This window comes from Sulfuricurvum sp., assembly GCF_023229695.1.
Lineage (GTDB): Bacteria > Campylobacterota > Campylobacteria > Campylobacterales > Sulfurimonadaceae > Sulfuricurvum.
The window spans coordinates 39,078-96,748 of sequence record NZ_JALNYS010000004.1; the positions used below are offsets into that span (position 1 = coordinate 39,078).

The following is a 57,671-nucleotide window of genomic DNA, read 5'->3' on the forward strand; positions in this document are numbered from 1 at the left end:
AGATTAGTGTTTAAGCATTGGCATGGTGCGTAAAAGATCGGCCAATATGGCCCCCTCTTCTTCTTCAAATGCCCGGACGATCACCGGATCAAACGCATGCCCGGACATCTTTCGCACTTCGGCAACCGCTTGTTGAAACGTTTTGCCCGGACGATACGAACGCTCGCTGATCAATCCGACAAACTGCTCCGCAAATCCGAGAATCTGCGCCGGAAGCGGAATTTCATTCCCGAATAGCCCCAAAGGATACCCCTGCCCGTCATACCGTTCATGATGGCATTTAATCAGATCCCCGATCGGATAGATCTGATTGAGCGGCTCGACAATAATACTGCCGTATAAGGGGTGATTACGAATCGTATCCATCTCCCCTTCCGAGAGTTTCTCCTGTTTTCCCAGCGAAAAACTGACATCGGCAATCATTCCGATATCATGCAGTTTAGCAGCGATTTCAAGATTTTTGATCGACGAAGCGTCCAATTGCAGACTGTGCGCAAGGCATACCGCAATATTCTCCACCAGATCAGAGTGGTGATTAAAATAAGGAAATTCCAGCTCCATCGCCTCATTCGAATGGATCAGAAACTGCAAAAACTGCTCTGCATGTTTTAAATTATCCTCTTCATGGACAAAAAGGGAGTAGGAGGAGTCGACAAATCCCCCTATCGTATTTAATTGATCCGGCTCCAGCGCTGAAGCGGTTACGATCGTCATCCGGCACCCCGAATGGTGAATGTAAAACTCTTTCGAAACCCCTTGTGAGCTTTTTTTCCCGTAGTGGTACTCTTTTTTATTTTTTTCATCATGAATCAACACCTCGTACGCACGGATCGCTTTCATAATGATGTTGGAGATAAAAAAGAAAAATCGCTCACGGTCATACTGCCAGGACAAAAAGGAGGCCGAGAGCTTCGTGGTTATGTGGGCAATGCGCGACTGGCGCTCCGTGGTCAGCTCGGTTGAGACGAGACTGTAGAGCTTGATCCCGTTTTCACATAGGATTTGCATTTGCCGGTAAAGCTCACTGTTGTGCGCGATCACTTTGTCGCGCGTATAGAGCCGCACCACCGAAAATTTGTTTTGTCCGACAAACGTGGTGATAAAAAAATTGCCCGATTTTCCGTCTTCGCTATGGGCCTCTTTTTCGTTGATCAAAAGGGGCATACTGACCGCATGTTTGTTGCTCCCGCTGAGATTAATCTCAAATACCAATCCGTACATCTCCTGACGGCGGCTGTACATGGCCAGATGTTCACCGTTGGCAGCCTTGCAGATATCCTCGAAAACTTTCTCGATTTCCGTGCCGTTGGAAGAGCGGCTTAACCGTCCGACCACATCCAGAGCCGTTTGAAGATTTTTGCTGTTTTTTTGGTTTTGACGGTACAGCAATCCGATGATACCGACCAAAATCGCGATCACACTTATCCAGAAAAGGATAGTCAGATTCCCGAAGAAAAATCCTGCGTTTTCTGCTACCGCATTGACCTGTTCGGGAATAACATTATTGGCAATATAACGGGTCTCTTCCAAGCTTGCCATCTTCTACCCCTCTTTAATATTTTTGATATTTGGAGTAATCCCCGTCGATACGGCTTTTACTATCCACAAATTTTGAACGCTCATCCGATCCGTAAAATATTTTTCTCACTTTTTCCTGATCTTTCCGGCTTAGCGTTATTTCGATCAGTGTTTTGGTCGAAGGCTGTAAAAAATAATCGGGATTTTTCAGCGGTATTTGAATAATCATCCGTCCGATTTCCGGATCAACAACCGGGACAATACGTTCAACCACTCCGCTTCTTTCCACCGATGGGGTCGTTAAAAAAGAGAGCTTGACTTTTTGACCGACTTTCACAAACTGGTAAAGTCCGGGGGCCAACGCACCGTAAACGACAACATTCTCGATGTTGATAATTTCGCCCAGCTCATCGTTTGTTCCCAGACGCTGCCCCTCTTCGAGATTGAACTTCGTTAAAAATCCATCCCCCATCGCAATGATATTCGTACGGGTCAGCTGATAGCGAAGTTGCGATAGTTCCGCATAATAATCTTGCAAAACCCCTCTATCCTCTTCATATACTTTATTGCGCCCCGCTTCAACCAAACGACGCTCATCCTCATTAACCAAAAGGGTGAGATAGCGATCCTCGGCATTGTCAAATTCGATTTTGCTTGCGGCGCCGGCATAATAGAGCTGTGCGATTTTCTGAAGCTGAAGTTTGGCATTATCCAGTACCGCTTCATGCTCCGCTCCCCCTCCCCCTTTGGTATTGACTCTCATAGAGCGCTGTTTGGAGCGTATCTTCTCCTGAATTTTTTCGATCTCAATCAAGATCGGACGCTTGTCATAGGTGGCAATCGTCTCCCCCTTATGGACATTGTCCCCGTTGCGTTTCAACACATAGAGGATCTCGCCGTCGATGGGGGCCATGATCTTGCTCTCCTCTGCCGGACGGACAAATCCCTCTATCCTTAAAACCGTCTCTTTATTGACATCCGTAACCTGACGCTCTTCCGCCGATTTAACACAGCCGGTCAATAAAATTGACAAAAATATTAAACTCCCATACAAATGTTGATATTTCATCCGCTTTCACCTTCCCTTTTTGTAGTGAGTTTGACCATTCCGGAAACCGAAATATTTTTAGAAAAAAGAATGACTAACGATAATAATATCGGAACCATGTTTAACAACAAATGATACAAGACGGCAATGGCAAACGCACTCTCTTTGGAAATCCCGTACCACCCCGCCGCCATAACGATTCCGGCATGAAACGTCCCCGTTCCGCCCGGCAAAAGCGGTACCGCCATCGCCAGCGAACCGACCAGATAGATGATAAAAAGTGCCTTCCATTCCAGTACAAATCCCCCGATCTGGGTTAAAAAGAAAACCATGGTCAGAAAATAGGTCCCCCGTAAAAAGATCGTGTAGAGCACAACAATCACAATCCGCTCATTCTCTAGCTCTCGTTGAATCACTCGGATGATTTTCAACCCGTATACCCGAATCACCCGCACCGGTATTTTGGAAGCTCCCCATTTAATAAAATGGCCGTTTCCATTTTTCAACAGGTAAATCGCCCCGATCATCACCACAATTACCAGTACCGAAAGATCTTTCATCATTTGAGAGTCGGCAACCAGCCAGGCAGACAACAAGACCATTAATGCAACAACAAAAAGATCAGCGCCCCGCTCCAGCACAATGACTCCGACCCCCCGATTGATCGGGTAGTTGTAAAAATTGCGCAAATAGATAACACGGGAAACCTCTCCCAGCTTGGCAGGGAGGATGACATTGATAAATCCACCGATAATAATCGCTTCGACCGATGCCATCCAGCTGCACTGATACCGTGAGAGATAACTCCACCGCACGGCCTGAACCGCATCGTTCCAGACGATCAACACGGCCCCTGCCGCGATCATCGCCGGGCTGTAGCTTCGCAAACCGGCTTCAAACGCCTTCCAGTCGATTCCCGATACCAGATAACGGACGATCGCAATCGCAATAATAATTTTTATCGCAAGAAAAATCCACTGTTTCACCCGCTTAGAGAAAACATTCAAATTGATTTCCTTACCGTCGACGCTAGGGTCACCGAATCTTTGGAGAGATGCTCTACCGTCTTTAAAATAGACCCGAATCGGGTCAAATAAAAGGCAAGGACGGACAAAGGGATCTCTTTTCGGTAACTGTTAAGGGTCTCTTTGATACTCATCGAATCAAAAGGGTGAAGATAGATAACCTTATGCTCATGCGGATCAATTTTCTTCCCTAAAATGTTAATCCATTTTGTCCCTGCCGGGAACCGTCCGTAAATGGTCGATACCGGAATCTGGGGGAGCAGGCCGTACTCATATTGGCGCTCTTTATACCTCCCGGCTAAAGAGGTGTTAACGGAGCTTGAATCGTACAGAAACCCAAGCTCCGTCAGTACCTCTTCGGTCCATTGATTTTTCCGAAACTGCGGTGTTCGAAATCCGATGATCTCGTTTCCGGTAGCCTCTTCCAAAACCCCTTTGGATCGAACAATCTCATTGAGAAGCTCCTCTTTGGTCAAAAGATCGTATCGCAGATTATGGTTGAACCCGTGAGAGGCGATCTCATGGCCGGCATTTGCGATCATCTTTAAAAACGGTTTGGTTGATTCAACCGTTTCACCAGAGACAAAAAACGTCGCTTTGGCCCCCGCTTTTTCGAAACACTCCAGAAGCGGTATCGTCATTTTCTCAATCGCACGCCACGATTTGATCCGCCCCCCCCAATCAAACTCATAATCCACCGTTAAACTCGTCATTTGCAATCCCTTACCCGCATACGCGGCCGCATATTCCACATCTCTCTGCGGACGGTGCTGATTTGATCCGATAACAGGGCAAAAACAAACAGCATCACCGTAGCGATAAAAAGGGTCAGCGTCGTATCGGTCATATTGAAATCGATTAGATTGGATAAAAATGAGCCCGTCGTCAAAAGTCCGAAGAAAAAGACCATCGGAAGGATCACCCGCATCGGTTTAAATATCATCCCCATTTGCAATACCTTCAATATCGCCCGAAACCCCGCATTCATATTGACCATACTTTTCCCTTCGGTGCGGGCTTGAATATTGATTGGGATGTAGGCAATCGGTTTTTGATCCGAAAGATAGGCCAGTGTCTGCGATGTGGTGAAACTGAAACGGTCCGAACACACATGAAAAAAGCGCATCGTTTCAAAACGGTTAAAGACCCTAAACCCCGAATTAAGATCTTTAATATCGTACTGAAACAAAAATTTTGCCAAAAAATGCAACACAATTTTTCCAAGAACCCGCTTCGCTTTGGTCTGGGTGATTCCACGCGCACCTACCACCATCATCCCCGGTTCAAATGCATCCAGTAAGGCCGGAATATCCTCAGCCAAATGCTGCCCGTCCGAATCCATAATGATCACGGTATCGTGTTGTGCGCCACAAATACCCGTTTTAAGCGCCGCACCGTAACCCCGATTAATTTTGTGTTCAACCAAGGAAATAAAATCGATACTGCGTAAAATTTCACCGCTTTTATCTTTGGAAGCATCATTGACACATACGATTTCATACTTTTCTGCAAATCCATGGCTGTCCAAATCTTGTTTAAGATTTTCCAACACCGACCGGATCATTTTCTCTTCATTGTAAACCGGTATGACAATGGTAAACATCCTATCCGTTTGTTCTTCGCATCCGGCTTCCATTATAATCTCCCGCTGATTTTGGATTTATCCAGTAACCCCTTAATATCGTATATGATCGTATCCTCGGGAGAGGGATACGGCAATGTCAAAAATTGCTTATGCCCCACCGCCAATACAATGGCATCGTACTGGTCCAATTCAGGTTGATCCGACAATAAGCTCAGCCCGTACTCATGGGCCACCTCCTTCGCATCGGCCCACGGATCATAGATATCGATTCGACACCCGTAGTCTTTCAATTCATCAATCACATCGATGACACGAGAATTACGGATATCGGGACAATTCTCTTTAAAGGTCATCCCTAGAATCAAAACAGAGGAGTGTTCGATCCGAATCCCTTTTTTAATCATTAACTTAATAATTTTTTTCCCGACGATCAGCCCCATATTGTCGTTAATCCGTCTTCCGGCCAGGATCACTTCCGGATAATACCCGAGACTTTCGGCTTTATGGGTAAGATAATAGGGATCAACGCCGATACAATGTCCTCCGACCAGACCCGGCTTGAATTTCATAAAATTCCATTTGGTACCGGCCGCTTCAAGGACATCGTGCGTATCAATCCCCATCCGGTCAAAAATCAACGCCAACTCATTGATATAGGCGATATTGATATCGCGTTGGCTGTTTTCGATCACTTTCGCCGCTTCGGCCACTTTAATCGAGCTGGCTTTAAACGTCCCCGCTTCGATGATGCTTCGGTAAAGTTCATCCACTCTATCGGCGATCTCCGGGGTACTCCCCGATGTCACTTTTAAAATCTTCGTCACCGTATGCTCTTTATCTCCGGGATTGATCCGCTCCGGACTGTAGCCGCAGAAAAAATCTTCGTTAAACGTCAATCCGCTCCCCTCTTCCAAAAGCGGGACGCAATCCTCTTCCGTACAGCCCGGGTAAACGGTACTTTCATAAATAACGATATCCCCTTTTCCCAAAACCTTTCCGACCGTTCGACTTGCCGAAAACACCGGCTTAAGATCAGGATTTTTATATTTATCAATCGGTGTCGGTACCGTCACGATATAGATCGTACAGTCGCGAATCTCCTCAAGATCGGTCGTATACGACAAGAATTCCGAAGCTTTAAGTTTCTCACTCTCCACTTCAAGGGTGCGGTCATATCCCGAAACCAACTCTTCAATCCGGTGTTGATTAATATCAAAACCGACTGTCGGATATTTTTTTCCAAATTCAACGGCCAACGGCAATCCAACATACCCAAGTCCGACAATCGCTATTTTTATATTTTCCATATTTACTAATCTCCCTCACGGATAAATTTCATCTCTATTGCGCCCAAGCAACGATTTTCGTTTTATGCTTCCCTATGAATATTTCAAATTGTGGATATACCACGAAATGGACTCTTCCAGCCCTTTTGAAATATCGTGTGTCGGCTCATACCCAATCATATCTCTCATTTTATCGATATTTGCATTGGAATGCCGAATGTCACCTGCTCTGAAATCTCGAAATATCGGCTCTTTTTTCACAAAATTTTCCAGATTTGTCAGGAGCCCTTCGACAATAGCACCATAAAGTTCATTCAAGGTATTTCTCCCCCCTACCGCCGTATTAAAAGCCTCACCAAAAACTTTTTCATTAGTGGTCGTCCCCGCCAAAATGTTTGCCTGCACTACATTTTGTATGTAAGTAAAATCTCTGCTGGTCTCACCGTCGCCGTTGATGTAAACACTCTCCCCCTTCAAAAGGGCACTGACCCATGTCGGTATAACCGCCGCATACGCTCCATGGGGATCTTGCCGTTTTCCAAACACGTTAAAATAGCGAAGTCCGACGGTTTCAATTCCGTAGCATTTGCGAAATACTCCGGCATACAGCTCATTGACGTATTTGGTAACCGCGTAAGGAGAAAGGAGATTTCCCGTTCGCGACTCCACCTTCGGGAGTTCTTCCGAATCGCCGTATACGGAGGAAGAAGAGGCATATACGAACCGTTTAACCCCATTCTCTTTTGCTGCGGTCAGGATATTTAAAAACCCGGTGACATTCGAATCGTTTGAGACAACCGGATTGTCAATCGACCTCGGAACCGACCCCAGTGCGGCTTGATGCAGTACGATATCCACCCCTTGCGTCACGCGCATACACGTTTCAAAATCGCGTATATCCCCTTCCATAAAAGAAAAATTACCCCACGCGTCCGGCGTTACACACGCTTGGATATCATCCAGATTGTGCTGATAACCGGTCGAAAAATTATCCAACCCTACCACTTTTTGATTGTGAGACAATAAGGTTTCCACAAGATTAGACCCTATAAAACCGGCACACCCGCTCACCAGCCATGTTTTTTGCTTCTCGTCCAACTCATTTAAGATTTTGGTATACTGCATCTTCGTATCCTTTATGCGTCCGCTAAATAGCGGCGTAGTTTCGGCCCGACAAAATCGGCCACCGGCTTGGGGAGTCTCTTCCATACCGCCGCCGCCGTGGAATATTTGGAATAGATATCCTCGCTCTGCGGCCGATAATCACACAACCCTACCGGCCTTGCCCCCATCCTTTGCTTAAACAGATAGGTCCCCCCGTGTTTGGTATAGGGGCTTCTTCCGAAGTCAAATATTTTCTGCCCGCGCTCTATGGCGTGATAAATCGCATCCCGATACATCAGCTGATTGGCAAACAGTTTGGAAAATTTGGGGTTGGATCCCCCGTAAGGGTTCCATGTAATCGCGCTGTCATTTGTCATGATCATCCCCGAAGCGGGTTCGTCTGCGACATAGGTAACAATCACCTCCAGCTCAATATATTTTACCAGAGTATCCAGTAAAGCGCGGCTAAAGGGGGGAGTGCCGTGCCGATACATTGTCATGGTATAGAGCTTATAAAAATCGTCCAGCAACTTTTTTTCATTCCCGATTGCCGTCCTCAATCCCGCACGTTCGGCTTGCCGGACCTGATTTCTCGCCGTTGCATTAAAGTTTTTCATGATCGGTTCTTTCTCACCGCTCGATATATCCAGACGCATCGTCACCGGTTCAGACTCGGCAAACTCTTTTTTATCCGGATCAATCGTCCGGATCGTATAGCTCTTCCCCTCCACAAAACTCAAAAGGTCAAAACATGCGTGTGCATTTCGATCGGTATAGGTGAGCCCCGGCACATAACTGTACGTTTTTTTCCCGCTCAACGAAGGGACGATGTAAAATTTTCCCTCTTTTTTGTATCGATAAAACTCAGCAAACGCATCTCCCCACCGTTCTACAAAATTGGCGGTAAATACACTCTCATACATCCTTCACCCCTTTTTTCATCTACTCCCCCTTTCATCCGTAAATATTGCTTCACTTTTCCCTTTCGGACACACTATCCGTCTGCCAGGTAACGTCGAAGTTTCGGCCCTATAAAATCGGCGATCCCTTTCGGAAGCTTTTTCCAGATTGACGATGCCATCGTGTATTTTGAATAGATATCCTCGTCTTTATGCCGATAATTGGTCAAACCGACCGGGTGTCCCCCCATTTTTTCTTTAAACCAGTAGGTACCGTGCCCTCTATGCACGGTATAAGGGCATCTCCCGAAATCAAATACCCTCTTTCCAAGATCCATAGAGCGATAAATCGCATCCAGATACACCAACTCATTGGCATACGAAGTGTTATAGTCACGGTTGTCTCCGCCATACGGACACCATCCTATGGCATCGTCATAGACCATAAGGAGACTCGCGGCCGGTTTCTTCTCGACATACGCGACCACCGCTTCCAACTCGATAAACCTTGCGAGGGTGTCAAGAAAATCGCGGGCAAAAGGGGGACTCCCCAGCCGATGCATCGTTGACGTATAGAGGAGATAAAAATCATCCAACAACACCTTCTCTTTTCCGATACGGGTGACGACCCCGCCGCGTTGCGCCCGTCGGATGAGCTTGCGCGTCGATTCATGAAGATTGTGAAAGATCAGCTCTTTCTCACCGCTCGATATATCCAGACGCATTATGACCGGCTCGTGTTCGCCAAACTCCTCTTTATCCGGATCAATCGTCCGGATCGTATAGCGTTTCCCCTGAGCGTCGTTCAGCAGATCGGAGCAGTTTCCGGCCAATTTGTCCGTATAGGTCAGCCCCGGCAGATAACTGTAGGTATTTGTCCCCTTTAGCGAAGGGACGATTAAAAACTCCCCCTCTTGCGAATAGTGATAAAACTCGGCAAACGCATCTCTCCATCTGCGGATAAAATCGGCAGAAAGTACCGTATGCTTAATGTCGCCGCTCATTGTACTTTTCCCGTTTTATTCTCATCCGCAAAATTATTGGGACGGGTAAAGATCTCTTTGATCGGATGGTGCCCCGTTTTTTTCTGCTCCTCGATAAAAAGGAGATCCATATACTCTTTATTATTAATTTCATACACTATCGCATGCGGCGATTGATAATAGACCTTTATCCGTCCCGGATGGTAAATCGAGTAAACACTGACCCAATCGTTAAATTGTCCCTGTATCTCTCCGCGCCACCGGTAATACCACTCTTCCATCCCCCGGTACGTATGGGGAATCAGCTCTACAAATAAAAAGACTTTGGGGGTCGGAATCTTCAAATACCGCTCTTTCGGATCGTATTCGCGTACAAAATCCTGTGTATTGTAATGGTACCCTTTGGTTAAAATTTCTGCGTATTCGGGGACATACGAGATAATCGTCCAGGTAAAGGGCTGCTCGTCTTTTTTGATCCGATGGGCCAGATAGGAGAAATCGGAATACTCAATCCCGTTCAGCGCGGTCCAGAACTCCTGTTTTTCGATCCATTTGGGGCTCACCCATGCAACACCGGCAGCCGCTACCAAAGAGATCCCCGATACAACAACCCGCCATCGTGTTTTGTCGGTGAGCTTTGAAACCGGCAAAACGATCAAAACGTAAAAAATCACCCCTGAAATCATCGCCCAGGAGAGGAGAAGCGCTTCAGCCGCACGGGAGGGTTCGACAAATTTCGGCAACCCCATAATCGTCGAAAGATTAATAAAAATAACCCCTATCGCGATAAGTGCGATACTGCTCCATTCAAAACGGCGTTTGGTGAACTGCACCGCAATGAGAAGAAAAAAAACAACGGCAATCAACCCTAACAGCGCATACGAGGGGAGAACCAGATAGATCTCTTCAAACGCAAAATCCGATTCATACACCATAACCGTTTTTGCCGATTTCGAAATAACTCCGAGTTTGTTCAGCATAATATCGATAATCGGTGCAGCCGCACCGATTCGGTTCAAACCGCCGTATTTCATAATCGAAAGGAGCCATGCGTTTCCGACGATTGACGCAATTAAAACGGCCAACGCACCGTATTTCAATTTTTCCAGTGTCAGTTTTCGGTTCAGTATAGCCCAAACGGCTATCAGCAGACTGACAACGACCAAATAAATCGCAATCCCTCCGTGAAAGGTAAAAACGAGCAAAAGGGTGACACCGTACCACCAGATATGTTTTTTTTCATCCGATGAAAACGATTTAATAAAAAAATAGAGGTTGGGAAGATAAAAAGCATAGCTCAGTTCATACGGCAAACCGGTCGAAAGACGTGTCGAGGGGATCATTCCGACCCCTTCGGAACTCCCGGTCAACGTCTCCAAAGGCCACGGTAAATAGAAATTCATCCCCAGAAAATGGGTAATGGCAGGATTGGTGGTAACGTAGTTCCCGACCCCGAAAAGGTTAATCAACGGACTGATTAAAATAACTCCGAATACAAATACGGCAAATACCCCGACCGCCGTTGAACCGGTCATTTTTTTGAGGAAATAAAAAAGACCGAACAATAAAAACAGATTGACATAAAACGGATAAATACTAAAAAGAACTTGGAACCCCTGATTACTAATGACGGAAAGAAAAAAGTTAAAAACCGTCGTACCGTAAAAGTCCGCTCCGGCAGTTTTCCCCTCATAAAAAAGCTCTCCCCGGTACAAAAAGGATGCCCATTCGAAGAATTGCGCGGAGTCCGAAGCCCCATACGAAAAGGTTAAAAACCCCCGCAAGCTGAGCAATACTGTGGGGTAAAGAAAGATAAGGGCGATAACACTTCCGACAAAAAAAGCGCTCCAGGAAAAATTTTCCCACTTAGTCTTAACGTATTGCGCAAAGGCTATTTTAAGGGTGTGCAAAAATAGCGGCAAATCATCCAAAGCGTCCAACGTTTGCACCAGTATCTTATTCTGCAACTTGACAAAAAAGAGCCGTAAATGGATTTTGTCATAATATTTCATGACCAGCAATTTCGTCAGGACGATCGTAGAGAGAAAAATAAGGTAACTAAAAATCCCGAGTACGAGCAAAAGGGGGATCATGATCTCGATATACAAAACCATGTAAAGGACATTGAACATCACTTTATCATAGCCGTCTTTAATTCCGATTTGGGGAAATACTTTAGAGGGGAGCCAGTAGAAAAAAAACGCGATTAAGATACCCAGTTTAAAAAACTCCGGAATCAATATCTCAATCACCCACGGAAGGGTAAAATAGTCTATATACGGACCCATTATCTCTCTTTTCCAATCATCGGGTTAGTCAACTTATAACTTCGGTTTCGGGTTTTCCAGAAATTTGGCACGCCCGTCACCCTGACGCTGCAGCACCCACGACAAAAGCTTCCATCGATACAGCTCTCCGTCGTTATCCGCCTGCCAGTAGACCGTTGGCACCGTAGTGACGATCAACCCTTTCCCCAGCGTACCGTAGCCGGCATACAGTGTCCCTGCATTGTCAATCAGCAACGGATTCGTTTGAATAATCGGATAGGTTTCGATAAAACTTCCGGATCGGAAAATGACATTTTTAACCCCCTGCAGCTGCGATGCGGACGAAGCCGCTCGCAGCCCGATCACAGCCGGTTCGTAATTGACCATATCGATCGAGTTGCTTTTCAAAACGCGATGCCGCACGGGCAATCCGAAAATACTCCCCCGATCTTTGGAAAACAGCGCCATCGTTTTGGCATCGTTAATCCCTCCGTAAGGATAAAAGGTTTCAAATCGGCTGGCACGCAGCCCCGCTTCGCTCCATAATATCCCCCCGTTTTCAATCCAGTGTTTTAACATCTCCATCTTGGAAGGGGATATATTATACGCTTTGGCGATGTTGGTCATAAAATCGTCCACCATTGCCCCCCCTTGCGTTATACCGACGCTCTGGATATAAATAATCGTGTAAAGGGCCGGCTCTTTTGAAAGTGACGTCCAGTCCACTTTATCCAGAGAAACACCCTTCCAGGATGGCTGAAGATTGTCATAAAAATCGTCATGAAATTTCCCGTGAAAATCAAAAGGGGAAATGGGGGCGATAAAAGGGAACTCCTTCAACGCTTCCCTCTCCGTCCATTTATCCAGAACATAAATCCCGCTCGTCGGCACATTGTAAACCGCTACCGGTTTATCGCTAAGCAGCTCATTTTTCAAATCGCTGAATGTATCATTTTTGGTTGAGCATCCGCTAAAAACCAGTAATAGGGCAATTGCCCCTATCGCAAATACTTTTTCCATTCCATCCCCTTCTTAATAAGCTGAATAATAATAATAATCGAGATTTTTAAAAAACCGATTTCCAAAATGGATAACAAAACCCCAAAATAGTATTGATCCGGTCAAAAGGCCGAAAACGGCATATTCGTATCCCAACAGTCGGCTTAAAATCAACCCCACAATGATGTTGACCACAACCGCAACCGCAATCCCCTTGACAACCGCTTTATACCGCGAATAAGAGAAAAAAAACAGGATATTGGTCAACGCATTCGATAAAAAGGCATAACTTATCGCCGCAAAAAGATAAATAAACGGGGTCGGTGCCACCATAAATACATCGAGAAAATCCCAATCGGTATATTTGGCCAATAAAAATATGGCGAAATAGACGAATATGATAACGAAAAATGATATAACAAAAAATATAATATTATACTTCAGAAAGAACCGCTGATAAATCTTGTTAAAAATCCGCGTCTCATCGTATCGATGTTTGGTAATATCGACGTTGACCCGGTACATAAACTCGTAAATGATCACCTCACTCATCCCGATCAGCAAAATCAAAACGATAAGGGCCCAGTCTAGTCCGATCTCATCGCGGACATTAAACCAGATAAAGTATGGCTGAAACGGCGTCGCACTCCACGCAAGGATGCGGTCCATAATCAAAAACAGAAAATAGAGGGTCCCGTAGATCATATAGGGATTGAGAGAGTAAAACAGGAGCGAGAGCCTCGGCTCCGCATCCCCCTCTTTCTCACGGCTCTTCTCTTTAAGTTTACGGATCCGCCGAAAAGCATCCACAAAAACAATCACATCGGTTATCAACAACGACAATACCTGAGAAAGGATAATCCCTAAATGAAAAAATAAAATATGGAAAAAATAAACCAGAACCACCCCGACAAGGATATATAAGGCAATCGTTCCGTAGAGTTCCATCATATAAAAAATGGCGAGTGTCGTAAACAAAAAAGCAAGGAGAAAATAATAGACGATCAGGTACAACATCATATCTTTTGGGATAAGATCGAAAACAAAATTCATCAGGTAGATCAAGATACCGACGATAATAATCTGGACAATAAATATTCGAAAAAGCTTCCCGCTAATCTTATGGGCCAGATTGTACTCTTCCATTTTGATGTAAAACAGCCCTTTGCGCCCGATCGCTTGCGCAGGACCGCCGGTCACAACCAATGCCGCAAACGTCCCTACCGCAATCGCCGTTGCCGTCCGCACATCCAAATCAAGACTCGACCATAACCCATACCCGATAACAAGGGTAAAAAAGACCTGAATAAGCATCGGCAGCGCAAACGCCATTCCGGCAAAATAGTTGAGCGTTATCCGTTTGACTTTGGATGGGGGTGCTTCCAGCTCATAGGTTTTAACCTCGTATTTATAATCTTCAATAAATTCGGTGAGCATTTTTGCCAATGCAAAAAGGCTCTCCAGCCCATACTGCTCCCGCGCATCAATATCCCGCAACCCGTATATCTCTAAAAGAGCGGTGATCTCCCAATGATTTAACGGTCTCCCCTTCCCCTGCGTAATGGCTTCATAGAGTGCGCGCCACTCTTTTACCATTTTCAGCGTTTCAGGATTTGGCCCTTCAAACGTATTATTTATAATACTATTACTCATCTTTGACCCTGAAAAATTCGTCCAGCTCTTCTTTAATCTCTTCATCACTTAAATTATCTTCATGTGGATAAAGATAACTATCCGAGATTTTTGTAGTCGGCGGCTGCTGATATAACCCTTCGTACATATTCCGGTAATTAAAAACCATATCTTCGATCCGAAAACCGTTCAGAATATGTTCACGGGCCGCAACTCCCATCTCTTCCGCCATCGTTTTATCGCTTAAAAGCAATAAAACTTTTTGGGCAAATTCTTCGTAATCTTTGGGCTTGACCACATATCCGAACCCCTCCAAAACCTCTTTTGTCCCCCCGACGTCCGAAGAAACCATCACTTTTTCACACGCCATCGCTTCAATCACAACAAAAGGAAATGCTTCGGAAATACTCGTCAGCATCACGACATCCCCCTCATTATAGGCTTCGGCAGGATTTGAAGTCATCCCCGCAAAAATAAAATTTCTTTCAACGCCCAGCGTCGCTACCAGCTTCTCGCACCGTTCGTAATATTCAGGATCAATTTTCGGTCCGTAGAGTTTAAACAGCGCATCCGGTATCGCTTTGGCAACCAAAGCGCACGTATGGATAAATGTCTCAATATCTTTCAGGGGATCGATCCGTGCCACCATCACGACGGTCGGTCGCACTGAGCGGGCAACTTCGAGCCGTTTAAAACGTTCCGTATCGATACCGTTGTAAATCGTATGGATCTGCCCCTCCGCAGCCCCCCAACTCATCTCCCACCGCTTATTATAGTTGCATACCGGAGCAATAATATCGGCATGATAATAATTCAGACGTGCCACCATCGTGATCAGATCCATCAAAAATTCTTTCGTCCGTAGCGGCATTTGCGTTCGTGACGCCTGCAGCATCTGTTCGCGAATATAAATACCGTGTTCCGTCAATAAAAAGCGGCTTCCGTGAATTTTTTTCGCAATCACACACGGTAAACCGCAAAATGCCGCAGCGGACGAGTGATAAATATCGGCATAGGGGACCGGAGGAAGCAGGGTAATAAAAAATCGAAACATGTACCGCAGTGCTTCAACCATATCGTATACCGACGGTACCTCCTCCTCACTTTTTTCATAAATTTGAAAGACTTTTGTTTTAAACGTGTCCCACACCAATTTCGAACGAAACGTTGTGTGATAATCGTACGATTGAAAAAACCAGTAAAAATCAAGAAGCGTCTGTCCAAGCTCTTCCATATCGACCTTGACACTGTAGATATGATCAATCAGATTATCGAAAATGGGGATAAATTTTTCTTTGATAGTCCGTTCACTGGTTCGCAATTTAGAGTACAAAATAGAGGAAAAGGGGATCGAACGTACAAATTCCGTCGGCTCTTCCGTCCCCCACAGAGGGACTTTAATCACATCGACAATATTATCCGGCAGATCGTATTTCAATTTTACGTAAGGGTGCATCATAATCGGCATCAAAACAAAATCGATCTCCGCTAAATTTTGGATCAGCAAATGGGCCCAGACACTCACCCCGCCCACCTCATACGGATACGTCCCCTCCCCGGTCAGAACAATACGTATTTTTCCAACATCTTTATCCATTAATCCAAATCGCCCGTTAACAAATGAAGCTCATACGCATTTCGTTTTTGCCGGATTTTCGTAACCAGAATCTCCTCTTCCACCTCAATCATCTTTTTCATGCTCGCAGCATACGCGACATAAGGGTCAAGCCCCCCCTCGAAACGGTATTTGGAAATTTTTAAATGGCGTTCCATCAACTCTTTTTGTACCGATAAGAGTTTAAGCATCTGTTTTTCCCGCTCACAGTCGGTAAAAAGTTTATTGACTCTTAAAACAACATTGTGTTGGGCTAAACGCAAATTATTTTTTTCCCGCAATGCTTCAACCATCTTTTTTTCGATCCCCAGATCGATGCTGTTATTGTAAAGGGGGTGGGTAGCTTTAAGCGAAACCAGCCAATTCCCCCCCGTTGAATTGGAAGTGGTTACATTGGTGGTCGTTTTCGAATAACCGGCTCCGGCAAATCCGTTCAAATTGACCTGCCAGTCGTCTTTCCCTTTTTCGCTCAGAATATCACCCGTTTTCAGACGAAAAACGGCGTCGGCTATCTCCACCTGACGACTTTTCTCGATCGCTTTTTTCTGAAGATCTTCAGCACTGTAGTCGGGTAACTGAATCTCCGGCCAGACCAGCGTTACCTCTTCTCTCGGAGAAATCTGCCCTGCTTGCTTAAAAGCTACCGTTGCCGAATAAAGGTCGTATTGCAGCCCTAACATGATTTTTTCCAACGCTATTTTGTCTATTTTTGCATTGATTTGATCGTATGGGTTATCATTCACACCGTTTTGGTATTTTTGCATGGTCATTTGATACAGCTTATCGCTGATATCTTGATAGCGTATCATATAATTTTTTCGTCCCTGCAACTCCAGTAATCGCAAATAAAGCTCAATACCATACAGTTTTACCTGCTCTTTTGCCGATAACTTCTTCATCTTTCCAAGACGTTCCAGAAGCGTCGTATTTTCATTTCGGTAATAATTTTGATTTCCGTCATACAATAGCTTATCGGCCTGAATACCCATCCGCCCCTCAAGCGTCGTACCCATCCCCTCTGTGGGTGTCGGAAGCTGACTTCCTCGGACATAGGTCTGAAAAGTGATGTCAAAATCATAACGGCTTTGATCCATCAGATTTTGAAGCTGCTCTATTTTGGCGTCGTATGCACCGTTAGAGATACCGGTATTGTCGTGTACGATTAACTCCAGATAGGTAGGCAAGGTTAGATTCCCCTCTTGCAACTGCACGGCAGGCAGAGCCGTATCTACCGTATTGCGAAACGATCCGGAGGGAAGGGAGGGAGTTTTTTCAGGATTTTCTACCAGTAACGGGGGCAAACTCCCGTTCCCGTAGTCAATCGGGGTTTGTAGATTTGCCGGTTCTCTCGCAATTTTATTTCTTGACTTAAATACACTATTCTGCACACCCAAAAGAGATACAGCCGTTGCAACTAAAATAATCGGTTTAAACGCATGACTGCCCATTTCTCACCCCGCAAAACTTAAATAATTATAAATTTTTTAATTACTAGTATTCTATGATGTTTTTACTTATATCACACCTTACTTTCGGCAATTCTGTTAAAGTAATCGTGGTCACTAGCGGTTTGTACCCATTTTTTAACGCTATACGATAGATCTCCGCCATTTTTTTCGGTTCAGCAGGATCCCAATAATCGACGCTAAAACGCTCTATCTTACGCTTTGGGTAAAAACGAAAATCATACGGAAACAACGAATACATTTCCGTTTTATAGTCATAATGGGAAATCGTTGATTCATACAATAACGCATCAATCGGGACCTGATCGGCAATTTCAAACCCTCGGTTCAACATCAGTTTCAATTTCGGATACCGTTTTTTAATCGCCCACACCAGATTGATAATGGATTCTGCGGACTCGTTACGGGCGATCAACGAATCAACGGTATCCAAAAACAGTCCGTCATACCCTGCCTCGATAATAGGGGGGATCACCTCTTCGAGCAATAAATCTCTCCAACGGCCGTTAGAAATCTTTATATGATGACTCCCCCACTCCGCATTTTTCCCATCAAGGAGCCCCTCCTCTTTAAGCGTCCGATAATACGTACGGCATCGGCTCACCTCACCCAAACTCACGTAGGCAAAGCTTCGACTCGCCAGTTTTTCTACATTTTGATACTGGTCAGGATCCAGAATAACGGTTTCATACCGTTCGAAATGCCCGACATCGTAACTATTTCCGTAATAAATCAGTAAAGGATATTTTGCATAAAGAGAAGTGGCAAAAAGGAGTAAAGCAAGTTTCCCGGTCACAATGGCCTTATTGTAAGACATTGATTACTCCAAAAGACCACCTTCTCATTCCGGAAATGGTTTCACCTAGCGGTTTGACAAGGCGATTGCAAGATTGTACTGAGCACGGCTATGCCCCTGCTCTGCCGCTTTGCGATACCATCGAATCGCTTCATTCTCATTTTTAGCAATCCCGATCCCCTCTGCATACGCCAGTCCCAGATAGAACTGGGCATCCGCATACCCCTGGCGTGCCGCTTGCATGTACCATTGAACCGCTTGTACGTCATTTTTCGCAATGCCGCGCCCGTCTGCATACCGCAACCCAAGATTAAATTGTGCACTCGGATGGCCCTGTTGCGCTGCCTCATTCAAAAGGGCTACCGCTTGCGTATCATTTTTTACAACTCCGCGTCCCGAAAGATAGGCCAACGCCAGATTAAACTGCGCATCCGCATACCCCTGACGTGCCGCTTCCGTGTACCAATGGGCTGCTTCTGCATCATTTTTGGCAACCCCTCTCCCTTCCGCATATAGAAGTCCCAAATTGTATTGTGCACGCGGTTCCCCTTGACGTGCGGCTTTCATCAGCCATATTGCCGCTTCCGAAACATTTTGATTCTCTTTTGCTGTCGATGTTTGTTCTATCGGCGTAAAAGTAGGCTTCGGTACTGCCGGTGCTGTCGGAACCGTTTCCGATTTTATTGCTGCGGGAACAAACTCTTTTTTGGCTACCGTAATCGGCTGCACCGTCTCTGCAATTTCTTTGTTCTCTTCTTTTAATGAACTTTTTTTCTTTTTTGCCGACTTTTTATTTTTCTCTTTTTGCCGTTTGAGGGGAGCTTGAGTCTCTTGGTTTGTCACATCGGCAATGATCTCAGTTTTTTTATCCGTTGAACCGGATACAGCTGCATCCAAATTAGCATAACGGGTCTCTAAAATCTTCTTTGAATCTTTATCCCCCTGCGCGGCTGCTTTCTCAAACCAGCTCACGGCAAGTTTATCGCTTTTCTCTACCCCTACCCCTGCGCCGTACATCACACCCAAATTAAACTGCGAATCAATATGCCCCTGCTCTGCCGCTTTGGAATACCATTTAAACGCTTCCGTATCACTGCGGGTGACTCCGTAGCCGTTTTCATACAAAATTCCTAAATTATATTGAGCGGCCATATTCCCTTTTTCACCCAAAGGTTGCCATATTTTCAAAGCAGTTGTATACTCTTTTTTATCAAAAGCTTTTATCCCGTCTTGAAATGTCGTTGCGAAAAGTACCGTTGATAAAAGTATGGTGACGAAAGAGAGCCGCCAAAAAGGTAAAGCATGTTTCGAAAAATCCATCGAACAAATCCTTGTGTTAGGTAATTAAAAAAGGTGATAGGGCATAATCCCGCGAATCATATCGTAAATTACATAAGACTTTTTATAAAAACTGCATTTTCTGCTCATTTCTATACCATTCATTTCAAAATGTTAACTGACCCTACACACCTTGTCTAAACAAGTGCGAAAAAATTATTAACTAATTGATGTTACGCATTTTCCGGGCAAAGCCCGTAAAATGGCAGGGACTAAAGTCCCTACAACCCCCTAAAGCTACCCGCATCTTTCGGATGTGCGAGATTAACTTCCCTTGACGCACTTGCTAGGGCAAGATGCGTAAGGCCAGTAACTAATATTTGTTCCTACTCTTACTTTTTAATCAAAAGTTTTTCAAACCGTTACCCTGCTCTTCTTAAAAAACGAAGCCATATTGTGCATTCTATTCACTTTAATTTTCTTCCCATTGTCTCCCTTCATTTTGCTATTAAAAACGAAGCCATATTGTGAAGTTTTCTTTTTTTTTTACCTTTACGCCATGAAATTAACTAAACATACTCTTTTTAGTTAATTTATTCCATTTTTTTACCCTATAAAACGAAGCCATATTGTGAAGAAACCGATTTTTTTATCCATTTTGCACTCTTGCGCTGCTAAATGCACAATTTGACTACGTTTTTTATCTTTCAAATCTACGTTCTACCTGTCAAATTGAATCGACTCCCCTTAAAAACGAAGCCATATTGTGAAGGAAGCTCTTTTAAAAAGTATAAAACGAAGCCATATTGTGAAGATTTATCCTATTGAAATACTGCAACGAAGCCATATTGTGAAGGATACGAAGCCATATTGTGAAGAAATACAGTCATATTGTGAAGAAATACAGTCATATTGTGACGATAACGAAGTCATTTGATGACATCCCTATAGGTATTTATAGATATCTATAGAATATATAGATATCTGTAGCAAGCAAGAAGATTGCAAGGGCTCTAGCCCCTTGCCCTCCCCTTGCTCCTAGAGAAGACCGGGGATCTCTTTCGTTTTGTTCGGCGTACTCATAAACGTAATAGCGTTATCAAAAGAGGCTTTCCGATAAATCAATTTTGTTTTAGGCTCATAGGTGATCCCATAATCTTTTAATAATTCGGCACTGTCACGGATTTCTTTGATAGCAGTTTGCTTGGTCCGAAGCGACTCCATCGGAAATCCGATCGTTTGCAACAAGTTTTCAATGCTCATCGTACTCGCTTGAGCATGGGTCCAAAAAAAGCGGATCACCGCTCGGAGCAGAGCACTTTTAACTTTTAAAAGTTTTGGAAGCTCTTTCGTATAATTAACGGTCAGCTGATCTTCAAAATATTTGCGATACTCCGGCGTTATGACAATCCCGAAACTTTTATGTTTTGTACTGTAGGCAAAAGAGCTGATGATATTAAAACTGTAAAAATCTTCTCCGTCCGTCGTCCGAAATTCAATGGCGGTCGTCTGTATCTCGTCTAATTTATCTTTAAGCCATTTTGTATTTCGTGACGTCGTTCCGCTGTAGGACTTTAAAATATCTGAAGTAGAAAAATAGATAGCAATCGCCCCCCCATCCAACTCTTTGATCTCTTTCGCACCGGCAAATAAACAATCGAGTAAATCTCTATGTGTTTGGGTCAGAATATTCCCTTTTATAACCGTTTTGCCCCAACTGGTTTCAATATAGCGTTTTTTTTGATTTTCTATAAATTGCGTATAGGTTTTAGAAGTGGAGCTGATTTTTTCAATAGGGGCGAAAACCCCGGTTCGCAATTCACTGACCGTAGCGTTTGAATTTTCAAACTTTTTAACAATATCAAACTCTTTAAAAATCAATTGCTGCTTTTCCATCTAAAAATCCTTCATGAACGAATGTATCTCTGTTTTAACTTCAGGAAAAATCTGGCGAATAATTTGTTTACCGCCAAGAGCTTTTGAAGCACCGTAGTTATCTTTGGTTAACGTTATTTTACGTAAATGGGGACGCGTTTCGTCCGGGGTTCCGTCTTTATTGGTCACGGGGCTAATTTCATAAACCAAACGTACCGCATCGGTAAAAGCACTTGCTCCCCGTGCTTGAGTCGTATTTTTAGTACTGTGATGGATAAAGACAACCGTTTTATTCTCTTTTGCTGCCCATTCCGTAAACAGCTGCATAAATTTGCGGGCATGGGCATTATTGTTTTCGTCCGCACCAAAAAAAGCGATTAACGGATCCAATATAATTAAATCATAAGGGAACAGAGTCTTTTTAAAATCATAAAAATAGGGATTAACCTCTATTCCTCTCCCCCGCTCTTCCAAAATTTGAATCGTCGGACTGTCGGAGATGACGATACGATTTAAAAACTCTTTTAAATCCCTCCCTAAGATAGCGTGGGCAATTTTTTCGGCGCGAAACGCGCTCAATCCTGTCGGATCTTCTGACAACCATGCAAATGATTTTGATCGCGGGCTTTCAATCGCATGGTGCATCATTAGCTGCATCACAAGCCAACTTTTTCCACTGCCGCCGGGTGCTGAAATGAGCGAGACCGTTTTTTTAGGAAAGGGGAGCCACCCTTTGCAGATAAATTCGGATTCTTCACGCATGACAGCGGTAATATCATGCATTTCGAGCAAATTGACCCGATGGGTTTGCCCAAATTCTTCCAGTCGTGCCAGAGTACGGCTTAAGAGGGTTTCGGCTTCAATCGATTCATTATACAAATCACGATTAAATTCATTAATAATACCGATAAGTGTCCGCTTTTCACTAAAATTTTTAAGTTCTTTGACATAAGCCTGTATTGAAGCTGCAGGATTGGTCATAAGAATTTCTAAAAGTTCGGCTTCGTAATTTTCACCGTTTTTAGTAAGATAACTATTAATTAGCGTTTCTTCAACGGGTATTCCCTCGTTGTAAAGGGCAAGGATAGTTTTAAAAATCGCTTGGTGAGAAGTATGAAAAAAAAGGTCATTTGTTGTAAGCAGATGAAAATGGATCTCAACCAACTGAGGTTCAAATATCAAACTTGATAAAAGTGTCCTCTCAATTTGAATATCGTATAACTGTTGTCCCATCCTCTGCCTTTTCATGTAGGAGTGTTCTTGAAGAACTCTCTTTTAAACGTCCTTTGAACAAAATCCAAAGCACTACGCTGACCGCTATGGCATTAAAGCTTGCCTCTTAGAGGCAGAAAGCTTCTTTCAATGCAAGGTTTTGCAAGAAGCCTAATCTTTCATATTTTAGCACAGATACCTTTATGAGGGGAAAAAGGCTAACAAGACTAACGGATAAAACGTATTTTTGCTATACTAAGACAAATTAATTAAGAAGCGTCTATGATCATCACAATATCGCATCAGAAGGGGGGGGTTGGAAAATCGACCCTTGCCTATAACATCGCTGTAGAACTGAGTAAAAAACACAATGTGGAAGTAATCGATTTAGACGTGCAGCAAACGGTCAGTGCTTACAATCAAATTCGGCAAGAGATGGGTCAAAAACCTCTTCCGGTCCATGTTTTTACAACGCCAGAAGAGTTAGAACACTATTTTGACGCCCTAGCCGAGGATACCATTGTTATTATCGATTCGGGGGGATTTGATTCAAGCTTGAACCGTTTTGCCATTTTGGTGAGCGATTTTCTTATTACCCCGGTCTCCAGTGAATTTACGGAAATTTTGGGATTGCACAAATATGAATCCATTTTAAAAGAGCTCTCCGAACAAACCGGTATGACGATTACGACTAACGTCATATTGAATAAAACCAATCCAAATCAGAAAAAATTTACGGAACTGAGCGATTTCATACAAAGTTCAAAACATTTTAATCTAATGGGTTCCATGCTTCGGCGTCGTGTCGATTTTGCCAACAGTGTGGCGTATGGATTCAGTGTTAGAGAGTTGGATAAAAAATCAGAATCATCAAAAGAGCTGAAAGAGTTTGTTCGAGAAATTAAAGAAAAAGTAGGTTTAGATGCAAAGAAAAAAAATTGATTACTCTTTGGCAAAAAAAATTTCCCAAAGTGCGGCACTGACAGAACAGCTTCATGCGGTAGAAAAAAATCCTGAAGTTGTTATTGAAGCCCCTATTTCAAAATTGCAAACAAATCCGTATCAGCCTCGAATAACGATGGAGCCGGAGCTAATCCGCGAATTGGCGGAATCCATTGAACAGAATGGATTGATTCAACCGATTGTTGTTGCTATGGAGGGGGATGTTCTGACCATTATTGCCGGTCATCGCCGTGTCGAAGCGCATAAATATCTCAAAAAAGAGTTCATTAAAGCGATTGTAATGAACAAAGTTGTGCATGCACAACTCGCCCTTCTTCCGTTGGTTGAAAATCTTCAGCGCAGTGACATGGACCCCATTGAAAATGCGATTGCGTTTAAAAAAATCCTGGACGATGGTGTAGTTCAGAGTCAAAACGAATTGGCTGATAAAATCGGTGTCTCTAAAAGCTGGTTATCCAAAACACTTTCGATTCTAAGGCTACCGGATACCCTTATCCAAAAAATACAAAACGACCATTATACCGATATTACCGTTCTCTCAGCACTTAACAAAATATCAGAAGAGAAATTGACAGATACGTATGAAAAAATCAAAGGATTACAAAGAGAAGAATCGCTAGATTATATAAAAATGGTTCTTACCAAACCGCTTAAAGAAAAAGGGCGTATTCAAATGTCTAAAAAGAAAATAATTTTGAATATAGAAGGGGTATCCGATGATGATCGTACAAGAATCGACAAACTGCTTCAAGAGATTGAGAACATATTGGGGCGATAAATAGGTTGTGCATGCACAACTCACCGAAAATTTAAGAATAAACAGGGCTAAAAGTATGAAAATTTTTGTAACAGGAGGGGCAGGGTATATTGGATCGCACACCTGTGTGGAGCTTTTAAGCCATGGGTATGAAATTGTAGCGTACGATAACCTTTCCAATAGCAGTTGCGAATCGCTAAAAAGGGTTGAAAAAATAACCGGTAAACCTTTAAAGCTGGTCATCGGGGATATACGAGATGAAAAAGCGATGAGAGAAGCGATGAGAGGATGTGAAGCCGTGATTCATTTTGCCGGACTTAAATCATTGGAAGAATCGGTGAGAAAACCGCTTGAATATTATGACAACAATGTTCACGGAACGATAAGCTTACTTCGTGCAATGACAAAAGAGGATATTAAAACGCTTATATTCAGTTCATCCGCAGCGGTATACGGAAAACCGGAACAATTGCCGATTACAGAAAAACATCCGTTGCGGACAACAAATCCATATGGCCAAACAAAGTTGGTGATTGAAGAAATATTACGGGATCTTTACAAATCCGATACGCATTGGAAGATCATGATTCTGCGGTATTTCAATCCGGTAGGGGCCCATGAAAGCGGATTGATCGGTGAAGATCCACAGGGGATACCCAATAACTTAATGCCCTATATAGCGCAAGTAGCAGCAGGGGTCAGGAAAACTCTTAATGTTTGGGGAGATGATTACGATACACCTGATGGAACAGGGGTGAGAGACTATATCCATGTTACCGATTTAGCCGATGGGCATCTAAAGGCACTGCAATATTTGAGTGAGCCTCAATGCACCGCACTCAATCTGGGGACAGGACTAGGGTACAGCGTATTGGAAGTGATAAAAGCGTTTGAAAAAGCAAGCGGCAGAGAGGTTTCATATAGAATTGAAAAAAGAAGGGCAGGGGACATCGCCGCATGCTACGCTGACCCCTCTTTAGCAAAAACATTAATGGGGTGGAAGGCATCACGCGATTTGGAGAGGATGTGCAAAGACGAATGGAATTTTCAATCCAAAAATCCGCAAGGGTACAAAAACACAGTATGCACTATATGATATTTTATAAAACGGGGGTAAGTGATGATCAATAAATGCCTTTTTCCTGCAGCCGGATACGGAACCCGTTTTTTACCGGCCACCAAAGCAATGCCAAAAGAGATGTTGCCGGTCTTAACCAAACCGCTTATTCAATACGGAGTTGAGGAAGCGATGAAAGCGGGGATCACAACAATGGCAATCGTTACCGGGCGCGGCAAAAGGGCCATTGAAGATCATTTTGATGTCAGCTATGAATTGGAACATCAGATTCGCGGAACGGAAAAAGAAAAAATGTTAGCGGATATTCGTGATGTAATCGATGTGTGTACCTTCTCTTATACACGGCAAAGGGAGATGAAGGGGCTTGGCCACGCCATTTTGACGGGTGAAACACTTATCGGAGATGAATCTTTTGCGGTAGTATTGGCGGACGATTTGTGTATTAATAAAGAAAAAGGTGTGCTAAGCCAGATGGTTGAATTGTTTAAAAAATATCGATGCTGCATTGTCGCTATTGAAGAGGTTGACGCTACGGAAACTGAAAAATACGGCATTATTGATGGGGAGGAGATCAAAAAAAATATTTTTCGTGTTTCAAATATGGTTGAAAAACCACTTCCATCAGAAGCAGCAACCAATCTTGCCATTATCGGCCGCTACATTCTTACACCGGATATTTTTGATATATTGCGTGAAACCGAGCCGGGGAAAGGCGGTGAAATTCAAATCACGGATGCTCTTTTGCAGTTGGCAAAAGCGGGAAAAGTGATTGCTTACAAATTTGAGGGGATACGGTACGATTGCGGAAGTATTGACGGATATGTACGTGCAACGGTTGAACTTTATAATTTAGAGCAAGAGAAAAAGGGTTCGTCATGTGCATAACATCAGAAAATACGTATAAAAGTGTAGATAAAGTGTAAAAATGTTATATTTCTACAGCAAGTAACCATGGTGATGTTTTATTTTAAGTTAATCAAGAGAGGAAGTTTTATGTGTGAATGTTTAGTTATGAAAAGGGAGAAGAAATGTTAGACAAACAGCTGACACATCTTAAGCGGCTGGAAGCCGAATCAATACATATTTTGCGAGAAGTAGCTGCTGAATTCAGCAATCCGGTGATGATGTATTCGGTAGGGAAAGATTCGTCCGTAATGCTCCATTTGGCTATGAAAGCATTTGCACCAAGTAAACTCCCTTTCCCTTTATTGCATGTTGATACCCTTTGGAAATTTAAAGAGATGATTGAGTTTCGCGATCAGCGGGCAAAAGATCTTGGATTTGATCTGGTCGTCCATTCTAATCCGGAAGGGGTCGAGATGAATATTTCTCCGTTTGAACACGGGAGCAAAGTTCATACCGATATCATGAAAACAGAAGGGTTAAAACAAGCACTCAATCAAGGGGGATACGACGCAATCATCGGAGGTGCCCGCCGGGATGAAGAGAAAAGCCGTGCAAAGGAGCGTATTTTCTCTTTTCGTGATAAACATCACCGCTGGGATCCAAAAAATCAGCGCCCCGAACTCTGGAATATCTATAACACCGCAATCCAAAAAGGTGAAAGCGTACGTGTTTTCCCTATTTCCAACTGGACGGAACTTGATATTTGGCAATATATATATTTGGAGGGGATTCCGATCCCCTCCCTATATTTTGCAAAAGAGCAGCCGGTAGTGGAGATGGATGGGGTAAAAATCATGGTTGATGATGATCGAATGCCGGAAGAACTTCGTAAAACGGCTAAAAACGAGATGGTTCGCTTCAGAACACTCGGATGCTATCCGCTGACGGGGGCGATTAATTCGAGTGCGACTACGTTGCCGGAGATCATTAAAGAGATGCTCCTTTCAACCAGCAGTGAACGCGAAGGGCGCCTGATTGACAAAGATCAAGAGGGTGCGATGGAGCTGAAAAAAATTGAGGGATATTTTTAATGGATATTATTAACTATTTAAAAGAGCATGAAAATAAAGACATGCTCCGCTTTTTAACGTGCGGAAGTGTTGATGACGGAAAAAGCACACTGATCGGACGGATGTTGTATGACTCGAAAATGATTTTTGACGATCAGCTTGCAGCAGCAGAGAGTGAAAGTAAAAAATACGGTACAACGGGTGAAAAAATCGATATGGCCTTATTGGTAGACGGTTTGCAAAGCGAACGTGAACAAGGGATTACCATTGATGTAGCCTACCGATTTTTTGCTACGGAGAACCGAAAGTTCATTATTGCCGATACGCCGGGGCACGAACAATATACCCGGAATATGGTTACGGGAGCATCTACGGCGGATGTTGCCATCATTCTTATTGACGCCCGTAAAAGTATTTTAACGCAAACACGCCGGCATAGTTTTATTGTCAATTTGTTGGGTATTGAACACGTGATTGTTGCCATCAATAAAATGGATTTGGTCGACTACAGTGAGAGCAGATATGATGAAATATCCAAAGCCTATGGCGAATTGGCCGCTGAATTAGGGATAAAAAATACCTATTACATTCCGGTAAGCGCTTTGGATGGGGACAATGTCGTTGATAAAAGTACAAATATGCCATGGTATCAGGGTAAAACACTGTTAAATCTGTTAGATACAATGAATATCGCAAAAGAAGAGAGAGCTGAAAACTTTAGATTTCCGGTTCAGTACGTTAACCGCCCGAATCTTGATTTTAGAGGGTTCTGCGGAACGATTGCGGCCGGAAGCGTGCGTGTCGGTGATGAGATCACGGTGTTGCCTTCGGGAAAAACGACGCGAGTAAAAAGTATTATCAACGCTTCGGATATCACGGAAACGGACCGACAAACAACCTCTTTAGAGGCGTGTGCACCGATGGCCATAACCATAACAACCGAAGATGAAGTAGATATTTCACGGGGCGACATGATCGTTCATACGGAAAATTTACCGGTTATCTCAAATGTTTTGGATGTCATGCTGGTATGGATGGACGAAAAAGTGATGGAGCATGGACGCAGCTATAATATTAAACGTGCCACATCCGTTATTTCCGGTAGTTTTGAAACCATAGAGTACAAAATAGATGTCAACAGTTACGAAAAATTACAGGTAAATGAACTGGGGCTAAATGACATTGCTTTGTGCAAAATGGTATTGACACGCCCGATAGCATCCGATAATTATCAAACAAACCGGTTGACGGGAAGTTTTATCGTTGTTGATCGTATCAGCAACAATACGGTGGGAGCAGGGATGATCGTTTCTGCCGCGCAGGATGGGATGAGCAAAAAGAAAAAAATGTACAATGAAGCGGAAATCGCTTTAAACGCGTATATACGAGAATATTTCCCCGAATGGGAATGTAAAGGGATTTAATGTATCGAGAAACCAATACTCGTTCTCTTGCAAAAGGGTTTAGCTGGCGTTTTTTTGCAACTTCCGTAACGGTAGTTATTGTCTATATTTTTTTCGGACGGCTCGATTTGGCTATAGCTGCCGGGATTGTAGAGACGATATCAAAAGTCGCTTTGTATTATGTCCATGAAAAAATATGGCAGCGCGTGCGATGGGGAAAAAAGAAGTTAGAACCGTTTAATCTCTGGTTTACGGGATTGCCGATGTCCGGCAAAAGTACGATAGCCGATTTGGTGTATGAAAAACTAAAAACGTATCAGATTCCGATTGAGCGTCTGGACAGTAAAGATATCCGGGATTTAATCCCCGGTATCGGGTACAGCAGAGAAGAACGCAATCGTCATATGCACCGGGTCGGTCATCTGATCAAGACATTGCAGAACAACTCGATATCCACGGTAGCCTCTTTTGTATCGCCGTATCGTGAATCGCGCAAGGCAATTCGCGAGATGGTAAAAAACAATGTTGTCGTCTACATTAAAGCAGATATCGAAACCTGTAAAGCGCGAGACTATAAAGGGGTTTATGCTAAAGCGATGAGTGGAGAGTTGCAAAATTTCTCAGGGATAAATGATGTCTATGAAGAGCCGACTCATGCGGAAATTATTATTGAGAGTGATAAAATGAGCGCAGATGAAGCGGCGGAACTTATTGTCCGGTATCTTAAAAAACATTATATAAAGATTTAATATGAATGACTCCAATATTGTCTGGCACAAACATGATATTACGAAAGAAAAACGCGCAGCACTGAAATCTCAAAAACCGTGTGTTTTATGGTTTACAGGCCTTAGCGGATCCGGTAAATCGACCATTGCCAATGCACTGGAAGAGAAGCTTTTTGAGATGGGCAAACATACCTATCTTCTAGACGGTGACAATGTTCGTCATGGCTTGAACAAAACGCTCGGATTCAGTGAAGAAGACCGGATTGAAAACATTCGCCGGATCGGCGAAGTGAGTAAACTTTTCGTTGATGCGGGGTTAATGGTCATCAGCGCCTTTATTTCACCGTTTCGAGCGGATAGAGATACGGTACGCTCACTCGTAGAACCGGAAGAATTTATCGAGGTCTTTATCGATACTCCGCTGGAAATATGCGAATCACGTGATCCGAAAGGGTTGTATCAAAAAGCACGCAGAGGAGAAATAGCCGATTTTACGGGTATAAGTTCACCTTATGAAGCTCCAAAATTGCCGGAAATACATCTGATGAGCGGAATGAAAAGCGTAGAAGAATCAGTAGATACCATTATAAAGTTCTTAACTCAAAAAGGATACTTGAATGCTTGAACAAATTCAGACAAACGATATTATTGCAATCGCCCGCAAAGCGGGGGAAGCGATAATGGAGATTTACGCCAAAGATTTTACTGTCGATTACAAAGAGGACAGCAGCCCTTTGACGGAAGCGGATCAAAGAGCAAATGAAATTATTGTCGAAGGGCTTAACGGGCTAAGTGTTCAATTACCTATCCTCTCGGAAGAGGGGAAAATGATCGACTATGACGATCGAAAAGAGTGGGGCTATTTTTGGATGGTTGATCCGTTAGACGGAACGAAAGAATTTATTAAAAAAAATGACGAGTTTACGGTCAACATCGCTCTGATTTATAAAAATGTTCCGATACTCGGTGTGGTATACGCCCCTGCATTAAATGAGATGTATTGGGCAAAAAAAGGGGAGGGGGCATTTAAAAACGGTATCTCTCTTCCGCTTCAAACCAATCAAAATCCGGAAAAACTCCTTCGCATCGTTGCCAGCAAATCCCATTTGAGTCCGGAGACGCAAGAGTACATTGATACCCTTTCGGAAACGACGGAACGTATTGAGTGCGTCTCCAAGGGGAGTTCGCTGAAGCTTTGTATGGTGGCAGAGGGGAGTGCGGATATTTATCCCCGTCTGGCACCGACAATGGAGTGGGATACGGCTGCTGCCGATGCGATTGTACGCGAAAGCGGTAAAATGACGTTTGGTTATCCGGATGAAACCGCAGTTGTGTATAATAAAGAAAATTTATTGAATCCATGGTTCGTTGTGAAGGGGTCAAAATGAAGGGAATTATCTTAGCCGGGGGTAGCGGTACACGGCTTTATCCGATTACCAAAGGGGTGAGTAAACAACTCGTGCCGATCTATGACAAACCGATGATCTATTATCCTCTCTCGGTATTGATGCTGGCCGGGATTACGGAGGTGCTTATCATATCGACGCCGACCGATCTTCCCCGCTTTGAAGAACTTTTAGGGGATGGGCATAATATTGGAATGCGATTTGAATATTGCGTTCAGCCATCACCGGATGGATTGGCGCAAGCGTTTATTCTTGGGGCTGATTTTATCGGAAGTGACGATGTCTGTCTTGTATTGGGCGACAACATTTTCTACGGTCACGGATTGACAAAGATGTTGGCTCAGTCGGTCAGGAACGTCACCGAAGAGAATAAAGCGACGGTATTCGGATACTGGGTTAAAGATCCGGAACGCTACGGGGTGGCGGAATTTGATAAGGATGGAAATGTACTCTCGATTGAAGAGAAGCCGACCGATCCAAAAAGTTCGTATGCCGTAGTCGGCCTCTATTTTTATCCAAACAGCGTCGTTGAGATTGCTAAAAATGTTCAGCCGAGTGATCGCGGCGAACTTGAAATCACTACGGTTAATCAAGCATATTTGGCGCAAAATGCCCTTAAAGTAGAGTTGATGGGGCGCGGATACGCTTGGCTTGATACCGGCACCCACGAGAGTCTCCTCGAAGCGAGTCTGTTTATTCAAACGATAGAAAATCGCCAAGGGCTCAAAGTGGCGTGTCTCGAAGAGATCGCCTATGAGATGGGGTACATTACCAAAGAGAAACTTTTGGAACTGGCCAAACCGCTTTCCAAAAATCAATACGGCCAGTATCTGATTCGCCGTGCGAGTGAAGGGAAAATAGGATAATGACGTTTACCCGTACACCCATTCATGATGTTGTAGTGATCGATCCCGTTGTGCACGGGGATGATCGCGGCTATTTCGTCGAAACGTTTCGCGCGGACAAACTGGAGGCTTTTTTAGGCTTTAAAGTTGCATTTTGTCAGGATAATGAGTCCAAAAGCTCGTACGGTGTTTTGCGGGGTTTGCATTATCAGCTTCCACCGTTTGCTCAGACGAAACTGGTTCGTGTTATCGAGGGGGAAGTTCTGGATGTCGCCGTCGATATACGTCAAGGATCACCGACGTTCGGTCACCATGTTGCCGTTCGCCTGAGCGGCGAAAACAAGCGGCAGCTTTTTATTCCGCGCGGATTTGCGCACGGTTTTGTCGTCCTCTCCGAGAGCTGCACCTTTGCGTATAAAGTAGATAATTACTACAGCATCGAATGTGACAGGGGGATAGCATTCAACGACCCTGCTATCGGGATCGATTGGATAGCATTGTACGCAGAGTTACAGTTATCGGCAAAAGACACAAAGCAGCCTCTTTTGAGCGGAGCTGATCTCTTTGACTACAGTGAAAGCTATTATGACTAAGCTTCTGGTTACCGGAGCCAATGGACAAGTCGGCAGCGAAATCAGAGAAATCAGCGGGATCTATCCGGAGTATGAGATTACCTATATGGACCGCAGTATTGTCGATATGGCCGATACAAAAGCGATAGAGCGCTATTTTGAGGATAAAACCTTTGATGCACTCATCAATTGTGCCGCCTATACCGCTGTCGATAAGGCCGAATCGCAACCCGATCTGGCCGATGCGATCAATAGCCGAGCGGTAGAGACACTTGCTAAGATCGCAAAAGCAAAAAAAATGTCATTGATCCATATTTCGACCGATTATGTATTTAACGGCCAAAACTATCGCCCTTACATGGAAAGTGATTCAACCGATCCGCAGGGAGTTTACGGAAGAAGCAAGCGTGATGGGGAGGAAGCGATTGTGTCGGTTGCACCGGCAAACACGATTATTATCCGGACATCGTGGGTTTACTCCTCATTCGGAAACAATTTTCTCAAGACAATGCTGCGATTGGGAAATGAGAAAGAAAGGATAGGGGTGATCTTTGATCAGGTGGGGACACCGACCTATGCACGAGATTTGGCAAAAATGATTTTGGATATTCTCCCGAATATCCAAAACGGACACCCTGAGATTTATCACTATTCCAATGAAGGGGTAGCCAGTTGGTACGATTTTGCTCAGGCAATTTTTGAGCTCTCCGGCATTCAATGCCAAGTCAATCCCATCACCACCGATCAATACCCAACACCAGCAACAAGACCCTATTACAGTCTATTAAACAAAAATAAAATAAAACAAAAGTATAATATTGATATTCCTTACTGGAAAGATAGTCTTGAAAAATGTATTGCGTTATTAGGAGAAAAAGAATGAAAACCATTTTAGTCACCGGATGTGCCGGATTTATCGGAAGCAATTTCGTCCCCTATTTCTTAGAGAAATATAGCGATGTCCGTTTAATTAACTTAGATCTCCTCACCTATGCCGGAGATATGGCCAATCTCTCCGATGCACCTCAGAGTGATCGCCATATCTTCGTCCAAGGGGATATTTGTGACCGTCCGCTGGTTGAATCACTTTTTAGCCAATACGATATTCGCGGTGTGATCCACTTCGCCGCAGAGAGTCATGTCGATAACTCGATCAAGAATCCGGGGGTCTTTGTCCAGACCAATGTCAACGGCAGTTTCACCCTCATCGATGTCGCGTATAAATCGTGGATGGAGAAACCGTTTGTCTACAAAGCCGGATATGAGGGATGCCGATTTCACCACATCAGCACCGACGAAGTGTATGGAACGCTCGGAGAGACAGGATTGTTTACCGAAGAGACCTCCTACGCCCCGAATTCTCCGTACAGTGCTTCAAAAGCCGGGAGTGACATGATCGTCCGCAGCTATCATCACACCTACGGAATGAACACCGTTATCACGAATTGCTCCAACAATTACGGCCCCAAACAGCATAACGAAAAACTGATTCCGACCGTTATACGAAAAGCACTTGCCGGTGAAAATATCCCGGTCTACGGCGACGGTAAAAACATCCGTGACTGGCTCTATGTACTCGACCATTGCAAGGGGATCGATTTGGTCTATCATGCCGGACGTAGCGGTGAAGTTTACAACATCGGCGGACGAAACGAACGTAACAACAACCAAATAGTTGAACGTATTTGTACTCTTCTCGATGAATTAAAACCTCGTCATCCCGTACTTGATACGGGATCCATCCCCTCGTATAAAGAGCTTATTACCTACGTTGAGGACCGAGCAGGTCACGATCGCCGTTATGCTATCGATGCAACAAAACTTGAAACAGAGCTGGGATGGAAAGCTGATGAGAATTTCGACAGCGGTATTGTCAAAACAATCGAATGGTATTTGGAAAAATATAATCACTAAAATCTCACAGAAGATTAGTATGATCGATATTAAAAAGAATAGTTGATCAGACTTAAATCGTTTGTCTTGTGATTGAGTAGAAACCCAGAATCAATCACCTTGTTTATGCTTGTACCAATAGGTGAAAGTAGCTTTTTAAGTGCCTAATACCGGACGTTTTTAGAGTTTTTAGGGTGACAAATACAATTGGTGTCTTTTATATGATTAGGAAGAAAAAATGAGACTTGCCCCAATGGAGATTGAAGTGCTCAAAAATACCTTAAAAACTATATCTTCAAATGCAAAAATATATTTATTCGGAAGTCGTGTAGATGATACGGCGAAAGGTGGAGATATTGATTTGCTCATTATATCAGATGACGTTACGAAAAAAGATTTACGATACCTGCGAATCGATTTTTTTAAACATTTCGGAGAACAAAAACTTGATATTGTGTTAGACAATGGAGATTTAAAAAATCCATTTACGAAACATATTTTTCAAAAGGCGATTTTATTATGATGCTTGAAAAGCTTTTACAAGATAAAGTTTTACTTCAAAAGCAACTTTTTTGGATAAAAATCTCTTTTGATGAATGTTTACTAATAGGTATAAAAGCAGAATACAGTGTTGAAGAATTTGGTAAATTTGAAACACTGTGCAGCAGATACAGCAGAGGGATTGATTTTTTAATCCGAAAAATCTTTCGAACACTTGATGAATATGAATTTGAAAATCAAGGAACTCTCGTAGACGTGGTAAACAATGCCCATAAAAGAGGATTGTTCAACGATATTGAAATGCTTAGAATTATGAAAGATGTTAGAAACACTGTGGTGCATGAATATATCGAAGATGATTTGGTTGATGTATTTGATGAAGTTTTACAGTATTCTTCAAAACTGATAGATATTATAAACAATACATTACTGTACATTGACGCAAAGTGTTTAAATAATGAAAACCACTAAATCAAAAAGTGTCTATTCCCGGCAGCAGGATACGGGAGGCAATTTCTTCCTGCGGCCAAAGCGATTCCAAAAGAGTATACCAATATGAGGGTTGATATAATCAATCTATCCCTAAATAGGAGTTTGAAATGCATACGATAACATTAAAAGTGCAAAATACTATGTATGATCATATTATGTATTTATTAAAAAATCTCGATAAAAAAGAGGTCGAGGTAATTCAGGACTATCAAGTCCCAGACCAAGTAAATATCAAGCAACAGTTAAAAGCGTTGCTCGAAAATAAAGATATTGAAATATTTCAATCAATTGACAACCCAATGCTATGGCAGCAAGCTCAAAGAGATGAGTGGTTGTGAAATGACTTTACTAGATTCAAATACATTAATATACTTGTCCAAAGGTTTATTGGATATTGACAGCTTGAATGATGATGAGCATTATGGTGTATCCGTCATCACTTATATGGAAGTGCTTGGCTACACGTTCACTTCCAAAGAGGAAGAAGAGATAATAACTAAACTTTTTTTACTTTTTGAAATTATTTATATCGATGAAGAGATAGTCAAAAAAGTCATTGATATTCGTAAGCAATACCCAATTAAACTTCCAGATGCCATTATATGCGCTACAGCAATACAGCAAAATGCTGTTTTATACACTAATGATATTAGACTAAAATCTATTAATGGTTTAAATTTACAACTTTTGCCAGCTTTAAATACTTCCATGTAACTTTTATTTCTCTGAGAAACAGGGCAAGGTTTTGGCATATAATACCAAACTTCATTAACTAAGTATACTCTCGTCATTCCGTGCTACGACACGGAATCTAATGCAAGAGATGGATCCCGTATCAAGTACGGGATGACAAAATGCGTATATACAGTTAAAGATAGACGGTATAAGGTAGGTATTTATAAAATATGATGTAATAAAAGATGAATTAAAAGTGATTTTGGCGGCATTGCGCTGTTAGTGAGTTGATCTTGGTTTAAAATTTTTGAATGATTAACATGAAGTTTGATAAAATTAGAAAATTCTGTTTAGAGTATAAAATGTATACGATAACATTAAAAGTGAAAAACACTATGTATGATAATATTGTGTATACATTGAAAAATCTCGATGATTGTTAGGAGAAAATAATAATGAAACAATCCATTTTTAATCAGATTAAAGAAACAAAACAAACTTTGAACGAACAATACGGTATTACAAAAATAGCAGTATTTGGAAGCTATGCCCGAGATGAAGAAAACGAAAATAGTGATATAGATATTGTTATTTTAGAAATGAAAAGAAAAAATGGTTTTTTGATAGCCAAAGCAAAACTTTTTTTATCTGAAACATTAAACAAAGAGGTAGATATCGGTCTTTTAGATTCTATTCGACCATTTATAAGAAAACGAATCGAAAAAGATTTAATATATGTCTAAGAGAATTTGAGATAGTAGGAGAAGCTACAAACAGACTAATTGAACAAGAGGCTAGAAAATGGGCAATCAGACTATAATCTACAGAGAGAAATTTTTAAAAGTATTCACAAGCATAAAGATGAATTAAAAGTGATTTTGACAGCATTGCGCTGCTAGATAAAAAATAACAGTATTAACCAAATATGAAGAATAAAAAAGATATAATCCCCATAATTAAATATGAAAATGAAAGAAATAGAATTTGAAAAATAACAAAATTCTAGTACAACACACAGAGATATATATCCGTCAGCATGAAAAAGCTGATTATATATCACTAACTGATATTGCACGATACAAAGATGCAGCTAGAAGCGAGTATATCCTTCAAAATTGGATGCGAAATCGTGAAACGATAGAATTTTTAGGATTATGCGAAAAAACAAATAATGAAAGTTTTCTCTATGCAAACGAAGTGGATGTGCTGAATGTTGCCCTTTTTGGATTAACCGCTAAAGAGTGGCGAGAATCTAACAGTGATAAAGAAGTTAAAATGATAAAGTCTACAGCCGTGATTTGTTTGGGAATGAATAATAGGAAACATCGATGAGTATTATCAAATTTGATGATTTACAAAACAAGCTGATTAGATACAAAGATGAATATGTTCTAGTCGATAGCGATGTCGCACAATTATATGGAGTAGAAACTAGAGAGATAAATCAAGCAGTATCAAACAATCTTGACAAGTTTCCTGATGGGTATATTGTAGAACTGATCAAAGAAGAAAAAAATGAACTGATCAAAAATTTTGATCGGTTCAATCGACTCAAGCATTCAACCGTAAGTCCAAAGGTTTTTACCGAAAAAGCTCTTTATATGCTCGCCACTATTATCAAAAGTAACACAGCGACTCAAACTACATTGAACATCATTGAAACCTTTGCAAAAGTAAAAGAGCTATCTCGAAATATAAATGGCATAATCAAGTCAGACAATGAAGAGATCCAAAAAGAGTTGGCTCAAAAATCAAACCAAATCCTTGAAGAGATTATCGAAATAGAAACAGATGGTTTAGCTGATGATGAGGATGGTGAGATAGTCGAAACGACAACCAAGTTTGAGTTTAATCTTGGATTCGCTAAAGTTAGTAGAAGTATAAAAAAGATTAAGAAGTGAAAATGAAAACAACTTTTTCCGCCAATACAATTATTGTCAACCGTTATGCGGACGTACACGATACTGTAGCAGAGAATGGCTATAGTCGTGATTTTCTCGGGATTGATTCAGTACAAAGGGAATTAAAATGATTAATGTGACCAAAACCTATCTTCCAGATATTGAAAAATACAAGAAGTATGTTGATGAAATTTATAAAAATAGTTGGGTTACAAATAACGGTCCTTTGGTGCAAAAGCTAGAGAAAAGATTGGCAGAATATCTAGGAGTTAAAAATATTGTTTTAGTATCCAACGGTACGGTTGCTTTGGAAATCGCCTATCGTACACTTGGGTTGAAAGGTTTTGTAGTGACAACACCATTTAGTTTTGTGGCTACAACGAGTTCTCTGGTTACAAACGGTCTACTCCCGATATTTACCGATATTGATCCGGGCAGCTTTAACATCGACCCTGAAAAAATAGAATCGGTGATCACTCCGAATACTTCGGCCATTTTAGGTGTTCATGTTTTCGGAAATGCATGTGAAGTCGAAAAAATCGAGCAAATCGCCAATAAGCATGATCTTAAAGTTATCTATGATGCTGCACATGCTTTTGATGTGAAGTACAAAGAAAAAAGCGTTCTTAATTACGGTGATATCTCTACACTGAGCTTTCATGCAACGAAACTTTTTCATACTATAGAGGGGGGAGCACTTATTATCAATGATGACGCTCTCGTGCAAAAAGCCCGTTATCTGATAAACTTTGGTATCCAAAATGCTGAATCGATCCCCGAACTTGGTACAAATGCAAAGATGAATGAGTTTGAAGCGGCGATGGGGCTTTGTGTTTTGGACGATATCGAACAAATCAAACAGAGTAGAAGTGTTATTTTTAAAACCTATCAGACACAATTAGAGGGATTAATTCAATTTCAAGAACAAAATCAAAATGCTACTCAAAATTATAGTTATTTTCCTATAGTATTAAAGAATGAAGACCAATTACTAAAAGTTCAAAAAGCACTCAATGAACAGCAAATATTTCCGAGACGTTATTTTTACCCTTCACTGGATACATTAAGTTACATTGAGCCGAAGCAATATTGTTCTAATTCAAGAGATATTGCAAGTAGAATTTTGTGTTTGCCAATATATGTTGATTTAGACGAAAATGATTTGAACTTTATTATAAAAATTGTGAAAGAAAATATCTAAATGGACAAGTATAATATTCCTGATGTTAAGACTTTTGAATACACAAAAATTATTGGTCTTGAAAATATTGATTTTGGAAAATATATTATTATTGATGATTTTACCCTCATCTATGCAAAAGAAAAAATAACAATTGGAAATTATGTCCATATTGCTAATTTTTCATCCATAACTGGAGGAAATAAGCTTACCATAGGTAATTATGCTGCTATTTCCCAAGGGTGTAGAATTTTAACAGCTACGGACGATTTTAAAGAGTGGGGATTTGGTAATTCTACTATTGCAAACAATTATCGCAATATTAAAAGTATTCCTATTAGTATTGGTGATTTTTGTATCATAGGTGCAAATAGTGTTGTTTTACCGGGTGTGACTATTGGTGAGGGTGCCACAGTCGGCGCGAATTCTGTGGTTACTAAATCTTTGGAACCATGGGGAATATATATAGGTAATAAAAAAGTTGGAGAACGTAATAAAGAAGAAGTTTTGAAAAATTATGAGACTTTTACAACAGATTTGGAAAGTGATAAAATTGGAAGTTTATTTAAATAATGGTAAAACAAATAAGTTTAAAAAAAAATATTATTACTTCTTATTTTAGTCAAGGGTATGTTGTATTATTAGGTATTATTGTATTACCTTTTTATATAAGCGAGATGGGCGCTGAAGCGTATGGCTTAGTTGGATTTTTTGCTATGTTACAATCATGGTTCAACTTATTGGACCTTGGATTAACACCTACTATTGGACGCGAAACAGCAAGAATGAGAGCAGGTAAATACGATAACATAACATATAGACGTTTATTTCGTTCACTGAATATTATATTTGTATGTGTAGCTGTTATAGGTGGAGTTAGCTTGTTAATTCTTTCTGGTCTTATCGCTGAAAAGTGGCTTCATGTTGAAAGGTTATCAATTAGTGAAGTAAGTTTTGCATTGAAAATAATGATTATAAGTATTGCTTTACGATGGATGACTGGGCTTTATCGAGGTGTAGTATCTGGTTCAGAACAATTTGTGTGGCTAAGCGGATTTAATGTTATTATTGCAACTTTGCGTTTCTTGATTGTTTTTCCAGTTATGTGGTTATTCGGAGCTACTCCAACAGTATTTTTTAGCTACCAATTTATTGTTGCTATTATTGAGTTTAGTGGGTTACTGATAAAAGCAAAAAATTTGTTACCTAAACTAACTTCATTGCAGGCAGGCAAAATTGGGTGGTCTATTAAGCCAATTAAATCGATTATAGGTTTTTCAATTAGTATTGCACTTACTTCTGGGATATGGGTTCTAGTTACTCAGACTGATAAATTGATTATGTCAAATTTATTGACTCTTGAAAATTATGGTTATTTCACATTAGCTGTACTCGTAGCAAGCGGTATTATGATGATAACAGCTCCTATAAGTAGTGCAATTATGCCACGTATGGTAAAACTTGAAGCAGATGGAAAATACGAGGAGTTGATTCGCATCTATCGCCATTTGACTCAGATTGTTACGGTTATAGCGGGATCAGTCGCAATTATATTATCATCTTTTACAGTACAGATTTTGTATGTATGGACTGGAGATAGGCATATAGCAGAAGTGGCTGCACCAATTATGCAATTGTATGCTATAGGATACGGTATATTAGCTGTTGCAGCATTCCCATATTATTTGCAATATGCGAAAGGCAGTTTAAAACTTCATATATATGGAAGCGTTCTTTTTGTTATAATTTTGCTTCCTGTATTATTTTGGGCGACACATCAATACGGTATGATAGGCGCAGGATATGCATGGCTTTTTGTAAATTTTCTATATTTTATGATTTGGACATTGATTGTACACAATACATTTGCTAAAGGTATTCATTCGCAATGGTTATTCCATGATATTTTCGTGCCCATAGCTTTGCCAATTGTTGTTGGAATTCTACTTCATGACTTTGTTCAGGACGGTACACGAATAATTTTATTGCTTAAAATATTTGGTGCCAGTCTAATCATTATAACATCTGCGATTTTATCAAGTAGAATTGCAAAAGACCATCTTCTAAAAATAATTTTAAGAAAATATTTGTAATTTAGGTGTGAAATAGTTATATTCATTGTAATATCTACGTAAGAACTAAGTTTTATTAAAAAAAGAGGGGTAATTGTATGGAAAATTTGGCACCAGTTGCAGTATGTACATATAGTCGTATTAACCATTTAAAGCAGACAATTGAGGCTTTACAAAAAAATACTTTAGCAAAGCAAACTGAGCTTTATATATTTTCAGATGCTCCAAGAATAGGAGATGAAGAGATTGTTAGGAAAGTTAGAGAATATATACGTACTGTTGATGGTTTTAAGAAAGTACACATAGTAGAAAGACAAACAAACGGAATAATCGAAAATCTTTATGGTGCAATTGAGCAGCTTCTAAACATTCATGGTAAAATTATTTTTTTAGAAGATGATAATGTTACTTCGAATTATTTTTTAAAATTCATGAATGAATCACTTAATCATTATCAAGATGATAAGCGAATATTGACTATTTCTGGTTATATGTTAGATGTAAAAGAGATACATGAAGGAAAAGATGATGTGTTTTTGCAAAGAATTTTTAGTGCATGGGGTTTTGCTACTTGGAAAGATAGAAAAATAATCGAAATTGGTAATAAGACTGATTTTATATGCTTACTAAAGGGTAAATATAAGATTGCTAATAAAATTTTTAAATATAATCCTCCAATGTTTAAAGCACTTTCAAATATTAAAAGAATGCCAAATAAAGTTAACCCCTTAGATTATAAAATATCTGCATATCAATTTCTATTTGATAAATATACTCTGTATCCTAAGCAATCGTTTGTCAAGAATATAGGTGCTGACGGTAGTGGTGTACATGCAAAAGTTACTAATATTTGGGATGTAGAATTAAATGAAAGTAATTTAAGTGATATAAAACTTGCGGAGAATGTGGAATATAATGAGAGATATGAAAAACTAATCAGCGAACGAGCAATGAGCTTTCGTAAAAGTTTAAATTATACAATGCGTAAAATTTTTAATTACGTATGGGTATTTTTTCATATTATCTTTTGTAAAAAGGATAAATAATTTATGCGCGATTTTAATTATCCTTTTCGAAATTTAAATCGTTTAAAAAACTCCGTATTACTTTTTTTTACGATAATTTTCACGTATAAATTTTTTCAGTCAACACCATTCCACGAACTTTTTTTTCAAATGCAAGCCGGTTTTTTGGGGCTAGTTTTGCTATTTTTGCTTACCTATATCGTTACAGTAATACTAAATGGGAAACTGGTTAACAGGGTAGTGGCTTATTACCTTGTTCTAATTATGATTATTCCACTTTATGGAGCCATTAATGCTTTGATTTCATTTGGACAGCCATTTATTTTTGGAATTCTTTCTGGAAGAGGATGGCTATTACTTGGTGTTGGTATTTGGTTCTATTATATTTTAGTTACTGGTAAAATGAATTTTACAACTATTGAAGCAACTTTTATCTTTATGGCATGGTCTTCTCTGATTTTCTTTTCATTTATACTTTTAACTGTTGATGCGAGTCAATTTATTGATCCAGAAAGTTCTTCAAAGTTTGTGTTAATATCTGATACTCGTGGGTTACGGTTTAATTTTCAAACATATTTCATATCTTTTGGTACAATTTACTATTTTGTTAAATATATCATTACAAAAAATCATGCTAATTTATTATATTTTCTTGTTTTTATTGGATATATCTTATTTGTTGTTCAAGGTCGGACATACATAATAACACTAGCATCAACATTTTTACTATATTTCTTATTTAATTATTCTTTTAATAAAGTTGTATTGTTGATTTTAAAGCTTGTATTATTTTTATCTATGATGTTGCTACTTATTCAAGTTGCAATTCCAGATTATTTAGAGCGAATGAGTGATCTATTTATTCAAATGTTTACAGTTTTTACAGGTAAAGAATCTGAGGATTCTTCTGCTAATGCAAGGATTTTTGAAACATTGATTGTTTGGAATTATTTTACAGAACATCCATTTAGCATTCTATTTGGTACAGGTAGTATTAGTCACCAATGGAATGATGGATATGAATCAATTTTTGGTTATTTTTATCCTTGGGATATTGGTATATTAGGTGGGTTGTTTATGTATGGTATTGTTGGATTTTTCTTTTTATTTTTGATACCTATAGCTATTTCAGTTAAAACAATTAAAAAAGTAGTTGATAAAAAAAATATTTTTATAATTACAATGAAATATTTATTACTACTTGCAATCATTTCAGCTGTACATGATAGTTTTTATTTTGAGCCTATAAAATATGTTATACCACTTTTTATATTACTCGCCTATCTGAAAGTTGAAGAGAAAAATAAAGCTGGCTGAAAGTATCATGTAGGGATTCATTGGTATTAATTACTGGAAAAATTTATATAAGCAATATTACATTAAAAGGAAATGACAAATGTTACCAAATTTTATTATAGTCGGTGCACCAAAAGCAGGCACTACATCATTGTATTATTATTTGTCTGAACACCCGCAGGTTTTTATGAGTGATCCGAAAGAGGTGAATTTTTTCTCTCGGGAAGAAATTGAAAGACAAGGATTGTATTATGATAGCTTTAGGGTAAAAAGTATAGAAGAATATGAAAAGCTATTTGAGACGGTGAGTACTGAGAAAGCTATAGGTGAGGGAAGTGTATCCTATCTTTTTTATCCTGAAACGGCAGAAAAAATTAAAGAGATGCTGCCTGATGTAAAAATTATTATTTTACTCAGAGACCCTATTGAAAGAGGATTTTCTCATTATTTAATGGACTATAGATTGGGATTGGTATCTCTTCCATTCGAGGCGATAGTGAATAAATCTGAGAATCATAAAAATATGGATCTCTATTACCAACAATACATTGAGCTTGGGTTGTATTATGAACAAGTTAAGCGGTATTTGGATTTGTTTGGAGAAGGGCAGGTAAAGATTTATTTACAAGAAGAGCTGCGAAAAAACAGTGATGCTGTAATTAAAGATTTGTATGATTTTTTAGAAATCGATCCATTGTCTTTTCCCGATACTGAACGTGAGCATAATGTATTTTCTATGCCTAGAAATAAGTTTATACATGCTTTATATGCTTCTTATCCTATTCGTACATTAATGTCAGTTCTAATTCCAAATTCTCTAAAGGACAGATTGATCAACTTGTTTTTTGATAGAAAAAACAAACCTAAACTCGATCAAAGAATAAAGGAAGATTTACTCAAACTATTTACACCTGATATAAAAAATCTAGAGCAATTAATTGGGCGTGATCTATCACATTGGTATAAAGGCTAAACAGATGAATAGTAAACAAGATTTTCTCCAAGAGGCTAAAAGCGTAAAAATTGCAATAATTGATCATGTAGGCAATAAAGCAGGAATGGATTATTATGACTGTTCATTGGCAAAAGGTTTGGAAAAGAATGAGTGTGAAACCTTTTTATTTAGTAATTTTCTTGGCAGAGATACCGATAAAATTAAATACCATTCTGTTTTTGAAGGTCATACAAAGAGTAATCCATTAAAAAAACTATTCTACCTTTTAAGAGGAGTATTACAAGCATCGTATCGGGCGAAAAAATACGAAGTTGATCTTGTTATTTTACATCTATTTTATGCTAATGCGATAACCTTGATTTTAATTGCGGTACCTCGTTTATTTGGATTAAAAACTTTAGTAGTATCTCATGATGTGACTAGTTTTGTTGAGAATGACAACAAAGCTATTCAACAACTAATTTACAATCAGTTTTCGACTTATGTTGTTGTGCATAATCATTTTTCATATAACACTTTAATTAAAAATATTAATATTAATAATATTGAAAAGGTCAAAATAATTAAACAAGGCGGATATATTGATTTAGTAAATACAAACATTTCTAAAGCTGATGCACGCAGAAAGATGGGTTTAGAAGAAGATCAAAAATATATACTATTCTTCGGGCAAATTAAAAAGGTTAAAGGTCTAGACATACTATTGGAAGCTATGTCTAATGTAAGTAATGATATAAAATTAATAATTGCCGGTAAACCCTTGCAAGATGATATGAACTTTTATAATGAAATCATCAAAAAACATCACTTAGAAGATCGTGTTATTCAAATGATACGATTTATAGAAGATGAAGAGAGAGAAAATCTTTTTTTATCAGCAGATGTAAATGTACTTCCCTATCGTATCATCTATCAAAGTGCAGTCTTGTTAATGGCAATGAGTCATGGGGTTGCTGTGATAGCATCTGATTTACCTGCCAATAAAGAGGTTATTACAGATCAGGAAAATGGGTTATTATTTGTAAATGAAAATCCAAAGGATTTGGCAGATAAGATCAATCTATTTTTCAATACTCCAAATTTGAAAGATACTTTATCATTTAATGCAAAAAAGACAATAGAGCAATCTTACAGTTGGGACGAAATCGCTAAATCCTATATTGAAATCGTTCATAATGGTGTTTAAATTATAAAGGGTATTTTATAATCGTAGCTTGGTGTGATTTGTATTGAATAAGTTTCCAGTTTACGTTAAAATATGGTTAGTATTATCAAATAATTTCGGTTTAATTATATGGTATTTAAGATATTGATTAAGAGTGGGGTAATTAATGAAAAAAGCGATTGTAACGGGTGTGACAGGTCAAGACGGCGCGTATTTGGTAGAGCTTTTATTACAAAAAGGTTACGAGGTATACGGTACGTATCGGCGTACCGCTTCGGTGAATTTTTGGAGATTAGAGGAGCTGGGGGTTGATAAACATCCTAATTTGCATCTGGTCGAATATGATTTAACGGATCAGTCAAACAGTATCCGAATGGTTATGGAGATTCAGCCGGATGAAATTTATAATCTTGCGGCACAAAGTTTTGTCGGAGTCTCTTTTGAACAACCGCTAGCGACAGCGCATATTACCGGATTGGGATGTGTCCATTTACTTGAAGCGATTCGTATCGTCAATCCAAAAATTAAATTTTATCAAGCGTCCACTTCTGAAATGTTTGGAGAAGTTCAAGCTATTCCACAGATAGAATCCACCCCATTTTATCCAAGAAGCCCCTATGGGGTTGCCAAGCTTTACGCGCACTGGATGGTGATTAATTATCGTGAATCGTATAATATTTTTGGATGTAGCGGGATTTTATTTAATCATGAATCGCCATTACGCGGGAAAGAGTTTGTAACGAGAAAAATCACCGACAGTGTTGCGAAAATCAAACTGGGTAAGCAGGAGTTTCTAGAGCTTGGCAATATGGATGCCAAGCGAGACTGGGGTTTTGCAAAAGAGTATGTTGAGGGGATGTATCTTATGTTACAGGCGGATAAGCCTGATACCTATGTATTGGCTACCAACAGAACTGAAACGGTTCGTGATTTTGTAACGATGGCTTTTAAAGCAGCGGATATTGATCTTGAATGGAGCGGTAGCGGGGTAGATGAGATTGGAAAAGACAAATCGACGGATAAAATCCTCGTTAAAGTGAATTCCAAGTTTTATCGTCCGGCTGAAGTGGATTTACTCATAGGCAATCCTGAAAAAGCCAAAAGTGTCTTGGGCTGGGAACCCAAGACATCATTGGAAGAGTTGTGCGCGATGATGGTCAAAGAAGATCTTCGACGAAATGAATCAGGCGCCACTTTTTAATGACTGTTTTTATCACGGGGATTGACGGGTTTACCGGTAAACACCTCGAAATTTTTTTGAGAAATCTTGGGTATGCCGTTTACGGCAGTGTCCAAGATAAATCGAAAAATCCGAATCACCTCCAATGTGACATTCGTAACCGAGATGACGTTAAGAGGGTTATAACCAAGGTTAAACCGGATTATCTTTTTCATTTAGCCGCTATTTCGTTTGTCGGTGAATCCGACAAATCGATGATGTACAGCGTCAATGTTTTAGGGACCCAAAATATTCTCGAAGGATGTTTGGAAGTATCGACACTCAAAAAAATAGTGATTGCCAGCAGCGCAACGGTATATGGAAATCAAGGTAGCAGCGTACTGGACGAATCCATGTGCCCTAAGCCGGTCGAGCATTACGGCATCAGTAAGTTGGCCATGGAGTGCATGGCTAGGACTTATTTTGATCGATTAAATATATTGATTGTCAGACCCTTTAACTATACGGGAGTAGGGCATAGTAATAATTTTGTAATACCAAAAATCGTCACCCATTTCCGTGAGAAAAAAGAGGGTATCGAACTCGGCAATCTGGATGTATCGAGAGAGTTTAATGATGTTAGAGTGGTCGTAGAATGGTATGAGAAACTTATGCGCTGCAGTGCAAAATCGGATGTTGTTAATGTGTGTACGGGCAGTGGGGTGAAATTATTAACGGTCATAGAATTATTGGAAGAATTATCAGAATATTCAATTGACATTCAGGTGAATCCAATGTTTATGCGTAAAAATGAAATACCGGTATTAACCGGTTCAGCAATGAAGCTAGGAAGTTTTATTGAACTTGATAATAAATATACCATTCGCGATACGTTACAATGGATGTATAGCAGTGCAGCGAAAGAGTGACGCTTTATCGTCATTATGAATAAAGGGCAAGAATGAAGTTGAGAATTATAGCAATGGAGATCATATCTAAGATTATTCGATCAATCCGTATGAAATCGCACCAATTGCAAGGGTATGCCAATATAGACAAAAGTGTTATTCTGGAGAGCCGTTTGGTTCTGGATAAAGTCTATCCGCAAGGGATACATATCGGCGAAAATTCATTAATCGCCAGTGGGACAACGATATTGTGCCATGAACACGTTAAACGTGACCCCATTGATCCACGAAATCCATGGGTGACCGATACGTATATCGGCAAAAATTGTTTTATCGGGGTCGGCTCTATGATATTACCGGGTGTCCGTATCGGAGATGAAGTGATCGTAGGTGCTGCAACGGTAGTAACGAAAGACGTGCCGTCCAATTCAATTGTTGTAGGCAACCCGGGAAGAATTTTGGATAGAAAAATATCAATGAATTCGCATGCAGTTTTATCAGAGTTTGACCAAAACTGATTGAAATAGAGTAAGTTAATATTGAAGGAGAAAATCATATGAAGAAACTAGGTGTAATCGGTGTAGGTAAAATGGGTCTTTCCCATTTGGCCATTGCCAATCAAACGGTAGGAATTGAAGTTGCCGCCATATGCGATACGTCGAAGCCATTGCTCCGATTTTTAGAAAAAAATACAAAGTTTCGTGCCTTCAGTGATTATAAAAAAATGATTGATGATGTCCAATTGGACGGGATAATGGTCAATGTTCCCAATACATTTCATTTTGAGATTGCCAAGTACTGTTTGGAAAAAGGGATTAGTGTATTTGTCGAGAAACCTTTTACCCTCACGTATAAAGAGAGCCAGGAGCTGGTTGAACTGGCTAAAGCAAAAAATTTAAAAGGGCAGGTTGGTTATGTAAACCGATTTAACCCGATTTTTCAAAGAGTTAAAAAACTTTTGGATGAGAAAGTATTGGGTGAAATCGCAAGCTACAGCAACCGGATGGTAGGTGGTGTCGTTATCGCTGAAAGCAGTAAAGGGTGGAGGAATGATTACTCAAAAGGGGGGGGATGTTTGTTCGATTACGGTCCTCACTGTTTTGATTTGTCCACCTATTTTTTCGGTACCGATGTACGAATCGTCTCTTCCGTACTCAAAAAGGTTTTTTCGACCATGGTAGATGACATAGTATCGGCTACATTGCTGCATGATGATAAAATCGTGGGATACAATTATATCAACTGGTCGGATAATTCGGTTCGAAAAGCGAGCAATACGATCGAAATTTTCGGATCCAAAGGGAAAATCATCGCCAATAAACAAGAACTTTCCATTTACATGAATGAGGCAGATGAGGGCAATAACCTTCAAAAAGGGTGGAATCAGCTCTATATTACCGATGAAAATACGGATGTCAATTATTACCTTCGAGGGGAAGATTTTTCGCGTCAATTGGAAGAGTTTTCTCAGCTACTTAACGGAACGATCAGTGAGTCGCGCTCATCCCTTTACAGTGCGAGCATAACGGATAAAATGCTCGAAGAGACATTTAATCTTTCAGGAGGAGTCCGATAATGGATAAAATAATTTTTGGGGACAATCAATTTTTCGGTGTTAATCACATGTCAGAACAAACATCGATTAAACAGAGTCAGAAATTCAAGTCTGCCGACGATATTTTTAAAACATTGGAATACGTCAATGATATCGGAATCAAAAGTTTCATGTTTACGACACACGATCAGTTGGAGCCGGTACTGGAGCGTATAAAAAATGATAGCCGATTTAATGATTTTAAACTGATTCCCTGTATGCCGTATGCCCACAAGTACGGTAACGCCATGGTTGAACTGGGAATATTTGAAGCCATTAATAAATTCACCCCCGGCAATAAACTTATGGCCGGGTTAAAAGGGGTGGGGTCACTTATTACATCGGATCCGGTTCCGATCATGGAACTGCTGGTTGACTCTGAAATGAAACTCCTTAAAGGGATGAATGTCGAAGCAATTTTCCTCCAAAATATTGTAACCGATTTATTGATCGGGCTTGGTCTGACCAATGTACTGTATGAATTTTCCCGCTATACGGAGAAAAAATACGGGGTTAAAGCCGGATTTTTTACGATGAATCATGTAAAACTTCACAACATCCTTGTCAATGATCTGGGTATGGTCAATCCGATGATTTGTAGTGATATCAATAAAATCGGGTTTCGGATGAATCCAACGCAAAAAGATGTTGAAGCTGTTCTAGACAAACATGACAGTTACAATATTGCGATGTCGATTTTAGCCTCCGGTGCAATCAATCCTGCAGAAGCCGTCAAGTATGTCGGATCGTTAAAAGGTGTGGACTCGGTATTATTCGGCGCTTCGTCACCCGCGCATATTCTACAAACAAAAGAGCTGTTAGAAGATGCCATGTCACGACAGAATAGCTAACAGTGATTTCTGCAAGGGAAAATATGGACACTAAACGAATAGCTGTGATCGGTATTGTCGGCTTGCCGGCAAAATATGGCGGGTTTGAGACTTTTGCCGATTATTTAAGCCGTTATATTCATGATAAATTTGATTTAACGGTCTATTGCAGCGCTAAGAGCTATCCGGAGAAGATAGAAAACTATAATAATGCAAAAATTGAATACATTCCTTTAAAAGCCACCGGTATTCAAAGTATCCCCTACGATATTTTATCCATTGTCCATGCCGTTAGACATAATGACATATTGTTGGTGTTGGGATCATCGGGCGCGATCGTGTTACCGATAATTTCTGCTTTGTTTAATAAGCGAATCGTTTTTAACATGGCAGGGCTTGAGTGGAAACGTTCAAAATGGAATTGGCTTGCACGATGGTTTTTAAAGTTTTCAGAAAAAATTGCGGTTAAATATTCCGATGTTATCGTAGTAGACAACAAAGGGCTTCAAGATTATATTTTTGAAACGTATAATGTAGAGAGTCATGTGATTGCGTATGGTGGAGATCAGGTAACAAGGATGGAGATATCTAAAGAACTGAAAGAGCGTTTTGGTTTTTTACACAATCCGTATTCTATTGCCGTTGCGCGTATACAGCCGGATAATAATATTGACATGATTTTAGAGGCATTTGTAAAACTGCCGAAGAATCCTTTGGTTTTTGTCGGCAATTGGGATTTCAGCGAATACGGCAAGGATCTCAAAAAAAAGTATGCGCAATACAATCATATCCATTTGTTGGATCCGATTTACGATTTGAGTATACTCGATCAGCTCCGGTCTAATTGCTCGTATTATATCCATGGACACAGTTCGGGCGGAACCAATCCATCCCTGGTTGAAGCAATGCATCTTGAGTTACCGATATTTTGTTTCGACGTGAATTTCAACCGCTACACAACCGAAAATGAAGCTGCCTATTTTAATTCTTCTGATGAGTTGGCAGAAAAAATTGCTTTAATGGAAAGCAATAGTGAGGAAAAACAGCGTATCGGTTTACGAATGAAGGAAATTGCTGAAAGATTATATACTTGGAAGTATATTGTTGAAGAATATGAAAGATTTTTCTAAATCTCGATAATTAATTTTGCAAGAAAGAGGATTCTTTATGACAAATATCATTTTATGCGGGGGCAGTGGAACCCGTCTATGGCCGATAAGCCGTACGCTTCTGCCAAAACAGTTTGTTAAGCTATTTGATGGGAAGTCATTATTTCAACTGACCGTAGCGAGAAATATGGGCGTATGCGACAAACAGTTGGTCGTGTCCAATTCTGAACAGTATTTTTTAGCTCTGGATCAGCTTGAAGAGAATTCAACAACAGCCGTTTCTCATTCGAGTTTTTTACTTGAACCGGTCGGACGCAATACGGCACCGGCTATCGCTTTAGCCTGTATGGCATTGGATCCCGATGAGATCGTTCTTGTTTCACCGAGTGACCATTTGATCCGAAACGGTGCCAACTATGAGAAGGTTGTACTCAGAGCTAAAGTATTGGCGGAAGAGGGATATTTGGTTACCTTTGGGATAACACCGACGTTTGCAGAAACAGGATTTGGATATATTGAAGCGCAAGAGGGTGAAAATGTCAAAGCATTTCATGAAAAACCTGATTTAAATACGGCAGAAAGCTATGTCAATGCCGGTAATTATTATTGGAACAGCGGAATGTTTTGTTTTCGTGCAGGTACGTTTCTAGATGAACTGCAAAAATATACACCGGAGATTTATGACGCATGTCGTATAGCATGGACAAACAAATCAAGTTCACATCCTTCTCAATACAGAATACGCACAGACGAGATGCAAGCCATTCCTGATGAGAGCATTGATTATGCCGTAATGGAAAAAAGTGACAGGGTCAAGGTTGTTCCAAGTGATATCGGCTGGAGTGATGTAGGAAGCTTTGACGCTTTGTATCATGAAATGTCCCATGATGAGAATGGAAATACAACGGCAGAGAATCATATTTCGATCGGGTCTAAAAATAATCTGGTGATTTCTGACAAACTTGTTGCGACGATCGACATCGATAATTTGATGATTATCGATACGGGCGATGCATTGCTGATATCTAAAAAAGGGAGCAGCCAAAAAGTCAAAGAGGTTGTCGCGCAGCTTAAAAAGAGAGATACTCAGCTGCATAATATCCATTTGACGGCACATCGTCCATGGGGGACCTATACCGTACTGGAAGATACCCCGGGGTATAAAATTAAACGAATTGTGGTGAATCCCGGAAAACGGTTGAGTCTTCAAAAACATTTTCACCGCAATGAACATTGGATTGTTGTAAGCGGTACGGCAACGGTAACTGTGGGTGAAGAAATCAAATATATTCGCCCAAATGAGTCAACTTATATTAAGATGGGAGAGATTCATCGTTTGTCAAATGAAGGGAAGATACCGGTTATCCTCATCGAAGCGCAAGTGGGTGAATATACCGGTGAAGATGATATCATACGAATCAGCGATGATTTTAAAAGGAATTGAAATGTCAAAAAATATTTTTCGTGAGTACGATATAAGAGGCATTTTTGAAGAAGAGCTCAATGCGTCCAATGTAAAAAAAATAGGATATTTTTTTGGTCTAGAAGTTTTAAAAAGAGAGAGAGATGCACGTTATATCTCCCTTGGTTATGATGCGAGAACCCATTCTCCTGTACTTCAGGAGTGGTTGGCCTCGGGTCTAAATAAAGCGGGGCTAAAGGTTCTAGACATGGGTCTTGTTGCTACGCCGGTTAACTATTTTTCAAACTACATTGACAATGATGGCAAACCGGTATCCGCTTCTATTATGATTACGGGTTCCCATAATCCGCCGGAGTACAACGGATTTAAAATCACTTTAAACAAAGGACCGTTTTTCGGTGACGATATTTACGCTCTGGGAGATAAAGTACTCGGCAGTGATCTAGAGATTGAAGATAACACTGAAACGATAAAAATCGATACGAGAGAGAAATATATAGAGTACATGATAAACGAATTTTCCCATTTAGATCTAAGCGGGAAACAATTTGTTTTTGATTGCGGCAATGGTGCAGCGGGTACCGTATTGCGAGAAATACTGGATGGATTGAAAATCAATCACCATATTATGTACGAAGAGCCGGATGGAACCTTCCCGAACCATCATCCGGACCCAAGTGAAGTGGAAACACTGGAAGATATAAAAAAAGAGCTCTCCTCAAAACTTTACACACTGGGTTTTGCTTATGACGGAGACGCTGATCGTATTGCCGTTCTTTCTGAAAAGTATAATTTCAAAGGGGACGTATTAGCCCTTTTCTTTTCACGATTTATCGATAATCCTACCGTAATAGGGGAGGTAAAATGTTCTCAAATGATGTATGACATGATAAATACCTACGGAACGGCAATTATGTACAAAACGGGTCATTCTAATCTAAAAGTGAAAATAAAAGAGACCAATGCTTCGTTTGCGGCGGAAGTAAGCGGTCATATATTTTTCAATGACCGCTATTTCGGATACGATGATGCCATTTATTCGACATTAAGAGCACTTGAACTTGTCCATAACGGATTTGATTACGATGCTGAATATGAAAAACTACCGAAACTTTATTCGACGAATGAAATCAATATCAATACAACGGAAGAGAGAAAATTCATTATTATAGATGAACTGAAACAAAAGCTTCAGAACCCGCCAAAAGAGTTTCCCATGATAAAAGATATCATTACGGTAGATGGGGTGAGAGTAGTATTTGAAAATGGTTGGGGTTTAATCAGAGCAAGCAATACAACACCCAAACTCGTTACACGATTTGAGGCGGTGGACGAAGAGACAGCCCTTATGTATCAGGCTAAATTATTAAGTTTAATCTAAAAAACAAGAGACTCTTCCGTTAGTTTATCAAAAAGAGAGATTAAAAAAATCTTTCTTTATCTCTCGCTCAACGAGATACGAGGTATCAAAAAATAAAAAATAAAATTTTATTGTTGCTATAATACTTGTATCTTTATTATCAAGAAAGGATTCTTTATGTACGCAGTAGAGTTTCATGCAGCAATCGAAAATGGAGTTGTTCATATTCCTAAAGAGTATCAAAATTTGTATAATATAAAAGATGCACAGGTGTTTATTATTCCAATAAATAAACAAAGAGAAGAAAAGTTATTTAATCCAAAAGATTTTTTTAATGTTGCACACACAAGCAAGGGTGAGATTGATCAATATTTACAATCTAATCAAAATGAATGGGATGTCTGATTTGATGAAAAATAGATTTTTATTGGATACTAATATTGTAATTTATTATTTTAATGGCATTATAGATGATGTTGATATATTTACTATTTTAAAAGAGAGTTTCAATATATCCATCATAACAAAAATTGAATTTTTAAGCTGGAAAAAACTCTTAGATGATAAGCGATTACAAGAAAAAGCAGTTGATTTTATTTCACACGCTACTGTTTATAATTTAGATGAAATGGTGGCAAGCAAAACTATCGAGAATAGACAAAAGTATAATATTAAAACCCCTGATGCTATCATTGGAGCTACTGCTATGGTCAATGGATTTGAGATCGTCACGAATAATGTAGATGACTTTAAAAATCTTGATTTAAAAATTACAACTTTAAAATTAAAATCGAATGCCTAGGCAACCAAGAGTAGAACTATCATGTTGTCTATCGTGGATTGATGGTGGAGTTGGAGCATACGCCATTAAATTTAAATCTGTTTGGTTATGCGCTTCGGGCAATATTTATGGTTGTATCTGTTGGCGTTGCGTACAATTATAACGAGTTATATAGATTAAAGAATTCAATTGAGGAGTTGTAAAATGGAAACGATAGGACTTTTGTCTTTGGCAGTGCGGTTTGTTGTTGCTTGGATATATGGCACAAAAAAACATTGGAAAATTGCTGATATTTTCTGAAAATATAAATAGAAAATCTATTCCTCCTTTCTTTTGTATAAGAGACGAAACCAAAACATTTCATTGACTATATTGCTATTTATATGTATAATTTGTAATATTTTAAGGAGTTTATATGCAAGCAATAAAAGCAACATTTACTTTGCCGGATTATCTTTTAATGGAGCTTTCGGAGTTTGCGCAAGAGCTGGGAGAAAAGAAAAGCCATATGGTGGCGGAAGCGTTGAGTCAGTATTTTGATGCTCTCGATCTTAAACTTGCGCTCAAACGTTCCAAAGAAGTTCATGAGGGAAAAATTCAAACGATTAGTTTTGATGCGATAAAAGAAGAGCTTGGTCTTTAATGTCCCAGTACCGTTTGGAATTTCATCCCGCTGCAAAAAAAGAGTTGGATAGATTAGATCATCAAGTAAAAGTTTTTATTGTCGAAGCACTCAGTTTATTTATCGAAGAGTACGATACCCATTATGAAATTCAGCTGATGAAGCAATCAAAGATAAAAAAACTTCAAGGTGAATGGGATGGTTTTTATCGGTTGCGTTTTAGAGATTATCGTGTGATTTATGAAAAAATTAATGATCAGCTGGTGATCCATATTATCAGAGTTGCACATCGAAAAGAAGTTTATTGAAGTAGAAAAACACAACGTAAGCACTCACCTACCCACAAAAAAAGTTGATTTTATACCCTCTATCATTAACTGTACATACGCATTTTGTCATCCCGTACTTGATACGGGATCCATTTCTTGCATTGGATTTTGTGTCGTAGCACAAAATGACGAGAGTGTCCCTAGTTCATAAAGTTTGGTATAATAACTCCCCTCACCCTAATTATCCTTTTGCGTTCAAATTGTTTTTAATTTTAAGTGATTGTTTGCGTTTTATTTTTCGATAGTAGGAAAATTTATTCTGTCTGGTCAACATTCCGGTCAGAAAAACATAAAAAATTGCGGTATTTAAAACAAACAGCAAAAGGATAAATCGTTGTTTCGGATAGTCGGTAAAATCAAATCCCATTAAAGAAAAAAGAAGTTGCATCATAATAATAACACCGACACTCTTTTTAACATGGCCGTCAAAGAATTTGAGCAAAATGTGGTGAATATGGGTTTTATCGGGTGAAAAGATCGATTTTTTGTTTCTTTTACGACGAATCATGACAATGATTGTATCCATAATCGGAATGGCCGCGATAAAGAGGATGGTTGAGGGTTGTATGTAGGAGAGTGATTTGATCGCCAAAACGGCAATGACAAATCCGAGTGTCAATGATCCGCTATCCCCCATAAAGATTTTAGCAGGATTCCAGTTAAACCATAAAAAAGCGCACAAAGCGGCAATAAAAGAGAGAGAAAGAGAGAGGATAAACGGGTCTTCATAATGGTATCCGATAAGTGCCAGCGTTCCTAAAATAATGATACTGATAGAGGCCGCAAGGCCATCCAAACCATCGGAAAGATTAAGGGCATTGGTAAATCCGGTAACGGCGAAGATGGTAAAAGGGAGGGCAAACCAACCCAGCGGTATCTCATATCCAAACAGATGCCCAAGAGAACGGATAACGATATCGTCAGAATAGATAAGCAGTGTTGCCAGAATAATGACGATAAATTTTGTTTTTGGTTTGGTATCCCTATGATCATCCAGAATGCCGACGATAAAAACTAAAAAAATGGCGATAAAAGTAGCTAAGTGGGTATAGACAAGAGTGTTGAGCAAAAGTAAATCAGAGACAATAACGCCAAAAACAATGCCGATTCCCGCGCCGCGCGGAGTAATCTTTTGGTGCACGCTTCGGTGATTCGGTATGTCAACCAGGCCTAATTTTGGGGCAAAATGTATTAATAATTTGATAAATATAAATGACGATGCAAAAGCTATTGCCAATTTGATAACTAATTCGTAGGGCACGTATAACCTCAATTTTAAGTAGTTTTATGATAGATAACAATAATTTTAGTTATTAATCATAACCGATATTATACGGATTTGGTGTTAAACGGAGCTAAGTTCCGGTGGTTTATATATCGTCTTTTTATGGTATACTGTTAAAATTAAAAGCACATATAAGCTTGATTTAGGAGTTTTAGATTGATGTTGAAAAAATTTCTATTGCTAGCAATAGTAGTATTATTAACGGGGTGTGCGACAAAGCAAGATTATACTTTGTTTCAAACTAAACCGATTGAGGATTCAAAACAAGAGGGTGACAGTTATTTTTTCAAAAAAAATGATACTAAAAATGATCGTAACGATACGGCACCTCAAAAGATGATCAGCGAGTATAAAATTGCACCGCGCGACAAACTCTCAATTGTGGTTTTTAACCACCCTGAATTGAGTACACGCAGTCCAAATATTATCCCTACCGGTGAAAAAGGGATTACTGTTTCTAGCGATGGAACGGTTATGCTTGCTTTGATTGGCCGTATTGCGTTAGCCGGACTTACTAAAGAAGAAGCGGGAGATCTTGTAACAAAGAGATACAATCTATACATCAAGGATCCCTATGTCAATCTTGAAATACTCAATCAAAGGGTATATGTTGTCGGAGAGGTTAATCGTCCGGGTGTCGTACCGCTCATCAATGAATCCATGACGGTGATTGAGGCGATTGCGCAAGCCGGCGACTTTAATGTCTACAGTCAACGTAATTCGGTTAAAATCATGAGAGGCAATTTAAGCAATCCGACGATTTCGACCATTGATATGACAAAACTCGCTTCCCTAGAGGCAAGCAATTATATGCTTTACCCCGGGGATACGGTGTATGTACAGCCAAACAGTATGCGGGC

The 57,671-nt window shown here is 40.3% G+C and carries 59 protein-coding genes (1 of these 59 only partly in view); 40 read left to right on the forward strand and 19 right to left on the reverse strand.

Annotated elements, in window-relative coordinates; translation table 11 throughout:
• Positions 1-3: 3 nt before the first annotated feature.
• The 18 genes from M0P91_RS03515 to M0P91_RS03600 all read right to left on the reverse strand — a co-directional run bounded on the left by M0P91_RS03515 (position 4) and on the right by M0P91_RS03600 (position 22,609).
• Positions 4-1,539 (reverse strand): HD domain-containing phosphohydrolase, encoded by a 1,536-nt coding sequence (locus tag M0P91_RS03515; protein ID WP_295064595.1) that lies wholly within the window; start codon positions 1,537-1,539, stop codon positions 4-6.
• A 13-nt stretch (positions 1,540-1,552) separates the two neighbouring features.
• Entirely contained in the window at positions 1,553-2,587 is a 1,035-nt protein-coding gene (locus tag M0P91_RS03520; RefSeq protein ID WP_295064597.1) for an efflux RND transporter periplasmic adaptor subunit, read from the reverse strand.
• Positions 2,584-3,573 (reverse strand): lysylphosphatidylglycerol synthase transmembrane domain-containing protein, encoded by a 990-nt coding sequence (locus M0P91_RS03525; RefSeq protein WP_295064599.1) that lies wholly within the window; start codon positions 3,571-3,573, stop codon positions 2,584-2,586. Before M0P91_RS03525 ends, M0P91_RS03520 begins: the two co-directional genes overlap by 4 nt.
• The gene (locus tag M0P91_RS03530) at positions 3,570-4,304 is read right to left on the reverse strand and encodes a polysaccharide deacetylase family protein (protein ID WP_295064601.1); all 735 of its coding nucleotides are present in this window, start codon (positions 4,302-4,304) and stop codon (positions 3,570-3,572) included. The genes M0P91_RS03525 and M0P91_RS03530 overlap by 4 nt, the downstream gene beginning before the upstream one ends.
• Positions 4,301-5,227 (reverse strand): glycosyltransferase family 2 protein, encoded by a 927-nt coding sequence (locus M0P91_RS03535; protein WP_295064603.1) that lies wholly within the window; start codon positions 5,225-5,227, stop codon positions 4,301-4,303. The genes M0P91_RS03530 and M0P91_RS03535 overlap by 4 nt, the downstream gene beginning before the upstream one ends.
• Positions 5,227-6,474, reverse strand: a complete 1,248-nt coding sequence (gene tviB, locus M0P91_RS03540; RefSeq protein WP_295064936.1) for a Vi polysaccharide biosynthesis UDP-N-acetylglucosamine C-6 dehydrogenase TviB — start codon at positions 6,472-6,474, stop codon at positions 5,227-5,229. Before tviB ends, M0P91_RS03535 begins: the two co-directional genes overlap by 1 nt.
• An 81-nt stretch (positions 6,475-6,555) precedes the next feature.
• Positions 6,556-7,587 (reverse strand): SDR family oxidoreductase, encoded by a 1,032-nt coding sequence (locus tag M0P91_RS03545; RefSeq protein WP_295064605.1) that lies wholly within the window; start codon positions 7,585-7,587, stop codon positions 6,556-6,558.
• An 11-nt stretch (positions 7,588-7,598) separates the two neighbouring features.
• Positions 7,599-8,489, reverse strand: coding sequence for a GNAT family N-acetyltransferase (locus M0P91_RS03550; RefSeq protein ID WP_295064607.1), 891 nt, complete (start codon positions 8,487-8,489; stop codon positions 7,599-7,601).
• 71 nt (positions 8,490-8,560) lie between these two features.
• A complete protein-coding gene (locus M0P91_RS03555) occupies positions 8,561-9,469 on the reverse strand; it encodes a GNAT family N-acetyltransferase (protein WP_295064609.1) in 909 nt (302 codons plus the stop codon).
• Positions 9,466-11,736 (reverse strand): hypothetical protein, encoded by a 2,271-nt coding sequence (locus M0P91_RS03560; protein ID WP_295064611.1) that lies wholly within the window; start codon positions 11,734-11,736, stop codon positions 9,466-9,468. Before M0P91_RS03560 ends, M0P91_RS03555 begins: the two co-directional genes overlap by 4 nt.
• A gap of 33 nt (positions 11,737-11,769) precedes the next feature.
• A complete protein-coding gene (locus M0P91_RS03565; protein WP_295064613.1) occupies positions 11,770-12,735 on the reverse strand; it encodes a hypothetical protein in 966 nt (321 codons plus the stop codon).
• 12 nt (positions 12,736-12,747) lie between these two features.
• The gene (locus M0P91_RS03570) at positions 12,748-14,367 is read right to left on the reverse strand and encodes a hypothetical protein (RefSeq protein WP_295064615.1); all 1,620 of its coding nucleotides are present in this window, start codon (positions 14,365-14,367) and stop codon (positions 12,748-12,750) included.
• Positions 14,360-15,943, reverse strand: a complete 1,584-nt coding sequence (gene pelF, locus M0P91_RS03575) for a GT4 family glycosyltransferase PelF (RefSeq protein WP_295064617.1) — start codon at positions 15,941-15,943, stop codon at positions 14,360-14,362. Before pelF ends, M0P91_RS03570 begins: the two co-directional genes overlap by 8 nt.
• Complete coding sequence (locus M0P91_RS03580; RefSeq protein ID WP_295064620.1) at positions 15,943-17,409, reverse strand: TolC family protein; 1,467 nt, start codon at positions 17,407-17,409, stop codon at positions 15,943-15,945. The genes pelF and M0P91_RS03580 overlap by 1 nt, the downstream gene beginning before the upstream one ends.
• A gap of 43 nt (positions 17,410-17,452) precedes the next feature.
• Complete coding sequence (locus M0P91_RS03585) at positions 17,453-18,244, reverse strand: endo alpha-1,4 polygalactosaminidase (RefSeq protein ID WP_295064622.1); 792 nt, start codon at positions 18,242-18,244, stop codon at positions 17,453-17,455.
• 45 nt (positions 18,245-18,289) lie between these two features.
• Positions 18,290-19,543: a tetratricopeptide repeat protein gene (locus M0P91_RS03590; RefSeq protein ID WP_295064624.1), complete on the reverse strand. Its 1,254-nt coding sequence runs from the start codon at positions 19,541-19,543 to the stop codon at positions 18,290-18,292.
• Between the two features lie 996 nt (positions 19,544-20,539).
• On the reverse strand, positions 20,540-21,397 hold the full coding sequence (locus M0P91_RS03595) for a RepB family plasmid replication initiator protein (RefSeq protein ID WP_295064626.1): 858 nt from the start codon (positions 21,395-21,397) through the stop codon (positions 20,540-20,542).
• On the reverse strand, positions 21,398-22,609 hold the full coding sequence (locus M0P91_RS03600) for an AAA family ATPase (RefSeq protein WP_295064627.1): 1,212 nt from the start codon (positions 22,607-22,609) through the stop codon (positions 21,398-21,400). It abuts the gene before it with no gap.
• A 261-nt stretch (positions 22,610-22,870) separates the two neighbouring features.
• Here M0P91_RS03600 and M0P91_RS03605 point away from each other — a divergent pair, with 261 nt between their 5' ends.
• The 39 genes from M0P91_RS03605 to M0P91_RS03795 all read left to right on the forward strand — a co-directional run bounded on the left by M0P91_RS03605 (position 22,871) and on the right by M0P91_RS03795 (position 55,505).
• A complete protein-coding gene (locus M0P91_RS03605) occupies positions 22,871-23,530 on the forward strand; it encodes a ParA family protein (protein ID WP_295064629.1) in 660 nt (219 codons plus the stop codon).
• Entirely contained in the window at positions 23,511-24,329 is an 819-nt protein-coding gene (locus M0P91_RS03610; protein WP_295064633.1) for a ParB/RepB/Spo0J family partition protein, read from the forward strand. The genes M0P91_RS03605 and M0P91_RS03610 overlap by 20 nt, the downstream gene beginning before the upstream one ends.
• A gap of 55 nt (positions 24,330-24,384) precedes the next feature.
• The gene (galE, locus tag M0P91_RS03615) at positions 24,385-25,404 is read left to right on the forward strand and encodes a UDP-glucose 4-epimerase GalE (protein ID WP_295064636.1); all 1,020 of its coding nucleotides are present in this window, start codon (positions 24,385-24,387) and stop codon (positions 25,402-25,404) included.
• A 24-nt stretch (positions 25,405-25,428) separates the two neighbouring features.
• Positions 25,429-26,271 carry a UTP--glucose-1-phosphate uridylyltransferase GalU gene (gene galU / locus M0P91_RS03620; RefSeq protein WP_295064639.1) on the forward strand — a complete coding sequence of 281 codons (843 nt, stop codon included), beginning with the start codon at positions 25,429-25,431 and terminating at the stop codon, positions 26,269-26,271.
• Positions 26,272-26,414: 143 nt separating this feature from the next.
• A complete protein-coding gene (gene cysD / locus M0P91_RS03625; RefSeq protein ID WP_295064642.1) occupies positions 26,415-27,323 on the forward strand; it encodes a sulfate adenylyltransferase subunit CysD in 909 nt (302 codons plus the stop codon).
• Entirely contained in the window at positions 27,323-28,726 is a 1,404-nt protein-coding gene (gene cysN / locus M0P91_RS03630) for a sulfate adenylyltransferase subunit CysN (protein ID WP_295064645.1), read from the forward strand. The genes cysD and cysN overlap by 1 nt, the downstream gene beginning before the upstream one ends.
• Positions 28,726-29,454: an adenylyl-sulfate kinase gene (gene cysC / locus M0P91_RS03635; protein ID WP_295064648.1), complete on the forward strand. Its 729-nt coding sequence runs from the start codon at positions 28,726-28,728 to the stop codon at positions 29,452-29,454. The genes cysN and cysC (M0P91_RS03635) overlap by 1 nt, the downstream gene beginning before the upstream one ends.
• A 1-nt stretch (position 29,455) precedes the next feature.
• Positions 29,456-30,058, forward strand: coding sequence for an adenylyl-sulfate kinase (cysC, locus tag M0P91_RS03640; protein WP_295064651.1), 603 nt, complete (start codon positions 29,456-29,458; stop codon positions 30,056-30,058).
• Positions 30,051-30,821 carry a 3'(2'),5'-bisphosphate nucleotidase CysQ gene (gene cysQ / locus M0P91_RS03645; protein ID WP_295064653.1) on the forward strand — a complete coding sequence of 257 codons (771 nt, stop codon included), beginning with the start codon at positions 30,051-30,053 and terminating at the stop codon, positions 30,819-30,821. The genes cysC (M0P91_RS03640) and cysQ overlap by 8 nt, the downstream gene beginning before the upstream one ends.
• The gene (gene rfbA, locus M0P91_RS03650) at positions 30,818-31,705 is read left to right on the forward strand and encodes a glucose-1-phosphate thymidylyltransferase RfbA (protein ID WP_295064656.1); all 888 of its coding nucleotides are present in this window, start codon (positions 30,818-30,820) and stop codon (positions 31,703-31,705) included. Before cysQ ends, rfbA begins: the two co-directional genes overlap by 4 nt.
• Positions 31,705-32,277, forward strand: a complete 573-nt coding sequence (gene rfbC / locus M0P91_RS03655) for a dTDP-4-dehydrorhamnose 3,5-epimerase (RefSeq protein ID WP_295064659.1) — start codon at positions 31,705-31,707, stop codon at positions 32,275-32,277. The genes rfbA and rfbC overlap by 1 nt, the downstream gene beginning before the upstream one ends.
• Positions 32,270-33,139, forward strand: a complete 870-nt coding sequence (gene rfbD / locus M0P91_RS03660; protein ID WP_295064662.1) for a dTDP-4-dehydrorhamnose reductase — start codon at positions 32,270-32,272, stop codon at positions 33,137-33,139. Before rfbC ends, rfbD begins: the two co-directional genes overlap by 8 nt.
• Positions 33,136-34,170 (forward strand): dTDP-glucose 4,6-dehydratase, encoded by a 1,035-nt coding sequence (gene rfbB / locus M0P91_RS03665; protein ID WP_295064665.1) that lies wholly within the window; start codon positions 33,136-33,138, stop codon positions 34,168-34,170. Before rfbD ends, rfbB begins: the two co-directional genes overlap by 4 nt.
• A 217-nt stretch (positions 34,171-34,387) precedes the next feature.
• Complete coding sequence (locus M0P91_RS03670; RefSeq protein WP_295064668.1) at positions 34,388-34,672, forward strand: nucleotidyltransferase domain-containing protein; 285 nt, start codon at positions 34,388-34,390, stop codon at positions 34,670-34,672.
• Positions 34,669-35,121: a hypothetical protein gene (locus tag M0P91_RS03675; protein WP_295064670.1), complete on the forward strand. Its 453-nt coding sequence runs from the start codon at positions 34,669-34,671 to the stop codon at positions 35,119-35,121. The genes M0P91_RS03670 and M0P91_RS03675 overlap by 4 nt, the downstream gene beginning before the upstream one ends.
• A gap of 128 nt (positions 35,122-35,249) precedes the next feature.
• Positions 35,250-35,480, forward strand: coding sequence for a hypothetical protein (locus tag M0P91_RS03680; protein WP_295064673.1), 231 nt, complete (start codon positions 35,250-35,252; stop codon positions 35,478-35,480).
• Positions 35,467-35,856: a type II toxin-antitoxin system VapC family toxin gene (locus M0P91_RS03685; RefSeq protein WP_295064676.1), complete on the forward strand. Its 390-nt coding sequence runs from the start codon at positions 35,467-35,469 to the stop codon at positions 35,854-35,856. Before M0P91_RS03680 ends, M0P91_RS03685 begins: the two co-directional genes overlap by 14 nt.
• Positions 35,857-36,272: 416 nt before the next feature.
• The gene (locus tag M0P91_RS03690) at positions 36,273-36,560 is read left to right on the forward strand and encodes a nucleotidyltransferase domain-containing protein (RefSeq protein WP_295064679.1); all 288 of its coding nucleotides are present in this window, start codon (positions 36,273-36,275) and stop codon (positions 36,558-36,560) included.
• Between the two features lie 241 nt (positions 36,561-36,801).
• Positions 36,802-37,149 (forward strand): KilA-N domain-containing protein, encoded by a 348-nt coding sequence (locus M0P91_RS03695; RefSeq protein WP_295064682.1) that lies wholly within the window; start codon positions 36,802-36,804, stop codon positions 37,147-37,149.
• Complete coding sequence (locus M0P91_RS03700; protein ID WP_295064685.1) at positions 37,146-37,718, forward strand: ORF6N domain-containing protein; 573 nt, start codon at positions 37,146-37,148, stop codon at positions 37,716-37,718. The genes M0P91_RS03695 and M0P91_RS03700 overlap by 4 nt, the downstream gene beginning before the upstream one ends.
• A gap of 127 nt (positions 37,719-37,845) precedes the next feature.
• Positions 37,846-38,919, forward strand: coding sequence for a DegT/DnrJ/EryC1/StrS aminotransferase family protein (locus tag M0P91_RS03705; RefSeq protein ID WP_295064688.1), 1,074 nt, complete (start codon positions 37,846-37,848; stop codon positions 38,917-38,919).
• Positions 38,920-39,471 (forward strand): acyltransferase, encoded by a 552-nt coding sequence (locus M0P91_RS03710; protein WP_295064692.1) that lies wholly within the window; start codon positions 38,920-38,922, stop codon positions 39,469-39,471. It begins immediately after the preceding gene.
• Entirely contained in the window at positions 39,471-40,991 is a 1,521-nt protein-coding gene (locus M0P91_RS03715) for an oligosaccharide flippase family protein (RefSeq protein WP_295064695.1), read from the forward strand. Before M0P91_RS03710 ends, M0P91_RS03715 begins: the two co-directional genes overlap by 1 nt.
• A gap of 77 nt (positions 40,992-41,068) precedes the next feature.
• Positions 41,069-42,016, forward strand: coding sequence for a glycosyltransferase (locus M0P91_RS03720; protein WP_295064698.1), 948 nt, complete (start codon positions 41,069-41,071; stop codon positions 42,014-42,016).
• A 3-nt stretch (positions 42,017-42,019) separates the two neighbouring features.
• Positions 42,020-43,312 (forward strand): hypothetical protein, encoded by a 1,293-nt coding sequence (locus M0P91_RS03725; RefSeq protein WP_295064701.1) that lies wholly within the window; start codon positions 42,020-42,022, stop codon positions 43,310-43,312.
• 79 nt (positions 43,313-43,391) lie between these two features.
• Positions 43,392-44,264, forward strand: a complete 873-nt coding sequence (locus M0P91_RS03730) for a sulfotransferase (protein ID WP_295064704.1) — start codon at positions 43,392-43,394, stop codon at positions 44,262-44,264.
• Positions 44,265-44,268: 4 nt separating this feature from the next.
• Positions 44,269-45,432, forward strand: a complete 1,164-nt coding sequence (locus M0P91_RS03735; protein ID WP_295064706.1) for a glycosyltransferase family 4 protein — start codon at positions 44,269-44,271, stop codon at positions 45,430-45,432.
• 145 nt (positions 45,433-45,577) lie between these two features.
• The gene (gene gmd, locus M0P91_RS03740) at positions 45,578-46,612 is read left to right on the forward strand and encodes a GDP-mannose 4,6-dehydratase (RefSeq protein ID WP_295064710.1); all 1,035 of its coding nucleotides are present in this window, start codon (positions 45,578-45,580) and stop codon (positions 46,610-46,612) included.
• Entirely contained in the window at positions 46,612-47,499 is an 888-nt protein-coding gene (locus M0P91_RS03745; RefSeq protein ID WP_295064713.1) for a GDP-mannose 4,6-dehydratase, read from the forward strand. Before gmd ends, M0P91_RS03745 begins: the two co-directional genes overlap by 1 nt.
• Before the next feature lie 32 nt (positions 47,500-47,531).
• Positions 47,532-47,996, forward strand: a complete 465-nt coding sequence (locus M0P91_RS03750) for an acyltransferase (protein ID WP_295064715.1) — start codon at positions 47,532-47,534, stop codon at positions 47,994-47,996.
• 38 nt (positions 47,997-48,034) lie between these two features.
• Positions 48,035-49,054 carry a Gfo/Idh/MocA family oxidoreductase gene (locus M0P91_RS03755; RefSeq protein WP_295064718.1) on the forward strand — a complete coding sequence of 340 codons (1,020 nt, stop codon included), beginning with the start codon at positions 48,035-48,037 and terminating at the stop codon, positions 49,052-49,054.
• Positions 49,054-49,923 (forward strand): hypothetical protein, encoded by an 870-nt coding sequence (locus M0P91_RS03760; protein ID WP_295064721.1) that lies wholly within the window; start codon positions 49,054-49,056, stop codon positions 49,921-49,923. Before M0P91_RS03755 ends, M0P91_RS03760 begins: the two co-directional genes overlap by 1 nt.
• 23 nt (positions 49,924-49,946) lie before the next feature.
• Complete coding sequence (locus tag M0P91_RS03765; RefSeq protein WP_295064724.1) at positions 49,947-51,032, forward strand: DUF1972 domain-containing protein; 1,086 nt, start codon at positions 49,947-49,949, stop codon at positions 51,030-51,032.
• A 37-nt stretch (positions 51,033-51,069) separates the two neighbouring features.
• Positions 51,070-52,455, forward strand: coding sequence for a mannose-1-phosphate guanylyltransferase/mannose-6-phosphate isomerase (locus M0P91_RS03770; protein WP_295064727.1), 1,386 nt, complete (start codon positions 51,070-51,072; stop codon positions 52,453-52,455).
• Position 52,456: 1 nt separating this feature from the next.
• Positions 52,457-53,815: a phosphomannomutase/phosphoglucomutase gene (locus M0P91_RS03775; RefSeq protein WP_295064730.1), complete on the forward strand. Its 1,359-nt coding sequence runs from the start codon at positions 52,457-52,459 to the stop codon at positions 53,813-53,815.
• A 156-nt stretch (positions 53,816-53,971) separates the two neighbouring features.
• Positions 53,972-54,199 carry a hypothetical protein gene (locus tag M0P91_RS03780; RefSeq protein ID WP_295064733.1) on the forward strand — a complete coding sequence of 76 codons (228 nt, stop codon included), beginning with the start codon at positions 53,972-53,974 and terminating at the stop codon, positions 54,197-54,199.
• Positions 54,192-54,596: a type II toxin-antitoxin system VapC family toxin gene (locus tag M0P91_RS03785; protein WP_295064736.1), complete on the forward strand. Its 405-nt coding sequence runs from the start codon at positions 54,192-54,194 to the stop codon at positions 54,594-54,596. Before M0P91_RS03780 ends, M0P91_RS03785 begins: the two co-directional genes overlap by 8 nt.
• A 394-nt stretch (positions 54,597-54,990) precedes the next feature.
• The gene (locus M0P91_RS03790) at positions 54,991-55,218 is read left to right on the forward strand and encodes a hypothetical protein (RefSeq protein ID WP_295064739.1); all 228 of its coding nucleotides are present in this window, start codon (positions 54,991-54,993) and stop codon (positions 55,216-55,218) included.
• A complete protein-coding gene (locus M0P91_RS03795; protein ID WP_295064742.1) occupies positions 55,218-55,505 on the forward strand; it encodes a type II toxin-antitoxin system RelE/ParE family toxin in 288 nt (95 codons plus the stop codon). The genes M0P91_RS03790 and M0P91_RS03795 overlap by 1 nt, the downstream gene beginning before the upstream one ends.
• 202 nt (positions 55,506-55,707) lie before the next feature.
• Here the strand turns inward: M0P91_RS03795 and M0P91_RS03800 are convergent, their stop codons facing one another.
• The gene (locus M0P91_RS03800; RefSeq protein ID WP_295064745.1) at positions 55,708-56,667 is read right to left on the reverse strand and encodes an MraY family glycosyltransferase; all 960 of its coding nucleotides are present in this window, start codon (positions 56,665-56,667) and stop codon (positions 55,708-55,710) included.
• A gap of 303 nt (positions 56,668-56,970) precedes the next feature.
• On the opposite strand from M0P91_RS03800, the gene M0P91_RS03805 reads away from it, so the two are divergent.
• A protein-coding gene (locus M0P91_RS03805; protein WP_295064748.1) for a polysaccharide biosynthesis/export family protein crosses the window boundary here: on the forward strand, positions 56,971-57,671 show its 5' portion. Its footprint extends 94 nt past the window's final position; 701 of the gene's 795 nt are visible here — the first part of the coding sequence; it begins with the start codon at positions 56,971-56,973; its stop codon lies off the right edge, out of view.

What these genes read in the sequence shown, in the direction of transcription:
- M0P91_RS03745 (WP_295064713.1), top strand. Translation starts at nt 46,612, where the DNA reads ATGACTGTTTTTATCACGGGGATTGACGGGTTTACCGGTAAACACCTC.
- M0P91_RS03780 (WP_295064733.1), top strand. Translation starts at nt 53,972, where the DNA reads ATGTACGCAGTAGAGTTTCATGCAGCAATCGAAAATGGAGTTGTTCAT.
- M0P91_RS03670 (WP_295064668.1), top strand. Translation starts at nt 34,388, where the DNA reads ATGAGACTTGCCCCAATGGAGATTGAAGTGCTCAAAAATACCTTAAAA.
- M0P91_RS03530 (WP_295064601.1), bottom strand. Translation starts at nt 4,304, where the DNA reads ATGACGAGTTTAACGGTGGATTATGAGTTTGATTGGGGGGGGCGGATC.
- rfbD (WP_295064662.1), top strand. Translation starts at nt 32,270, where the DNA reads ATGACTAAGCTTCTGGTTACCGGAGCCAATGGACAAGTCGGCAGCGAA.
- M0P91_RS03705 (WP_295064688.1), top strand. Translation starts at nt 37,846, where the DNA reads ATGATTAATGTGACCAAAACCTATCTTCCAGATATTGAAAAATACAAG.
- rfbB (WP_295064665.1), top strand. Translation starts at nt 33,136, where the DNA reads ATGAAAACCATTTTAGTCACCGGATGTGCCGGATTTATCGGAAGCAAT.
- M0P91_RS03515 (WP_295064595.1), bottom strand. Translation starts at nt 1,539, where the DNA reads ATGGCAAGCTTGGAAGAGACCCGTTATATTGCCAATAATGTTATTCCC.
- gmd (WP_295064710.1), top strand. Translation starts at nt 45,578, where the DNA reads ATGAAAAAAGCGATTGTAACGGGTGTGACAGGTCAAGACGGCGCGTAT.
- M0P91_RS03760 (WP_295064721.1), top strand. Translation starts at nt 49,054, where the DNA reads ATGGATAAAATAATTTTTGGGGACAATCAATTTTTCGGTGTTAATCAC.
- M0P91_RS03545 (WP_295064605.1), bottom strand. Translation starts at nt 7,587, where the DNA reads ATGCAGTATACCAAAATCTTAAATGAGTTGGACGAGAAGCAAAAAACA.
- cysC (WP_295064648.1), top strand. Translation starts at nt 28,726, where the DNA reads ATGTATCGAGAAACCAATACTCGTTCTCTTGCAAAAGGGTTTAGCTGG.
- M0P91_RS03775 (WP_295064730.1), top strand. Translation starts at nt 52,457, where the DNA reads ATGTCAAAAAATATTTTTCGTGAGTACGATATAAGAGGCATTTTTGAA.
- M0P91_RS03600 (WP_295064627.1), bottom strand. Translation starts at nt 22,609, where the DNA reads ATGGGACAACAGTTATACGATATTCAAATTGAGAGGACACTTTTATCA.
- M0P91_RS03560 (WP_295064611.1), bottom strand. Translation starts at nt 11,736, where the DNA reads ATGGGTCCGTATATAGACTATTTTACCCTTCCGTGGGTGATTGAGATA.
- M0P91_RS03785 (WP_295064736.1), top strand. Translation starts at nt 54,192, where the DNA reads ATGTCTGATTTGATGAAAAATAGATTTTTATTGGATACTAATATTGTA.
- M0P91_RS03675 (WP_295064670.1), top strand. Translation starts at nt 34,669, where the DNA reads ATGATGCTTGAAAAGCTTTTACAAGATAAAGTTTTACTTCAAAAGCAA.
- M0P91_RS03735 (WP_295064706.1), top strand. Translation starts at nt 44,269, where the DNA reads ATGAATAGTAAACAAGATTTTCTCCAAGAGGCTAAAAGCGTAAAAATT.
- M0P91_RS03790 (WP_295064739.1), top strand. Translation starts at nt 54,991, where the DNA reads ATGCAAGCAATAAAAGCAACATTTACTTTGCCGGATTATCTTTTAATG.
- rfbA (WP_295064656.1), top strand. Translation starts at nt 30,818, where the DNA reads ATGAAGGGAATTATCTTAGCCGGGGGTAGCGGTACACGGCTTTATCCG.
- cysD (WP_295064642.1), top strand. Translation starts at nt 26,415, where the DNA reads ATGTTAGACAAACAGCTGACACATCTTAAGCGGCTGGAAGCCGAATCA.
- M0P91_RS03580 (WP_295064620.1), bottom strand. Translation starts at nt 17,409, where the DNA reads ATGGGCAGTCATGCGTTTAAACCGATTATTTTAGTTGCAACGGCTGTA.
- M0P91_RS03555 (WP_295064609.1), bottom strand. Translation starts at nt 9,469, where the DNA reads ATGAGCGGCGACATTAAGCATACGGTACTTTCTGCCGATTTTATCCGC.
- M0P91_RS03795 (WP_295064742.1), top strand. Translation starts at nt 55,218, where the DNA reads ATGTCCCAGTACCGTTTGGAATTTCATCCCGCTGCAAAAAAAGAGTTG.
- M0P91_RS03585 (WP_295064622.1), bottom strand. Translation starts at nt 18,244, where the DNA reads ATGTCTTACAATAAGGCCATTGTGACCGGGAAACTTGCTTTACTCCTT.
- M0P91_RS03605 (WP_295064629.1), top strand. Translation starts at nt 22,871, where the DNA reads ATGATCATCACAATATCGCATCAGAAGGGGGGGGTTGGAAAATCGACC.
- galU (WP_295064639.1), top strand. Translation starts at nt 25,429, where the DNA reads ATGATCAATAAATGCCTTTTTCCTGCAGCCGGATACGGAACCCGTTTT.
- cysN (WP_295064645.1), top strand. Translation starts at nt 27,323, where the DNA reads ATGGATATTATTAACTATTTAAAAGAGCATGAAAATAAAGACATGCTC.
- rfbC (WP_295064659.1), top strand. Translation starts at nt 31,705, where the DNA reads ATGACGTTTACCCGTACACCCATTCATGATGTTGTAGTGATCGATCCC.
- cysC (WP_295064651.1), top strand. Translation starts at nt 29,456, where the DNA reads ATGAATGACTCCAATATTGTCTGGCACAAACATGATATTACGAAAGAA.
- M0P91_RS03725 (WP_295064701.1), top strand. Translation starts at nt 42,020, where the DNA reads ATGCGCGATTTTAATTATCCTTTTCGAAATTTAAATCGTTTAAAAAAC.
- M0P91_RS03690 (WP_295064679.1), top strand. Translation starts at nt 36,273, where the DNA reads ATGAAACAATCCATTTTTAATCAGATTAAAGAAACAAAACAAACTTTG.
- M0P91_RS03755 (WP_295064718.1), top strand. Translation starts at nt 48,035, where the DNA reads ATGAAGAAACTAGGTGTAATCGGTGTAGGTAAAATGGGTCTTTCCCAT.
- M0P91_RS03715 (WP_295064695.1), top strand. Translation starts at nt 39,471, where the DNA reads ATGGTAAAACAAATAAGTTTAAAAAAAAATATTATTACTTCTTATTTT.
- M0P91_RS03565 (WP_295064613.1), bottom strand. Translation starts at nt 12,735, where the DNA reads ATGGAAAAAGTATTTGCGATAGGGGCAATTGCCCTATTACTGGTTTTT.
- M0P91_RS03550 (WP_295064607.1), bottom strand. Translation starts at nt 8,489, where the DNA reads ATGTATGAGAGTGTATTTACCGCCAATTTTGTAGAACGGTGGGGAGAT.
- cysQ (WP_295064653.1), top strand. Translation starts at nt 30,051, where the DNA reads ATGCTTGAACAAATTCAGACAAACGATATTATTGCAATCGCCCGCAAA.
- M0P91_RS03720 (WP_295064698.1), top strand. Translation starts at nt 41,069, where the DNA reads ATGGAAAATTTGGCACCAGTTGCAGTATGTACATATAGTCGTATTAAC.
- M0P91_RS03770 (WP_295064727.1), top strand. Translation starts at nt 51,070, where the DNA reads ATGACAAATATCATTTTATGCGGGGGCAGTGGAACCCGTCTATGGCCG.
- M0P91_RS03595 (WP_295064626.1), bottom strand. Translation starts at nt 21,397, where the DNA reads ATGGAAAAGCAGCAATTGATTTTTAAAGAGTTTGATATTGTTAAAAAG.
- M0P91_RS03680 (WP_295064673.1), top strand. Translation starts at nt 35,250, where the DNA reads ATGCATACGATAACATTAAAAGTGCAAAATACTATGTATGATCATATT.
- M0P91_RS03710 (WP_295064692.1), top strand. Translation starts at nt 38,920, where the DNA reads ATGGACAAGTATAATATTCCTGATGTTAAGACTTTTGAATACACAAAA.
- M0P91_RS03610 (WP_295064633.1), top strand. Translation starts at nt 23,511, where the DNA reads ATGCAAAGAAAAAAAATTGATTACTCTTTGGCAAAAAAAATTTCCCAA.
- M0P91_RS03570 (WP_295064615.1), bottom strand. Translation starts at nt 14,367, where the DNA reads ATGAGTAATAGTATTATAAATAATACGTTTGAAGGGCCAAATCCTGAA.
- M0P91_RS03700 (WP_295064685.1), top strand. Translation starts at nt 37,146, where the DNA reads ATGAGTATTATCAAATTTGATGATTTACAAAACAAGCTGATTAGATAC.
- galE (WP_295064636.1), top strand. Translation starts at nt 24,385, where the DNA reads ATGAAAATTTTTGTAACAGGAGGGGCAGGGTATATTGGATCGCACACC.
- M0P91_RS03750 (WP_295064715.1), top strand. Translation starts at nt 47,532, where the DNA reads ATGAAGTTGAGAATTATAGCAATGGAGATCATATCTAAGATTATTCGA.
- M0P91_RS03765 (WP_295064724.1), top strand. Translation starts at nt 49,947, where the DNA reads ATGGACACTAAACGAATAGCTGTGATCGGTATTGTCGGCTTGCCGGCA.
- M0P91_RS03730 (WP_295064704.1), top strand. Translation starts at nt 43,392, where the DNA reads ATGTTACCAAATTTTATTATAGTCGGTGCACCAAAAGCAGGCACTACA.
- M0P91_RS03685 (WP_295064676.1), top strand. Translation starts at nt 35,467, where the DNA reads ATGAGTGGTTGTGAAATGACTTTACTAGATTCAAATACATTAATATAC.
- pelF (WP_295064617.1), bottom strand. Translation starts at nt 15,943, where the DNA reads ATGGATAAAGATGTTGGAAAAATACGTATTGTTCTGACCGGGGAGGGG.
- M0P91_RS03520 (WP_295064597.1), bottom strand. Translation starts at nt 2,587, where the DNA reads ATGAAATATCAACATTTGTATGGGAGTTTAATATTTTTGTCAATTTTA.
- M0P91_RS03535 (WP_295064603.1), bottom strand. Translation starts at nt 5,227, where the DNA reads ATGGAAGCCGGATGCGAAGAACAAACGGATAGGATGTTTACCATTGTC.
- M0P91_RS03590 (WP_295064624.1), bottom strand. Translation starts at nt 19,543, where the DNA reads ATGGATTTTTCGAAACATGCTTTACCTTTTTGGCGGCTCTCTTTCGTC.